Source organism: Nevskiales bacterium (assembly GCA_035574475.1).
In the GTDB taxonomy this organism is placed as follows: domain Bacteria; phylum Pseudomonadota; class Gammaproteobacteria; order Nevskiales; family DATLYR01; genus DATLYR01.
The window spans coordinates 1-40786 of sequence record DATLYR010000161.1; the positions used below are offsets into that span (position 1 = coordinate 1).

At 64.9% G+C, this 40786-nt stretch carries 32 protein-coding genes; 23 read left to right on the plus strand and 9 right to left on the minus strand.

Going from position 1 to position 40786, the window contains the following annotated elements; genetic code table 11:
• Nucleotides 1-340 precede the first annotated feature (340 nt).
• Together VNJ47_09405 and VNJ47_09410 are read left to right on the plus strand one after the other, a co-directional pair.
• Complete coding sequence (locus tag VNJ47_09405) at nucleotides 341-835, plus strand: cupin domain-containing protein (protein ID HXG29049.1); 495 nt, start codon at nucleotides 341-343, stop codon at nucleotides 833-835.
• Between the two features lie 93 nt (nucleotides 836-928).
• Entirely contained in the window at nucleotides 929-1933 is a 1005-nt protein-coding gene (locus VNJ47_09410; GenBank protein ID HXG29050.1) for a YeeE/YedE thiosulfate transporter family protein, read from the plus strand.
• A 104-nt stretch (nucleotides 1934-2037) separates the two neighbouring features.
• On the opposite strand, the gene VNJ47_09415 is transcribed toward VNJ47_09410, so the two are convergent.
• The 5 genes from VNJ47_09415 to VNJ47_09435 form a co-directional block, all read right to left on the minus strand.
• Nucleotides 2038-3000, minus strand: a complete 963-nt coding sequence (locus VNJ47_09415; GenBank protein ID HXG29051.1) for an electron transfer flavoprotein subunit alpha/FixB family protein — start codon at nucleotides 2998-3000, stop codon at nucleotides 2038-2040.
• Nucleotides 2997-3797 carry an electron transfer flavoprotein subunit beta/FixA family protein gene (locus VNJ47_09420; protein ID HXG29052.1) on the minus strand — a complete coding sequence of 267 codons (801 nt, stop codon included), beginning with the start codon at nucleotides 3795-3797 and terminating at the stop codon, nucleotides 2997-2999. Before VNJ47_09420 ends, VNJ47_09415 begins: the two co-directional genes overlap by 4 nt.
• A gap of 5 nt (nucleotides 3798-3802) precedes the next feature.
• On the minus strand, nucleotides 3803-5209 hold the full coding sequence (locus tag VNJ47_09425; GenBank protein HXG29053.1) for a hypothetical protein: 1407 nt from the start codon (nucleotides 5207-5209) through the stop codon (nucleotides 3803-3805).
• A 4-nt stretch (nucleotides 5210-5213) separates the two neighbouring features.
• Nucleotides 5214-7370: a heterodisulfide reductase-related iron-sulfur binding cluster gene (locus VNJ47_09430; protein HXG29054.1), complete on the minus strand. Its 2157-nt coding sequence runs from the start codon at nucleotides 7368-7370 to the stop codon at nucleotides 5214-5216.
• A 74-nt stretch (nucleotides 7371-7444) separates the two neighbouring features.
• Entirely contained in the window at nucleotides 7445-9637 is a 2193-nt protein-coding gene (locus tag VNJ47_09435) for an FAD-dependent oxidoreductase (GenBank protein ID HXG29055.1), read from the minus strand.
• A 468-nt stretch (nucleotides 9638-10105) separates the two neighbouring features.
• On the opposite strand from VNJ47_09435, the gene VNJ47_09440 reads away from it, so the two are divergent.
• From VNJ47_09440 to narL, 8 genes are all read left to right on the plus strand, one after another.
• Nucleotides 10106-11254: an aminomethyltransferase family protein gene (locus VNJ47_09440; GenBank protein ID HXG29056.1), complete on the plus strand. Its 1149-nt coding sequence runs from the start codon at nucleotides 10106-10108 to the stop codon at nucleotides 11252-11254.
• A gap of 206 nt (nucleotides 11255-11460) precedes the next feature.
• Nucleotides 11461-13098: an APC family permease gene (locus VNJ47_09445; protein ID HXG29057.1), complete on the plus strand. Its 1638-nt coding sequence runs from the start codon at nucleotides 11461-11463 to the stop codon at nucleotides 13096-13098.
• 50 nt (nucleotides 13099-13148) lie between these two features.
• Nucleotides 13149-13772: a dimethylamine monooxygenase subunit DmmA family protein gene (locus VNJ47_09450; protein HXG29058.1), complete on the plus strand. Its 624-nt coding sequence runs from the start codon at nucleotides 13149-13151 to the stop codon at nucleotides 13770-13772.
• Nucleotides 13769-14713, plus strand: a complete 945-nt coding sequence (locus VNJ47_09455; GenBank protein ID HXG29059.1) for a PDR/VanB family oxidoreductase — start codon at nucleotides 13769-13771, stop codon at nucleotides 14711-14713. The genes VNJ47_09450 and VNJ47_09455 overlap by 4 nt, the downstream gene beginning before the upstream one ends.
• Before the next feature lie 24 nt (nucleotides 14714-14737).
• On the plus strand, nucleotides 14738-15787 hold the full coding sequence (locus VNJ47_09460) for a DUF3445 domain-containing protein (protein HXG29060.1): 1050 nt from the start codon (nucleotides 14738-14740) through the stop codon (nucleotides 15785-15787).
• Nucleotides 15788-15843: 56 nt separating this feature from the next.
• A complete protein-coding gene (purU, locus tag VNJ47_09465; GenBank protein ID HXG29061.1) occupies nucleotides 15844-16698 on the plus strand; it encodes a formyltetrahydrofolate deformylase in 855 nt (284 codons plus the stop codon).
• A 316-nt stretch (nucleotides 16699-17014) separates the two neighbouring features.
• Nucleotides 17015-18466 carry a histidine kinase gene (locus VNJ47_09470; protein ID HXG29062.1) on the plus strand — a complete coding sequence of 484 codons (1452 nt, stop codon included), beginning with the start codon at nucleotides 17015-17017 and terminating at the stop codon, nucleotides 18464-18466.
• Nucleotides 18447-19109: a two-component system response regulator NarL gene (gene narL / locus VNJ47_09475; GenBank protein ID HXG29063.1), complete on the plus strand. Its 663-nt coding sequence runs from the start codon at nucleotides 18447-18449 to the stop codon at nucleotides 19107-19109. Before VNJ47_09470 ends, narL begins: the two co-directional genes overlap by 20 nt.
• A 58-nt stretch (nucleotides 19110-19167) precedes the next feature.
• On the opposite strand, the gene VNJ47_09480 is transcribed toward narL, so the two are convergent.
• Together VNJ47_09480 and VNJ47_09485 are read right to left on the minus strand one after the other, a co-directional pair.
• The gene (locus VNJ47_09480) at nucleotides 19168-21306 is read right to left on the minus strand and encodes an EAL domain-containing protein (protein HXG29064.1); all 2139 of its coding nucleotides are present in this window, start codon (nucleotides 21304-21306) and stop codon (nucleotides 19168-19170) included.
• 153 nt (nucleotides 21307-21459) lie between these two features.
• The gene (locus VNJ47_09485) at nucleotides 21460-22467 is read right to left on the minus strand and encodes a helix-turn-helix domain-containing protein (GenBank protein ID HXG29065.1); all 1008 of its coding nucleotides are present in this window, start codon (nucleotides 22465-22467) and stop codon (nucleotides 21460-21462) included.
• A 463-nt stretch (nucleotides 22468-22930) separates the two neighbouring features.
• Here VNJ47_09485 and VNJ47_09490 point away from each other — a divergent pair, with 463 nt between their 5' ends.
• A complete protein-coding gene (locus VNJ47_09490) occupies nucleotides 22931-23326 on the plus strand; it encodes a hypothetical protein (GenBank protein ID HXG29066.1) in 396 nt (131 codons plus the stop codon).
• An 80-nt stretch (nucleotides 23327-23406) separates the two neighbouring features.
• The gene (locus tag VNJ47_09495; GenBank protein ID HXG29067.1) at nucleotides 23407-23733 is read left to right on the plus strand and encodes a hypothetical protein; all 327 of its coding nucleotides are present in this window, start codon (nucleotides 23407-23409) and stop codon (nucleotides 23731-23733) included.
• A gap of 34 nt (nucleotides 23734-23767) precedes the next feature.
• Here the strand turns inward: VNJ47_09495 and VNJ47_09500 are convergent, their stop codons facing one another.
• Complete coding sequence (locus VNJ47_09500; protein HXG29068.1) at nucleotides 23768-24118, minus strand: DUF488 family protein; 351 nt, start codon at nucleotides 24116-24118, stop codon at nucleotides 23768-23770.
• An 89-nt stretch (nucleotides 24119-24207) separates the two neighbouring features.
• Between VNJ47_09500 and VNJ47_09505 the strand changes: the two genes are divergently transcribed.
• From VNJ47_09505 to VNJ47_09550, 10 genes are all read left to right on the plus strand, one after another.
• Nucleotides 24208-24537, plus strand: coding sequence for a type II toxin-antitoxin system PrlF family antitoxin (locus VNJ47_09505; GenBank protein ID HXG29069.1), 330 nt, complete (start codon nucleotides 24208-24210; stop codon nucleotides 24535-24537).
• Nucleotides 24534-24725 carry a type II toxin-antitoxin system YhaV family toxin gene (locus VNJ47_09510; protein ID HXG29070.1) on the plus strand — a complete coding sequence of 64 codons (192 nt, stop codon included), beginning with the start codon at nucleotides 24534-24536 and terminating at the stop codon, nucleotides 24723-24725. Before VNJ47_09505 ends, VNJ47_09510 begins: the two co-directional genes overlap by 4 nt.
• A 277-nt stretch (nucleotides 24726-25002) precedes the next feature.
• Nucleotides 25003-25893: a WYL domain-containing protein gene (locus VNJ47_09515; GenBank protein HXG29071.1), complete on the plus strand. Its 891-nt coding sequence runs from the start codon at nucleotides 25003-25005 to the stop codon at nucleotides 25891-25893.
• Nucleotides 25894-25919: 26 nt separating this feature from the next.
• Nucleotides 25920-29450 carry a helicase-related protein gene (locus VNJ47_09520; protein HXG29072.1) on the plus strand — a complete coding sequence of 1177 codons (3531 nt, stop codon included), beginning with the start codon at nucleotides 25920-25922 and terminating at the stop codon, nucleotides 29448-29450.
• Between the two features lie 202 nt (nucleotides 29451-29652).
• On the plus strand, nucleotides 29653-30270 hold the full coding sequence (locus VNJ47_09525; protein HXG29073.1) for an NYN domain-containing protein: 618 nt from the start codon (nucleotides 29653-29655) through the stop codon (nucleotides 30268-30270).
• Nucleotides 30271-30282: 12 nt separating this feature from the next.
• The gene (locus tag VNJ47_09530) at nucleotides 30283-33171 is read left to right on the plus strand and encodes a DUF1156 domain-containing protein (GenBank protein ID HXG29074.1); all 2889 of its coding nucleotides are present in this window, start codon (nucleotides 30283-30285) and stop codon (nucleotides 33169-33171) included.
• A gap of 11 nt (nucleotides 33172-33182) precedes the next feature.
• A complete protein-coding gene (locus tag VNJ47_09535; protein ID HXG29075.1) occupies nucleotides 33183-34223 on the plus strand; it encodes an AAA family ATPase in 1041 nt (346 codons plus the stop codon).
• Complete coding sequence (locus VNJ47_09540) at nucleotides 34220-34732, plus strand: hypothetical protein (protein HXG29076.1); 513 nt, start codon at nucleotides 34220-34222, stop codon at nucleotides 34730-34732. Before VNJ47_09535 ends, VNJ47_09540 begins: the two co-directional genes overlap by 4 nt.
• Nucleotides 34733-34750: 18 nt before the next feature.
• Nucleotides 34751-37594, plus strand: a complete 2844-nt coding sequence (locus VNJ47_09545; GenBank protein ID HXG29077.1) for a DUF499 domain-containing protein — start codon at nucleotides 34751-34753, stop codon at nucleotides 37592-37594.
• 451 nt (nucleotides 37595-38045) lie between these two features.
• Nucleotides 38046-38441: a MerR family transcriptional regulator gene (locus tag VNJ47_09550; GenBank protein ID HXG29078.1), complete on the plus strand. Its 396-nt coding sequence runs from the start codon at nucleotides 38046-38048 to the stop codon at nucleotides 38439-38441.
• A 591-nt stretch (nucleotides 38442-39032) separates the two neighbouring features.
• Here the strand turns inward: VNJ47_09550 and VNJ47_09555 are convergent.
• On the minus strand, nucleotides 39033-39971 hold the full coding sequence (locus VNJ47_09555; protein ID HXG29079.1) for an EamA family transporter: 939 nt from the start codon (nucleotides 39969-39971) through the stop codon (nucleotides 39033-39035).
• 125 nt (nucleotides 39972-40096) lie between these two features.
• On the opposite strand from VNJ47_09555, the gene VNJ47_09560 reads away from it, so the two are divergent.
• Nucleotides 40097-40786 (plus strand): LysR family transcriptional regulator (locus tag VNJ47_09560; protein ID HXG29080.1); only part of this gene is annotated, 690 nt, incomplete at its 3' end.

The following is a 40786-nucleotide window of genomic DNA, read 5'->3' on the forward strand; positions in this document are numbered from 1 at the left end:
CACCACGCGCGGCTTTCGCGAGCCCGAGGTGCGCGCGCTCACCCACTGGATCTGCGACGTGCTCGATCGCATCGACGATGAGGCGGTGAGCGCGCGGGTGCGCGCCCAGGTGCAGGCCCTCTGCGACCGCTTCCCGGTGTACGGTAAAGCCCGCTAAATGTCGAATGATCATTCCGCGGCTCTTCGCGGCAAGCCCGCCAAATATCACGGCTACGCACACGATGAAACCTTATGATCAAATAAGATATTGATATAAAAGCATTATTTATTTTGGCACGGCATTTGTTATGTGACTCACCAAGGCGCAATCCCGCGTCCTGCGCCACACGAGGTGATCACGATGCATGCACACACCCAATCCCATCGCTTCGCCCATGCCGTGCTGGGCGCCAGTCTGCTTTCCCTGCTGGCGTCGGCGTCTGCCGTTGCCGGTACCTGCCCGCCGGACAAGATCGGCAAGAATGCTCTGGCCGGTGCCCCGACGATGCCAAGCGGCGTTACCGACCGCGAACTGGCCTCGATCGATCTGACCAAGGAGAAAGTCAAGCTGAACCAGCGCCGCCTGCGCTTGCGCCACATGACGATTCAGCCCGGCGGTGTCGTGCCGCTGCATAGCCACGCCGACCGGCCGGCGCTGATCATGGTGGATTCCGGTGAGCTCTACGAATACAGCAGCCAGTGCCGCGAGCCGCTCCTGCACAAGGCCGGGGACATCTCGCGCGAGGCGCAGGGCACGCTGCACTGGTGGAAGAATACCGGCACCGCGCCGGTGGAGCTGACCATCGCTGACATCGTCAACGACGGCAAGCCCGATCCGCGCAAGGACGGCATGTGAGCCCTGCGCCAGGGGGTCCGCCCGGGCATCGGAGCGCCGCGCCGATGCCTTTGCTGCCTGCAGCGCGACTGCGCTGCGGAGGTGATCCGTCCCATGCCTGCATCGATGTTTGCGCTCGCTGCCGTCCTGACCGTGGCCATGATGCTGGCGGCCGTCATGGGCTTTGCCATTCAGCGCGGCGCAACCTGCACCGTAGCCGCCGTCGATGAAATCCTCAAGCAGCATCGCGCCTACCGTCTGCTCGCCATGGTCGAGGCCTCCATCTGGGTATTGGGCGGAGTGCTCATCGGCAAGGCGCTGGGTCTCGTCAACCTGATGCCGGCGGGCTACCGGCCGAGCTCGCTGACCGTGCTCGGCGCCGTGCTGCTCGGTCTGGGCGCCGCGGTGAATCGCGCCTGCGTGTTCGGCGCAATCGCCCGCTTCGGGTCCGGCCAATGGGCGTATGCGGCAACGCCGCTCGGATTTTATCTCGGCTGCCTGGCCTTTCCGCTGTTGTTTCCCGGGCTGGCTCCGACCCCACTGTCTAGCGAAGCACCGGCCTTGCGGGCACCGCTCGGATGGGCCGTCCTCGCCGCGCTCTGGATGGGCTGGCGCGTGCTCCGGCCGCTGGCGACGGCCGTCAGGCAGCGCACCGCACCGGCAGCGGCCTGCCTCGGGTTGCGGCAATGGCTCAGCGCTACGCGCTGGACGCCCCATGCAGCCACCGTCGTGATCGGCATCACCTTCCTGCTGCTGCTGTGGCTGGTCGGCGCCTGGGCGTACACGGAGGTGCTCGCCGAACTGGCACAGGGCATGGCGATGGATCTGGGTGCACGCACGCTGCTATTTCTGGCCCTGCTGGCCGGGGCCGCCTACGGCGGCTGGACGGCGGGCCGCTTCCGCCACACCCGCGTCACCGCGGGCCTGAGTCTGCGCTGTCTGGCCGGCGGCCTGCTGATGGGGCTCGGCAGTCTGCTGATTCCGGGCGGCAACGACGGCCTGATCCTGCTCGGCATGCCGCTGCTCTGGTCCTACGCCTGGATCGCGTTCCTGACTATGTGCCTCACCATTGCGCTCTATCTGCAGGGCTTCGCGCTCCTCTCCCGACCTGCTGCGTAGCGGGCTGCTGACCCAAAGAGAGCCCCGCCGACGGCACCCCGTGAGGTGGCGCCGCCCCCGGGGCCAAACTTCCCCGCGGTCGTTACCGCGGGGATACGGAGGACTCAGGTGAAATGGTTGCGTAGCTCGCCGGCGATCTCGAAGATGTCGCCGACCACGCCGTAGCGGGCGATGTTGAAGATCGAGGCCTCGGGGTCCTTGTTGACGGCGATGATGTTGGGCACGTGCTTCATGCCGGCCATGTGCTGCACCGAACCGGAAATACCCAGCGCGATGTAGATCTTGCAGTTGCTGACCGTCTTGCCCGACTGCCCGACCTGACGGTACTTCGGCAGCCAGCCGTTATCGGCGATCGGGCGCGAGCAGCCCAGCGTGAAGCCCATCCGCTCGGCCAGTTCCTCGAACTCGGCGACGTGCTCCTCCTCACCGATGCCGCGGCCGATCGAGAGCATGTACTCGGCCTGGGTGATGTCCACTCCGTCGCCGGCCTCGGGCTCGCGATACCCCAGGTGCTGGCTGCGCGGCGACGCGGCCGGGGCGTCGAAGACGCTGACAGCGGGGCTGGCGCTACCTTCGGCGGCCTTGAAGGCGTTGCCGCGCAGGGTTAGCAGCACCGTTGCCTTGCCGGGGAAATCGAGTTCGACATGCACCTTCTCGCGATAGCCGGCGCGGGTCGCGACCAGGGTGTCGCCCTCGTAGCGCAGGCCGAAGACATCAGTGGTAAAACCATAGCCGCCTCTGACGGCGAGCGCCGGCGCGTAGCCCCAGGCGTCGATGCTGTGCGGCAGCAGCACCAGCGCCGGGCGGCGGCTGCCGATCAGCGCCAGCACTGCCTCGGTGTAGACGTCGCTCTGGAACTCGGCGACCGGCACGGCGACCTTGATCAGCTCGTCGACCCCGCCGACGCCGAGCCGCGCAAGGTAGGCATCCGGGTCTTGGGCAAGCACGGCCACGGCGACCGTGCCGCCCCTGGCCGTCTTCAGCTCAGCCGCCGCCGCGATGCACTCCAGCGTCACCGGGTTCAACTCGCCGCGACGATGCTCCGCAATAACCAGTATCCCGCTCATCCGTTCACCCCTCTCAGCTCATTGATGATCTCGGCCAGGCGCCTGGCCTGCTCCGCCGGCGTGCCCTCGATCAGCTCGGCCTGCCCCTTGGCCGGCACGTACATGCGCCGCACCCGGCAGGCCGAGCCGGCCTCGCCGACCTGCGCATCAGACAGGCCCAGCTCGCGGTGCGACAGCACCTCGATCGGCTTGGCGCTGGCCTGTTTGATGCCACGCAGCGAGGCGTAGCGCGGCTCGTTGATACCGAGCTGGATGGTCAGCACCGCCGGCATCTGCACCGCCAGCTCCTCCTGCAGCCCGCCTTCGAGTTCGCGGCATACTTTGGCGCTGGCTGCACCCGGCGTGTAGTCGAGCGCGGAGACCACCGCCACGTGCGGCCAGCCGAGCAGCGCGGCGACACCGACCCCGGTCTGGGCGTAGGCGTGATCGGCGGCCTGCGCGCCGGTCAACACCAGATCGGCGCCCTCGCGCTCGGCGAGCCGGGCGAGCAGCCGCGCGATTACCGTCGGATCGGAGCCCGCCAGCGCCGCGTCCCAGACGCGGATGCCGCGCTCGCCGCCCTTGGCCAGGCACTTGCGCAGGCCCTCCTCGGCCTGCGTCGGACCCACCGTGACCGGCACCACCTCGACCGCCGCACCGTGCCGCTCCTGCAGTTGCAGCGCGACTTCCCAGGAGTAGTCGTCCCATTCGTTGAGTTCGTGGTTCAGGTAATCGGGATCGACGTCCCGGCCGTCCTCCCGCAGTTCGAAGTCCTCGTCGAGGACCGCCACTTGCTTCACAGGCACTAGGATCTTCATGTCGTTCACACTCCTGGATGGGTTGTTGCGGCCGCCTGGCGCGGGCCGGCCGCCTCGCTCATCGCACCGGCCGCCAGGGTCTGAACGGCGGCGAACCTGACCTGGGGATCGGGGTCCTCGACCAGGCACCAGCGATCATCCACGCGAAGCTGCGGGTGCCGGGCGAGCAGCATGCGATTCAGGGGATAGGGATCTTCCAGCAGCAGGCGCAGTGCCGTGTGCGGCGCCCGGCGGTTGAGAATCACCGCGCGGCGCACGTCGCGCTCCGGGTGGCGCGCGATCCGTTCCAGCACCGCAGCGGGCGTGACGGAGTTCTGCCCGAGACTGGAGAGCACGTCGCGGTCGCTATCTCGTACCAGCTCGGCCAGCGTCGCCGCGGCGATATCCGGCCGCAGCGCCACGCCGGCGCGCACCCAGGGGTGGGCATCACACCCGAGTCGCGCCAGCAGATCGGCCGGACAGCGCGGATTGCGCGCCACCGCGCGGCGCACCTCCGCCACCGCATCGCCGGCCAGCCGCCGCAGCACGGCCGTGGAAACCCTGGGGTTGAAGGCCAGCCAGCGGCGTACCCAGACGTCGGGATCGCTGGCGAGCCGCTCCAGGCGCGCGGCGCCGAGCCAGGCGCGCCGTGCCTCGCTGCGCCGCACCTCGCGCGCCGGATCGACGGCGCGCGCCTCCAGCTCGTCCTCCGGCAGGGCCTGGCTGCGCACCGCGGCGGCGCGCACCTGGGCGTCGGGATCGTCGAGCAATTCGACCAGATATTCCGCCGGCGCGGCCGGATTCTCTGCCAGCTTGCGCCGCACCACGGCGTCCGGGCTGCGCAAGGCGGCGCGCTGCAGTTCCACCGGGCAACGCGGATGGGCCGCCACCGCAGCGCGCAAATAGGCATCGCCGCGCAGCCACAGGTCGCGCAGCAGCAGGGCATCGGCGTTGGGGTTGCGGGCGATGTCTTTGAGCTCGGTGAGCGCGGCGCAAGCGGCGAGCTCGCGCAAGGTGGCCAGGCCGGTGGCGGGGTTGGCGCACAGCGCCCGGCGGATCGCCGGCCGCCAGTCCCACGGCAGCGCCGCGAGCAGGCCGGCAGGCGCGTGGCGATGGGCGGCGACGGCCTCCAGCACCGCGCTCGGCGGCGCAGCCGCCACCAGGCGGCGCAGCGTATCCGCCGTGGTTGCCGGATGGCTGGCGACTCGCAGCAGCACCTGCACATCATCGGCCGCGGCACCCACCAGGGCATCCAACAGCGAGTACGGGGTGTACGGCGCCGCCGCCCACAGCCGCCGCTGCCGGGGCGTGGCCAAGAGGATGACTTCGAGCGCACGGCGCGCCTCGGCCGCGACGTAGGGATGCAGCGCACCCGCCACATAGCTGTCCGATGCGGCCAGGGCGCGCTCGAGGAGCCGCTGCAGCGCGCTCATCGCCTCACTCCTGCTCGGCCAGCGCCGGCCCGGCCGCTGCCGCGACGGCTTCCTCGCCGAAGTCCATGCACTCGGCCACCAGCTCGATCAGCTCGCGGATCTTGAGCTTGCCCTCGTGGCCGGTGGTCTTGACCGCGTCCTCGAGCATATTCATGCACTTGGGGCAGTTGACCACCACCGTCTCGACCTCGCCCAGCGCCGCTGCCTCGCGGATGCGGTTCTCCGAGGGCTTCTCCCGGCCGAGCGGATCGGGTGTCCAGATGCGCCCGCCGCCGGCGCCGCAGCAGAAGGAGTTGTCGCGACTGCGCCCCAGCTCGATCAGTTCGCCGCCGAGCCGGCCGATCGCCTGCCGCGGCGCCTCGAAGCCCTTGTTGTAGCGGCCGAGGTGGCAGGGATCGTGATAGGTGACGCGCGCGGCGAGCGGCTTCTTCAGCTTGATCTTGCCCTCGGCCAGCAGCCGCTCGAGCAGGGTGCTGGCATGCTCGACCTCGAAGCGGCCGCCGAACTCAGGGTACTCGTTCTTGAGCGTATTGAAGGAGTGCGGATCGGTGGTGACGATGCGCTTGAAGCGGCACTGGCTCAGGGTTTCGAGGTTGGTCTCGACCAGGTACTGGTACAAACCCTCCTCCCCGACCCGGCGCACGTCATTGCCGGCGTTGACCTCGGCCTCGTAAAGGATGCCGAAGTCGACACCGGCGGCGTGCAGGATGCGGGCGAAGGCCTGCGACACCTTCTGATAGCGCGGATCGAACGAGGCGAAGTCGCCGACGAACCACAGCACGTCGACCGCCTCGCTGCGGGCGTCCTTGATCTCGAAGCCGAGCTTCTTGGTCCAGGCCGGGCGCTTGCGCTTGTTCTCGCCGAAGGAGTTGCCTTTCTTCTGGATGTTCTGCAGCGCCGTGCGCACCATCGGGTCCATCGCGCCCTGCTCGATCAGCGCCCGGCGCATCTCGACGATGACCGGCACGTGCTCGATACCGACCGGGCAGATCTCCACGCAGGCGGCGCAGGTGCGGCACGACCACAGCGTCTCGGCGCGCACCTGGTTGACGCCATCACCGCTTGCGGCGAGCGCCTCGGGCCCCGGCAGGGCGCGCCCGGAGAGGAGCGCCTCGGACAGCTCGCGCAGGCTCAGGATCAGGTCGCGCGGCGACAGCGGATAACCGCTGGCGTTGGCCGGGCAGGCTTCGTGGCAGCGCCCGCACTTGGTGCAGGCGTCGAAGTGCACCAGCTGTTTCCAGGTGAAATCGGTGATCCGGGTCGCGCCGATGCGCTCCTGCGCCAGATCCGCCTTGGGCAGGCGCTGCACCGGCAGGGGGTCGCGCAGGGCGAGCGCGGCCATGGCGGTGAAGATGTGCTTGGCCTTGGTGAACGGGATCAGCCCGATCAGCGCCAGCGCCAGCAGGCCGTGCAGCCACCACAGCCCGAGGCGCAGCGCCGCCGCGCCCTCGGCATCCAGCCCCAGGCCCTTGAAAATCTGCGCGAGCAGCGCGCCGAGCGGCGACCACCAGCGGTAATCCCACACCGCCGCATCGGCCTGCAGCCACACCAGCCGCGCCGCCTCGAGCACGAAGCCGCTGACTCCGATCAGCAGCAGCGCCCAGAGAAAGGCCCAGTCTTCGCGGCGGTAGGCGCTGCGGTCGTAGTCGGGATCGTCCGGCGCGCGATCGGGACGCGCATAGTCGAGTTTCGGCAGCGCCAGCCAGCGGCGCCGATACATCATGTAGACAAGGCCCGCGAGCAGCGCGATGCCGGCCACATCCAGCACCAGCGAGAACCACAGGTAGAAGGCGCCATGCCAGAAGGTGATGCCGGTCAGCGGCTTCAGGATGTCGTATTCGAGGGTGATGGTCGCGGTGCCGAGGAACAGCAGCGCGAAACCGAAAAAGATCTGCGCATGGGCGCGGCCCGCGGCGCGGTCCCGGCGCCTGAGCGTGCGGTGGCTGAGCACGGTTTTGGCCATGACCACCAGGCGCGTCCCAAGCCCGGCCAGATCCAGCGCTCGCCCGCGGGCGTATTTGCGGTACTGGACATAACAGCCATAGCCGAAGGTCGCCAGGGCGGCGATGGCAGCCAGGTAGAAGGCCGCCAGCATCCAGGCGGGGAAGTCCTGAAACAGGACGCGCGTGATCTGCTCGGGGCTGTGCGCTGGGTCGATCATGGCCGCTCCTCTGGTCGGGCCGGACGGCCGCCGCCGTCCCCCGGGAAGCCCCCGGGGCGGCGCGGGTTGGCGACTTACTGCTGGTACTCGATCTCGAAGGAACCGCCCGGCATGTGCGGCGCGCCCCAGACCGCCACCTCGCGGCGATACGGCTTCGGATACTGCGCATCCGGCTCCTCGATCTCGCGCGCCAGCCGGTGACCGTCGAAGGTGGCGTCGGCTATCAGCTTGGGCGCCCAGGCATCGCCGATCAGATACACGCCCTTGACGCCGTGACGGCCCCACTCGTCCTTGCGCGCCTTGAGGCCGTTGTACAGCTCGACCTTGGAGTGCCGGCCGGTGACCAGCACCAGGGAGTCGAAGTCGTACCAGCGGTGGCTCTGGTTCTCCTTGCGCGGCAGCTTGCCCGGACCGCGGTACTGGCGCTGGTAGCCATCGCCCCAGATGTTGTAGAGCTCGATGCGGCCCTCTTCGACGCGCGAGGCCCAAACGTCACCGATCACGTGGATGCCCAATTCGTGCAGCATGCGGTGCATGTTCGGGTATTCGAGCGTGAAGTGCATGTAACGGCCGAGCTCGACGCCGGAGGCGATGGTCACCTCGTGGCCGGCCTCGCGCAGCTTCTGTGCCAGACTCGGCGCCATGAAGTACTGGTCGCAGTTGAGGATCATCACCCGCTTACCGATCGGCTTGTTGCCGGCGAAGATCTGCTCCGGGGTGAGGATGTAGGGCAGCGCGGCATCGATGCCCGGCACCGGATCGTGGGTCAGCGCATTGGTGCCGTCGCCGTTCCAGGCCGCGCCGGTGGCGACTACGATCTTGTCGGCGCCGTAGGCCAGCGCCTCGTCGACGGTCATGGGCTTGACGCCCAGGACAAGCTGGGAATCCCGGTTTTTCTTCACCAGCTTGTTGAGCTGCACCTCGCGGTAGTCGCGGTGGTAGCCCCATTCGCCCAACCCGGGCAGGGTGGCGATGTCGTTGATGCAGCCGCCGATCTTGTCGGCCTGGTCGACCAGGTGCACGGTGTAGCCGCGCTCGAGCAGCACGCGGGCGCACTCCGAGCCGGCGGGGCCGGCGCCGATGACCAGGATCGCGTCATCGGAGCCCTTCTTCGGGAAGCGCTCCGGGTGCCAGCCGCGGCGGTACTCCTCACCGGCGGTGGCGTTCTGGGTGCAGATCATCGGCGGTCCGCCGATCTCCCAGCGCGAGATGCAGACGTTGCAGCCGATGCAGGTGCGGATGTCCTCGATCCGCCCCTCTTCGACCTTCTTCGGCAGGAACGGATCGGCGATCGACGGGCGCGCGGCGCCGATCACGTCGAGCTGGCCGGCGCGGATCACCTCGGCCATCTTCTCCGGATCGGTGAAGCGCCCGACTCCCAGCACGACCTTCTTCGATACCTGCTTGATGAAGCGCTGCCAGGGAAGCTGGTGGCCCTGCCGGTAGAAGCGGGACGGCCCTGCATCCTCGCCCCACTCGGCGATGTCGCCGACGTTGACGTCCCACAGATCGACGAAAGCGTCGGCCAGCTCGACGAAGGCCAGGCCGTCGCGCTCGACCTCGACGCCGGCCTCCCCGTAGAGGGTATCCACCGCGAAGCGGGTGGCGATCGCACAATCGTCGCCGACCGCCCGCTTGACCTTCTCCAGGGTCTCGACCCAGAACCGGGCGCGGTTCTGCAGCGAGCCACCGTACTTGTCCTTGCGCTTGTTGTAGTAGGGGGAGAGAAACTGCAGGGGCAGATACGAGTGGGCGCCGTAGACATAGACGATATCGAAGCCGGCGTCACGCGCCCTGAGCGCAGCGTCCACGTAGAACTGCTGCACCATCCGAATATCGTCGTAGTCCATCTCCTTGCAGTAGGTGAGGGTCTCGAACTCGGAGGCGTACTGGCTGGGCCCGCGCGGCGTGCAGCGCGACTCCATGCAGGGCGCGTGGGAACCGCCGTACCACATCTCGACGCCGGCCAGGGCGCCGTATTTGTGGATGTGCTCGGTCATCGCGCGCAGGTTGCGTACGTCGCCCTCATCCCACAAGCGCGCGGAAACGCGGTGGATGTCATCGGATTCCGGATGGATCGAGCAGTATTCAGTATTGATTCCGCCCCAGCCGCCTTCTGCCTTGAGCGAGCGGTGCGCGGCCTGAAAGCCCGGTTTGTCCGAACCCGCACCGATGCAATGGGGCACCTGGTAGAAACGGTTTTTCAGCGTCTTCGGGCCGATCTGGATCGGTTCGAACAGAATGTCGTATTTCGGATCACGCGCCATCTCTCCCACCTCTCTCCACCTTGGATTGTCTGGTCTACGCGGCGAAACATAATCCATCCGCGTCGATTTCAATTCTGATCACCCTGCCCCGGACTGCAATTGCGCGCAGGGTATACCAAAGAGGAAGTAATTTTTCGGCCGTAATCGACTGTTTTGTTGAACGTCAAGAACCCTTCTCTCTGGCAGACTCAATGATCTTTCGGTATCTGCCATAGCCGTTCGATCTCCTCTACCCACTTTTGGTTATTTCTTTTAAAGCATGGCAATTACAGGACAAAACGCCTAAGCAATACCCCCAGATTGTTCGGTCGTGTTTCCTACCCAATCGAGGTTATCTCGTAGAAGACATGGCACCACAAAAGCCGGAAGCCTAATAAATGCGTGGGAAACATGGCGTCCCCAAAACTCATCACCTGAGCGATACGCCCAGTGATTTACTCCAGCCCCGCAGATGAGAGGTCGAACGAGATGACGAGTCAATCCGCCCTGAAGATCGAAGAGCTGCCGCGGCAATCGGTGCTGAACGTCCGCCACCGCGAACTCGGCTCGACATTCAACGGCATGGCCTGGAACGACATGCCGACGCCGTGGGATTACCGGACCGATCCCAATGACGAAGTGATCGCGGTGCGCACCTGCGCCGGTCTCTACGACGTCTCGATGCTGCAGATGCGTCGCGTCAGCGGGCCCGACGCCTTGGCGGTCGTAGACTATCTGGTCAGCCGCGACATGACCAAGATCAAGCCCGGCGTCGTCGCGCTGTGCAACGAGGTCGATGACAACGGCATCGTCTGCGACGACATCAGCATCTTCTGCGACGGCGAGAACCGCTACCGCGTCGTGACCGGCTCGGGCGACACCGCGCGGCACCTGGCGCGGATCGCCAAGGGCAAGAACGTCGTCATCGAGGAGAACCGCGACACCCACATCCTGTCGCTGCAAGGGCCGAAGGCGCTGGCGGTACTCGCCCCGCACACGCCCTTCAATCTGGCCAGCCTCAAATATTTCACGCACGCCGACACGACACTGTTCGGCCGCAAGGTCAACATCGGCCGCCTCGGTTACTCCGGCGAGCAGGGCTACGAGATCTACTGCGCCGCCGCCGATGCGGTGTTCCTCTGGGACGCCATCCTCGAACACGGCAGGAAGGCCGGTGTGATGCCGTGCTCCTGGGCCTCGCTCGACCTGATCCGGGTCGAGGCCGCGCTGGCCTTCTACCCGTACGAGATGCCCGGCGGCGCCACCCCCTGGGAGTGCGGCATGGGCTGGGCGGTGTCGCTGGACAAGAAGGGCGATTGGCAAGGCAAGGCCGCCGTCCTGGCGGCCAGGGGCAAGGAGCGCAGCAAGCTGGCCGGCATCGTCTGCAAGCATCACCAGGCGGTCGAGCCGGGCGCCAAGCTCTACAAGGACGGCAAAGAGGTGGGCGTCGTCACCAGCCCTTCCTACAGTCGGTACCTAATGAAGTCCTTGGCCCTGGCACAGATCAAGCCCCAATACACGGCTCCCGGGACCACGCTGGAAGTGAGAGGCGCGCAGATCGCCTGCCAGGCGCTCGTCGAGCCGATCCCCTTCTATGACCCGATGAAGATCCGGCTGCGCCCCGAGAACTTCAAATAACCCGCGCGGCAGCGCACCAACGATGACCGGGTGCTTCGCTCAGGGAGCGCCCGAACCAGACCTGACAACCATTACGACCATCGAGGAGCCTCCACAGAATGCTTTCCCCCACAGTGCCTCGCCGCAATGGATGTGTAGTCCGGACGCTCGATCCCAGGTGAAAGCAGGCGATTTGCGGAGGTCTCCCCTGCCAAAGGTGGAGAACCATGAGAGATGATGCGACTGTGATGACGCCGGAACTGGCGCTGACGCCTTCTGGCGCCGCGGGCGAAGGTTCCCTGCAACGCCAGATCGATTGGACGGGCGCCTTCTGGGTCGCCAGCGGCGTACCGGCGCTGGTGCTGTTTTCGATCGGCGCGATCGCCGCGACGGTCGGCAAGCCATCCTGGCTGGTGTGGACGATTTCGATCGGCTTCGGCTTCCTGCAAGCCTTCACCTATGCCGAGATCGCTGGCCTCTTCCCCGACAAGACCGGCGGCGCCTCGGTGTATGGCGCGATTGCCTGGGTACGCTACAGCAAGCTGATCGCGCCGATCTCGGTGTGGTGCAACTGGTTCGCCTGGGCGCCGGTGCTGGCGATCGGCTCGGGGCTGGCCGCCGGCTACATACTCAGCGTGCTGTTCCCCGCCGATGCGGCGATCAACACCTGGCAGCTCACGCTGCTCGACCTCGGCTGGCTCAAGGAAGGGCTGACGCTGCGCATCAACGCCACGTTCATCATCGGCACGGTATTGCTGCTGATGGTTTATGCCATCCAAAACAAGGGCATCCTCAACGCTGCGCGCACGCAGATGATCCTGAGCCTGTCGGCGCTATTGCCGCTGCTGCTGGTCGGCATCGTGCCGTTGCTGAGCGGCGACCTGCCGCGCGAGCACTTCGCCCCGCTGCTGCCGATCGCCCACGATAGCGCCGGCGCAGTCATCGACGGCACCTGGAACATGGCTGGCATCACGCTGATGGCCGGTGGTCTGTTCATCGCCGCCTGGTCGACCTACGGCTTCGAGACTGCGGTCTGCTACACGCGCGAGTTCAAGGATCCGAAGACCGACACCTTCAAGGCGATCTTCTACTCCGGCCTGCTGTGCGTGTTCGCCTACACGCTCATCCCGCTGGCCTTCCAGGGTGCGCTCGGCCTCGAGGGCATGCTGGCCGAAGACATCTACAGCGGCATGGGCGTGGGCAAGGCGATGGTCGGCATGGTCGGCGGCGGCTATGTGCTGGAGAACATTCTGGTGGTGATGCTGGTGCTGGCGGTGGTACTGTCGATCATGACCACGATGTCGGGTGCCGCGCGCACGCTGTACCAGGCCTCGGTCGACGGTTGGCTGCCCAAGTACCTGTCGCACGCTAACGCGCACGGCGCGCCGACCAGCGCGATGTGGACGACGCTGGCGTTCAACCTGGTGCTGCTGATGATGTCCGACTACGTGTTCGTGCTTGCGATCTCGAACGTCGGCTACCTGATCTTCAACTTCCTCAACCTCAATGCCGGCTGGATCCACCGCCTTGACCGGCCGCACTGGGAGCGGCCGTTCCGGGCTCCGACCTGGCTGATCGTCATCGGCGCTGTCCTTTCCTTCGTCAACCTGACCCTGCTCGGCATGGGCGCCAACATCTGGGGCGCGGGCACGCTGATCTCCGGCCTGCTGTTCGCCGCGCTGATCATTCCGATCTTCGCCTACCGCCACTACATCGTCGACAAGGGCCGCTTTCCCGAGGAGATGGTCTCCGACCTGCACCTCAGCGATCGCGGCGTGGTCAACGGCGCCGGCATCTGGCCTTACGTGACGCTGGTCGCCGCCGCCATCGTCGTGTTTGTCGCCAACCGCATCGCGGTCTACTGAAGCCTGGCCGGGCCCGCAGGCCGGGCCCGGCACCACTGGGGAGGCTGAACATGTTGGTCACTGGCATCAAGAGTCAGCCGGTCTACGCCGAGCTGATGCCCGATCCGCGCGGCACCCGTCACCTGTTGCTCGCCGAGGGTGACGGCGGCGCCGCGCTGCTGCGGCTGTACGCCTCGTTCCACGCCGAGTGCCAGCCCGGCGAACCTTGCCTGCCGTCGCGGGAGATCCATTACCTCAGGGCGCCCGCGCCGGCCATCGATCACTCGGCCGCGCTGCGGCGGCTCGAGGCCGACGCCGTCGCGCTCTATGACAACCTCGACGATTTCCGCGCCGCGCTGCGCAACCTGCTCGACGAGGCCTGCATGGGGCTACGCCTCTACGTCGCCGGGCGCGAGGGCTTCCTCTGGACGGTGAGCACGCTCGCCAGCGAATTCGGCGTCTACAAGGACGAGATCCAGCGCGAACTCGTCGGCACGCGCGCCCGTCCCGTCTACTGCGTGCATTGCAAGACCCTCAACCACGACGTGACCACCAATATCGCACGCTGCACCGGCTGCGGCGTGATGCTGCTGGTCAGGGATCACTTCTCGCGACGCCTCGGCGCCTACATGGGGGTGTGCGTCGATGCCGAGATGCCCGGCGAGATCCCGCCGATCGAGGAGGTTTTCCGATGAACGACACGCTCTCCGTGCTGGTCGCCGACGTCGAGCAACTGACGCCGCTGATCAAGCTGTTCACGCTGGTGCCGGTGGGCGGCGGGCGCCTGCCCGGCTTTTCCGGCGGCAGCCACATCGTGGTCACGATGGAGGATCGTGGCAAGCGGCACCGCAATCCGTATTCGCTGCTGAGCTCGCCGGAAGACACCCGCTATTACCAGATCGCGGTGCGCCGCGACGATGCCGGGCGCGGCGGCTCACGCTTCATGCACGAACGCGTAGCGCCAGGCACCGTGCTCGCGATCTCCACACCGTTCAACCTGTTTCCGCTCAACCGCCTGGCACGCAAGCACATCCTGATCGCCGGCGGGATCGGCATCACGCCCTTCCTCGCCCAACTCGCCGACCTGCGCCGCAACGGCGCCGAGTACGAGCTGCACTACGCTTACCGCAGCCCCGAGCATGCGGCGTTCCGTGACAAGCTCCTGCAGGAGCATCCGGGGCGGGTCCATTTCCACTGCGGACCGCAGCGGCTGCAACCCGAGGTGCTGTGCGCCGCCCAGCCGCTCGGCACCCATCTCTACGTGTGCGGCCCGCAGCCGCTGATCGACGCCGTGATCGCCGCCGCCCGGGCCGAGGGCTGGCCCGACAGCCACATCCACTGGGAACGGTTCAGCGCCCCGCCCGAGGGCAAGCCATTCACGGTGGTGTTGGCGAAAACGGGAATCGAGATCGGGGTGGCCGCCGATCAGACGGTGCTCGAAGCGCTGGAGCACGCCGGCCTCGAACCGCGCTGCCTGTGCCGTGGCGGCGCCTGCGGCCAGTGCGAGACGGCAGTCCTCGAGGGCGAGGTCGAGCACCACGACCACTACCTGTCGGCCGCGGACAGGGCCGCGCACCGCAAGATGATGATCTGCGTCTCGCGCGCGCGCAGCGAGCGGCTCGTCCTCGATATCTGAATCCGCACCCGGAGGAGATCCAGCATGTCCATCGCGGTCCAGCTCAAGCCGATCGAAACCTTTCGCGATGACTACACCTTCAGCAACAGCCCTGAGGCGATCCGCCGCTTCCCCTTTCCGTTCCCCGAAGACCACTACATGTATTCGGTGAACATCGAGCCGCATGTCCGCGGAGCGCCCGGCTCGGTGTACGAGGCGGTGTTCGACACCGACGAGCACTACCTCTCGGAAATGGAAGACCGCCGCCTCGTGCTCGAAGAAGATCCGCAGCGCTGCATCGTGCTGCCGCACATGATGGATGCGCAGTGGGACACGCTCGAGCTGCTGATGGAGAACCTCGCCGCCGACTATCCGCAGCTGTTCACGCTGGCCCGCGACGGCAGCCGCTGGAGCTGGGAGAACAAGCCGCTCGGCATCCGCCACACCTTCACCTTCGGCGACGCCTCGACCCTGCCCTACGGGCCATTCGAGTACATCACCCGCCAGGCGCAGGGCGACTTCGCGCTGCTCGACCAGCGCGACGACGATCTGTTCATGGACGGTGGCATGGTCACCACCCAGGCCGACTGGTCATTGGCAGTCGATGCTGGCATGAGCTTCATCGAGTGGCACGCTCCAGTGCCGGTGGCACACGAGCTCGGCGTGTTCGAGCGGGCACTGAAGTTCCTGCTCAACCTGCAGATCGGCAAGCCAGTGCGGCGCCTGAACTGGACCATGACCATCAACCCGCGGCTGGATACCTCGCCGGAGAACTACCACCGCTGGGGCAAGGACCGCGCCACGGTGACGCTCGAGAACGCCGGCCGGCTCGCCCACCTGCGCGTCGAGCTGCAGACTCTGTTCCGGCTGCCGCGCAGCAACGCCATCCTGTTCGGCATTCGCTGCTATCTGATCAGCATCGACGAACTGGCCACGATCCCGAAATGGGCCAAGCGCATGCACCGCGTGCTGAAGACGCTGCCTGCGCCGCTGGTCGATTACAAGGGGCTGACGCGCTATCGCGACACCGTGGTCCGCTACCTCGCGCCCTTGGACGACGGCGCTGCGCTGAGTCATGGCACCGGGCCCGAATGAGATCCCGGCACACCTCACACCAACCCTATCTCACCCGCAATCCAGGAACTGTAACGATGGCCCGGACTTACCGACTGCTGCTCGCCTGCCCCGACCGCCACGGCATCGTCGCCGCGGTCAGCGCCTTCCTCAACCACCACCGCGGCTGGATCGTCGAGGCCAGCCACCACGCCGACCCGGAAAGCGGCTGGTTCTTCATGCGTGACGAGATCCTCGCCGACTCCCTGCCTTTCGACCTCGACGGCTTCCGCGCCGCCTTCGCCGACCTCGCCGCCGAGTTCGACATGCGCTGGCAGATCACCGACTCCGCCGCGCCCAAGCGCGTGCTGCTGCTCGCCAGCCGCGAGGCCCACTGCCTCGCCGATCTGCTCTATCGCTGGCGCAGCGGCGAGCTGCACTTTGACATCCCCGCCGTCATCGCCAACCACGATGAGCTGCGCGGCTACGTCGAGTGGCACGGCATCCCCTACCACCATCTCCCCGTCACCCCGGACACCAAGGCCCAGGCCTTCGCCACCGTCAGTGCTCTGATCGAGGAGTACCGCGCCGACACCATCGTGCTCGCCCGCTACATGCAGATCCTCCCCCCCGAGCTCTGCCGCGCCTACGCCGGGCGCATCCTCAACATTCACCATTCCTTCCTGCCCGCCTTCGTCGGCGCCCGCCCCTATCACCAGGCCGCCGCGCGCGGGGTCAAGCTTATCGGCGCCACCTGCCACTACGTCACCGATGCCCTCGATGAAGGCCCGATCATCGAGCAGGACGTCATCCGCGTCAGCCACCGCCACTCGGTGGCGGAGATGGTGAAACTGGGCAAGGATGTCGAGAAGACTGTGCTCGCCCGCGGCCTGCGCTACCACCTCGAGGATCGCGTGCTCATCCACGGCAACAAGACCGTGGTATTCGACTGACTTCCGAAGACAGCGTCGCCGGCCCCGGCGCCATCATCTCAGCGCCGGGGTCGCGCAACACCAGAGCGCCACAGTCCTCTGGAGACTTGCGACATATACAAAAGAGGTTATTGACTGGCATCGGATATTGCACCAAGTTATTTGGGCTGCCCCCCCCTCGCTCCGCTTCCTTCCCTTGAAGGAAGCGGTAGCATCGAACAAGAACAACACCAAGGCCCGATGAGCAATGCAGCTGGGTCCCGCCGCCGGGATCGAGCGGTTGCTCGCAAGCGGCTCTCATAACGAAAGAAGCGGTGTGATCGCCAAAAGCAACTAGATGAAAGCGCCAGCCTGGAAGCCAGCATCGCCACGCGATGTGCCGAAAGTGTCGCGGCTCATCGGGCTGAGCGGCCTGGGCGCTCTCGTGGCGACGGGCGGCAGTTGGTGGGCCGCCGGCCTGCTCGGCGGCGCGCCTGCGCTGGCCGCTGGCACTCTCGGCCTGCTGCAGGGCGGGTTGCTGCTGCTGACTCTGCTCCTCGACCTCTACCTGCTGTTCGTATGCAGGCGGCTGGCCGCATTGCACCAGAGCCAGACGGCACCACCGCAGTCGGAAACCGCGCCCCCTGACAGCGCCGGCTCCGACCGCGTCCCGGCGGAGCTGATGCAGAACGTGCTCGCCAGCCTGTTGGAAGAGCCGGAATCCTCCGAACCCTTCGTCGAGTTGCTCAAGAAAATCGAAAGTCTCATCGGCGCCACGGCGAGCATCATTTTCTTGCGCACGGAACCCGACGGCGAGTTCGAGCCCTGGGCCTGGACCTCGGCCAATGAGCGCGATCGGCTGAGCAGCCTGGTGCGCTATTCCGCCGCCGAACTGGGACTCGGCGCGCGCGCTGCGGTCCGGCTCATCCCCTATCCCGACGAGCCCTATCTGTGCCTGATCGCGGTTCGTCTGGGCGAGGAAACGCAACCGACCGGTCTGTTGCTGCTGCAAGCGCCGGCCACCGCCGATACCGACAGGCAGTTGCTGCCGTACCTGGAAACCCTCGGACGGCGGCTCTCCGAGCTCGTCTACAGCGCGCGGCGCGCGCAACTCAACCGCCGGCTGGCGCTGTACGACGAGCGGGCGACCATCGCCCGTGAGCTGCACGACTCGCTCGCCCAATCACTCTCTTATCTGAAGATGAAAGTCAGCTGCCTGCAATCGCTGCTGCAGCAGGCCCCATCGGCCGTCGAACCCCTCGACGTCAACAGCGTGATCGAGGATGTCCGGAACAATCTCAACCGGGCGTATCGGCAGTTGCGTGAAATCATCACTGCCTTCCGCCTGACGATGAATGGCCGCACGCTGCGGCAGGCGCTCGAGGATTCGATCGAAGAATTCGAAAAGCACAGCAGCATCGTCTTCGAACTCGACAACCGCCTCTCCAGTGACAGGCTATCGGTCGATGAGGAGATGCAGGTTCTCTACATCATCCGCGAAGCCCTATCCAACATCGTGCGCCATTCCCATGGCAAGCACGCCCGCATAACACTGTCCGAACGGGAGGATGGAACAGTCCTGATCAGCGTCACGGATGACGGTATAGGCTTCCAATCGCCCACCAGCCAGGTCCGGCATTATGGGCTGATCATCATGCAAGAGCGGGCCCACAGCCTGGGCGGGGACATCCGTTTCGAGGCCGGCCCCAGCAATGGCACCTGCGTCAAGGTGAGCTTTCGTCCCAAGAAAAATCTACATGCGCCTATCCCACCACCGAGGAGACCACTAGATGAGCCAGTCGAACCGTAACACGGTCTTGATCATCGACGACCATCCGATCTTCCGCAACGGGATTTCCCAGTTGATAGAGTTCGGCGGCGATTTCCAGAAGATCGGGGAAGCCGCCTCAGGCGCCGAGGGCATCGAGTTGGCCAAACGCCACAAGCCGGACCTGATCTTGCTGGATTTGAACATGCGGGGGATGAACGGCATCCAGACCCTGAAAGCACTAAAGGAGATGGATCTGGATTCGCTGGTGATCATCGTCACCGTATCCAACGCTGAAGAGGATCTGGTCGCCGCCCTGCGGGTCGGCGCCGACGGCTATCTGCTGAAAGACATGGAGCCCGAGGAGTTCATGGCCAAATTGCGCAGCGCTGCCGCGGGCCAGGTCATCCTCGATGAAAGACTGACGAAACTGCTGGCTCACGCCCTGCGGGGCGACAACCATACACCAGAGCCAAGCGAAGTCGCGCTGACCAACCGCGAATGGGAGATCCTGACCCTGATCGCCGACGGTCTGTGCAACAAGCTGATCGCCCGCGAACTCTCGATCAGCGACGGCACCGTCAAAGTCCATGTCAAGCATCTGCTGCAGAAGCTCAACCTGCGCTCGCGCCTCGAGGCCGCCGCCTGGGCTCACCAGAACGGCATTACCCGAGCGCGGCACTGAGCCGCGCTCGGCCGCCAATCTCAGCTGCCTTGCCCGCCGCCCCCGGGATGGGGCGTCATCATCTTGGTGCGCCGGACTCGCCGAGCAGCGTCTCATAGGGCAGATTGGCCACAGCGACTGGCGCAGCGATGCCGTTGCCCTGGGCGTAATCGCAGCCGAGCTCGCGGATCAGCGACAGTTGCTGCTCGGTCTCGATACCGTCGACGATCACCTTCATGTGCAGCGCGTGGGCGAAGGCCACGAGCGCCGCAATGAAGTTCGCCTGCTTCTGGCCGGCCAGGATGGTGGCACCATCCAGGCGAATCATGTCGATCGGCATATCCTGCACCACTGCCAGCGAAGCCGTGCTGCTGCCGAAGGCATCGAGCACGAAGCGCAGGTTACGCGCCCGCAGATACTCCAGGCGCTCGCGGGCCATCGTGGGATTGCGGGCGATGAAGTCTTCGCTGATGCAGAAGGCAAAACCGCACGATGCGGGCCCGGTCTTGTCCAGGCGCTCTTCGAGCCGCGCAATGAAATCCTCATCCAACAGCGCCTCTCCAGGGACCTGGAGGTAGACGGTGACGTCCTCTTTCCACGAGAAGCGCTGCCACGACTCGATCTGGGCACATACCGCGGCAAACATCCATTCCCATAGCCGAATGGTCAGTTGCGTGTTCTCCACCAGCGCGATGAACTGGTCGGAGAACATGTTGCCGCGCCGCGGATGCGACCAGACCAGGCGCGCCTCGAGCCCACCGACTCGGCCGTTTTGCAGCGAAATGGTGGGCTGCCAGTACAGGCACAGCTCGTTGCGCTCCAGCACCACTTGCAGCTCGTCCTCCATCTGCGACAAGGCCGCCACCTTGGCATTGATCTGCAGATCGAATACCTCGTAGCGCCCACCGCCGAGGGCCCTGGCTCTGCCCAAGGCGAGCTCCGCATCCTGCAGCATGTCTTCGCTGCGCTCGTATCCGCTCGCGCTCAGCGCGATGCCGATGCTGGCCGTGACATAGACTTCCGAATCGTCGATCTGCAGCGGCGCGCGTAGGCTATCCTGGATGCTGCGGGCGACGTTGATGACCTCACGGATATCGTTGACGTGCTCCAACAAGATCCCGAAGCGCTCATCCTTCAGCCGCGAGATGACGGGCGCAGGCTCGATGCCATCTTTCAGCAAGCGGCTGATCTGGAAAGCCGCCCGGTCCACGAACTTGGCGCCGAAGCGGTTGAGGGGGCCGTGTGTACGGTCGAGATCCAGCAGCAACAAGGCAAACGCATAACCGTCGTTGAGCTTCGCCTTCTTGAGCGCGTGGTTGATGTGATCGATGAACAGATCCGATGTCCGCAAACCGGTGACCAGATCATATAAAAGCTGATCCCGCAGCCTCTGCTCATCGCGCTTGCTCTGCGTGACATCGATGATGAAACCTTCGAGCGCCAGCAGTTCGCCGCTGCTCGAAAAGATACCGGAGCCGCGCTCCCAGGCCCATTTCTCGCTGCCGTCGGCAGTACGGATGCGATAGACCAGTTCGAAGCGCCGTTCCTCGCGCAGCGCCGCCTGCACCTCGTTCCAGACCCGCTCCCGGTCATCGGGATGAATCAGGCTGCCATAGGACAGATGGCGGCTGTCGATGATATCGGCCGGGGCGTAGCCGGTCAGCTCGCGGCTGCCCGCGCTGACATACTCCATCGTCCAGTCCTGGTTGTTGCGGCCCCGATAGGCCATGCCCGGCAAACCGTCGATGAGGTTGCTCAGCGCGCGATGGCTGGCCTGCAGCGCCTCGTCCTCCCGGACGCGTTCGGTGACATCGGTCAGCGTGCCGACCACTGCGGTAGCATTATCAGCGACGATGGACCTGGCGCGCATCTCCACCCAGATCAGGCCATGCCCGTCGATCAGGCAGCGCAGCCTGAGCGCGCCCGGATCCCCCTCCCCGGCCCTGACCCTTGCCAGATACTCGCTGCAAACCTCGATATCCTGCGGATGGAAATATTTCCGAAAATCCGTCCCCAGGCTTTCCTGCACGGAAAACCCGGTGAGCCTCTGCCAGCCTTCGCTCAGGAAAACCCAGGCCCCGGTCGTTTCGATTTGAAAGACGGCTTGTGGCAAGCAATTGATCAGGTTGAGATAATCTGGCCGGCATTCGGATTCATCGCCGGTATGAAGTATCTTGGCGCGTTGCACGGAGAGCAGCCAGTTGCTTAACGCATTCATGCTTGTTCGACACCCCTTGCGGAGTTCGCACCTCTGAACAAATCCTTAGCCAGAGACTAGGGTGATTTGATATGGGATCGCGGGTCGTATTGCCTGGCTCAATAGTGGCGGAGCCGCCTCTCCCTGGGCAAGCCCGCTGGAGGAGTATTCATTTTAGTATATGGAACACCATGGACCGCGGTAAAAAGGGACCTTGGCCCCCTGCCATACCAGGTTCGCTGGTACGCGCCGCTCGCCGCTCGGCACCACGCCGAAACGCTCGCGATAACGACGGGCGAAGTGCGACCCCGAGGAAAAGCCACAGGCGAGTGCGACGTCGAGCACCGGCGCCGCGGTACGCAGAAGCAAACAGCGTGCGCGCAGCAGCCGCAGTTCGCGGTAGTAATCGGCCGGCGCACAGCCGAGATGGGCCTGAAACAACCGCTCGACCTGGCGCAGCGTGCTGCCGACGCGCCGGGCGATCTCGGCAAGCGCGAGCGGCTCCTCGACGTTGGCCGCCATCAACGCGAGCGCCCGTGACAGCTTCGGCGGTCGCCAGTCGCCGAAGCCGTGGCGCTGTGCAGCGCGGGCAGCGCGGACACGCTGGTAAAGCAGCGCCTGCGCGAGCACTGCAACCAGCGCCGGATCGCCCTGCTCGCGGGCGACCAGATGCAACATCATGTCGCGCGCCGCGCTGCCGCCGCCACAGGTATAGCGGTCGCGGTCGATCTCGAACACGCTGGCGGACACGATCAGTTGCGGGAACATCCGCCGCAGCATGGCGCGACTCGGCCAGTGGATCGTGCAGCGATAGCCGTCCAGCAGGCCGGCACGGGCCAGCCAGTAACTACCGGCATGCACCCCCCCGAGCGCAGTGCCCGCGGCGGCGAGCCGGCACAGCCACTGCAGCAGCGCGCGTGCATCCGCGGGCATCGCACTGCCCGGCGCGGCACAGACGAATAGCGCATCCAGCGGCGGCGCCATAGCGATTGCATAGTCCGGCAGCAGGCGCTCCTCTGCGCCCGCCACCGCTGCGCGGCTGCAGCCGAGTGTCAGCACCCGGTAGAGCGGCTCGCCGCTCAGCGCGTTGGCGAGCCGCAGCGGCTCGCAAGCCGCCATGAAACTGACGCTGGAAAAGCCCGGCAACAACAAAAAGCCGCAACGTCGCGTCTGTGCCTGCATCTCTTCTTCGCTCTGGCCTTGTCCGAGGTGTTAATAACCGTTTTGCGGTGGCGCGCGCAGCCCCCATGAGGAGTACTCCATCCCCTCAGGCAGGGCTGGGGCCGCTTCACGACGCATCCCGCGCCATGAGGAGTTGCACGCGTCAACAGCACACCCTGAATCTCGACCGCGATGGGGCGGAGCGAAGCGCCCGGCGGAGCCGGGGACGGATGAGCCGCTGGGGAGTTGCTTCATCGCATGGCGCAACACTGGACCGGCGCCTGCGTCCGCGCCGAGCACCGGGTTTCAGGGTTGACAGGGCGTCAGATCAAAACGATCATAAGCGATCATAATTAACAACCCAAAAAACCTTATAAAAAACAAGCTAATGAGTGATTTTGATCGCCATCGGCGCGATCTCAAAATAAAAGGGGGTTTTAGTGGTTTTTTCCTTATATTACAACTCGTGAGAGGGATTTATCACATGACTTCCCAACTACCAAATGCCAGTCTAAAAAGAGTGCAGGAGGTGCTTGAAGCCATTAGAAACGATCAAAATCATCGCAAACATCCACCAGAAAAAGAACTTGTTGCAGAGATGCTGAAAATAATTGAGGAAATCATTGAGAAACATACACTTGCGCCATTTTGGCTGATGAGAATCGAAGCCACGTTCGCCATCATCGCCTTGACTGCGATGAAGAATGTGTTGGAAAGACAAGAAGAGTTTGCGAAAACGTGTGAGAAGATGCGCAAGGCTAGCGAGGATTTCTTAAAGACATGCATTCATGACATCGCATTGCGCACTTTCGCGCCGCACGAACTCGAAAAAACTCTCAACCTCCTCTTTGAGATCCCTTGCAAACAGAACGATGCCTGATTACGACAATCATCTTGAAAAACACCAAAGACTTTGTATTGAAACGAAAATAAAAAAACCTGATTGAGTCCATTTTTGTCATGCCCGCTGATGCGGGCATGACGTTTGAAGGGGGAGTGAAGATGCGCATGAGCATACTGGCAATCTCGGCGCTTTGCGGTTCACTGACGGTGGTGACGTCGGTGCGCGCAGCCGACCGGGACCGTGGACGCGCCCTCTATGAGAATCACTGTACCTCATGCCATGAAAGCGTGGTGCATGTGCGCGAGGATCGCAAAGTCGGCTCGCGTGGCGACCTGTTGAAGCAGATCACACGCTGGCAAAGCGTTTTGGAGCTGCAATGGACCAGGGCGGATGTGGATGACGTCGCTGAATACCTGAACCGCACTTTCTACAAGCTACAGTGAGCCGCTCAGACATGATGCCTGGCCGGTCGGCCGGTCAAAGCAGCGACTCCAGATAGTCCTTCAGCGCCACCGCGTTGTTCAGTCGCGTCTCTTTCGAGCCGTAGAGCAAGGTCACCGTTCCCCCACGCGCAGCCTCCAACAGAGAATTCAGCGCCGCACGGTTCACGTCCAGTTCTGCGAAATACCGCCGCCTGAACTCGGGCCATCGGTCAGGCTCGTGCCCGTACCAACGCCTGAGTGCCTCCGAGGGCGCCACGTCCCTGGCCCAGATATCGATCCTGGCCGTGGCCTTCGCCAGGCCACGCGGCCAGAGGCGATCGACCAGCACCCGCACCCCATCGGCCTGGGATGCCGCCTCGTACACCCGCTTCACCTGGATCGCCATGCGTCGACGCTCAACTGCCTGGTCCTCTCAGCAAGCGTAGCCTGGATCACGTGCATTACTCTCGTCGCGATCATAGCCGGAGAACTGCCATGCCCGCCACCCTCGAAGCCGAATCGACGCTGACCGACCGCTATCAGACGACGGTGCCGGCAACCGTGCGTCGCGCGCTGCGCCTGGGCAAGCGCGACAAGATTCGCTACACGATCCGCCCGAACAGTGAAGTGGTGCTCACTCGTGTCGAGCGAAATGAGGCAGCCGATCCGGCGCTCGGTGCGTTCCTCGGGTTCCTGGCCCGCGACATCAGCGAGCACCCCGAGCGCCTGCAGGCCGTGGACGCCGCTCTCGTGCAGCGCATCCAGTCGCTGGTCGGCGGTGTCGAGGTCGATCTGGACGCGCCGCTCGCGGCAGGCGATGAATGAGCGGCAGCGCCCCGCTGGTCGTCAACGGCTGGGCGATCTACGCGCACCCCCTGTTCCTTGACCCACTCGATGCCCTGATCGGGGAGGTCGAAGCCCTCAAACAGAAGGATCCAGTCGGCTTCACCAAGAAGAACGCCACCAAGCGCCTGGCGGCCATCGCCAAGCTGGCCTTCGAGGTGATCCCGTAGTAAACCCGCCATGAACGCTGGGTAGCAAGCCGTAGGCGTGCTTATATGCTAATGCGCGGATGGGAGGATGAATCCGCACCCCCACGCACTGCCCCGCTGCTTGAACCGGGGCAGCCTGATCGTGCCACCTGATGTTGTACGGTGATTCGGCGGGCAAGCGGCGCCCGCGCCAATACTAATCATTTTGCGACTCATTACATCTTATTTTGAGATTGCTTGCCGTCCTGTTTTGATATGTATATTCTGCCGTTAAAGTTACGAGAACCGCTGCGCCCGCATGTCCACCGAACGCCTACCAGAGATGACCCAGGCGCAACGCGACCGGCTCGCATTCGTCGAGTTGCGCCTGCGGTTCATCGGCGAGATCCGCCGCCAGGACTTGGTGACGCGCTTCGGCATCCAGGCGGCGGCAGCCACAAGGGACATCGCCCAGTACAAGGCGCTGGCCCCCGGCAATATGGAGTACGACACCAAGGGCAAGGTCTACGTCCGCGCCGCTTGGTTCCGCCCCCTGTTTGACTTCCCCCCCGAGCGCGTCCTCGTCTGGTTGACCCGGGGCTACGGCGACGGCGAACCCATTCGCTGGAAGGGCGCGGTGGCTCATGACGGTACGGGCCTGCCCGAGAAGCTCGATCTCGAGCTGCTGTCGGTTCTGACGCGCGCCATCCATCGCGGCGCGGCCGTCGAGGTCTCATACCGCGCTCTGTCGAGCGGCCTGACGACGCGTGAGATCGTCCCGTTCGCACTGGCCGACAGCGGCCTGCGCTGGCACGTCCGCGCCTTCGACCGCAAGAGTGGCGAGTTCCGCGACTTCGTACTGGGGCGTCTCGACGATGCTCGCATCGTCACCGGCGCCGTGGCCGACCACGAGAAGCCCGATCAGGACATCCAGTGGAACCGGATCACCGAGCTCGAGCTCGTGCCGCATCCGGCTAACGTGCAGCACCCCGACACCATCGAGGCCGAGTACGGCATGGAGGGCGGCGTGCTCAAGGTGCGGGCCCGTGCGGCGATGGCCGGCTACCTGTTGCGCCGCTGGAACGTGGACTGCACCGAAGATCACAGCCTCAAGGGTAGCGAGTACCACCTGTGGCTGCGCAATCGCCAGGCCCTCTACGGCGTTACCAACTTGGTGCTCGCGCCGGGTTACGACGTGTCTGAGCCCTGACGTCATCGGTCACAGGGAGGAATGCCGTGCTCAAGCTCGAACAGATCCAGAAGAACGCGGCCATCTCAGGCTTGGAGCCCGGACAGGTGGTGCGCATCGTCACGACCGAGCCGGTCGGTGACAACGCCCTCACCGTCTACTACAAGACCGCCGACGGCACGCTGCGCGAGCGAATGCTGTTCCGCACCGACGAGGCCCAGCTGTCGCTAGCCGAGGCGGGACGCCCTTGGGCCTTCGATGCGCCGGGCGAAGCGTTCAAGCTCGCCACCGAGGCCTACCGCATCCACCTGGCCCACCTGTTCGATCCCATGATGGCGGTGCACACGTCGAACGTGGAGCCGCTGCCGCACCAGATCACCGCGGTCTACGAATCGATGCTGCCACGCCAGCCGCTGCGTTTCGTGCTGGCGGATGACCCCGGCGCTGGCAAGACGATCATGGCGGGCCTCTTCATCCGCGAGCTGCTGATGCGCGCGGATGCCAAGCGCGTGCTGATCGTCGCCCCCGGCAGCCTGGCCGAGCAATGGCAGGACGAAATGTTCGAGAAGTTCGGCCTGTCGTTCACGCTGTTCTCGCGGGAGCAAGTCGAACAGTCGCGCAGCGGCAACCCCTTTGACGACCACGACTTGCTGGTCGCCCGCGTCGATCAACTGGCCCGCGCGGACGACCTACAGGAGAAGTTACGCCTATCGCGGTGGGACCTGGTGGTGGTCGATGAAGCCCACAAGCTCTCGGCCAACTACTTCGGCAACAAGATCAACAAGACCAAGCGCTTTCAGCTGGGCGAGCTCCTGGGCTCGGTCACCCGCCACTTTCTGCTCATGACGGCCACGCCGCACAACGGCAAGGAAGAGGACTTCCAGCTGTTCATGTCGCTGCTGGACGCCGACCGCTTCTACGGCAAGTTCCGCGATGGCGCGCACAAGGTGGACGTCTCCGACCTCATGCGCCGCATGGTCAAAGAGGAGCTGCTCAAGTTCGACGGCACCCCGCTGTTCCCCGAGCGCCGGGCCTACACCGTCAACTACAAACTCTCCGACCTCGAAGCCGCCCTATACGCGGCCGTCACCGACTACGTCAAGGAGCAGTTCAACAAGGCCGACCAGTTGGCCGACAGCGGACGCAAGGGCACGGTGGGCTTCGCCTTGACGGCGCTGCAGCGCCGCCTGGCCTCCAGCCCCGAGGCCATCTACCAGTCGCTCAAGCGGCGTCGCCACAAGCTCAAGCGCCGCGTCGAGGAAGAAAAACTCCGTCAGCGCGGCCAGTCACTGGCCGAGACGCTGGGTGGCAACAACAGCCTGCCCGACGACGTGTGGGAAGCCGCCGACGCTCTGTCGCCCGAAGACTATGAGAACTTCGAGGAGGCCGTGGTCGACCAGGCCACGGCGGCCCAGACTATCCAGGAACTGGAGGCCGAGATCATCATCCTCGAAGGCTTGGAGGAGCAGGCCCGCCAGGTGGTGCATTCCGGTCAGGATCGCAAGTGGGACGAGCTCTCCCGCCTGCTGCAAGACACGCCGGAGATGCACGACGCCGAGGGGCGGCAGCGCAAACTCATCATCTTCACCGAGCATCGAGATACTCTGAACTACCTGGCGGTGAAGATCCGCGGCCTCATCGGCAACGAAGAAGCCGTGGTGATGATCCACGGTGGGGTCAAGCGCGAAGAGCGCCGCAAGGTGCAGGAGCTGTTCCGCAACGACCCCATGGTGCGCGTGCTCATCGCCACCGATGCGGCGGGCGAAGGCGTGAACCTGCAAAACGCCAACCTGATGGTCAATTACGACCTGCCTTGGAACCCCAACCGCCTGGAGCAGCGCTTCGGCCGCATCCACCGCATCGGCCAGACCGAGGTCTGCCACCTGTGGAACATGGTGGCCGCCGAGACCCGCGAGGGCGACGTCTTCCAGCGCTTGTTCGAGAAGCTGGAGGTGGAGCGCCAGGCCCTGGGCGGCCGCGTGTTCGACATCCTGGGCGAGGTCTTCGAGGACAAGCCCCTCAAGGACCTGCTGATCGAGGCCATCCGCTACGGCTCGGATCCTGAAGTCCGTGCCCGCCTGCTCAAGAAGGTGGAAGGCGCGCTGGACACCCAGCACCTTGAAAACATCATCAAACGCAATGCGCTGTGCGAAGAGGTGATGGACGAGAAGCGCCTGTTCGCGGTGAAGGAGGAAATGGAAAAGGCCGAGGCCCGCAAGCTGCAGCCCTTCTTCATCCGTGCCTTCTTCAACCAGGCCTTCCAGCAATTGGGCGGCGAGCTGCGCCCGCGTGAGCCTGGGCGCTACGAAATCACCCACGTCCCGGCCATCATCCGCGAGCGCGACCGGCAAATCACCGGCCGCGACCGCCGCAACGCCGACCCGGTGCTACGCCGCTACGAGCGCGTCTGCTTCGAGAAGCAGTACGTGCGGCTGACCGACCGTGTCGGCGCCCCGATGGCCAGCCTCCTCCATCCCGGCCACCCCTTGATGCAGGCGGTCACCGACCTTGTGCTGGAAGCTCACCGCAACAAGCTCAAGCAAGGCGCGGTGCTGGTGGACCCGAGTGATATGGGTGTCACCCCGAAGGTGATGTTTATCGTCGATCACGCCGTCAAGGAAGGGGCAGACCCCGCGCGCATCGTCTCGCGCCGCATGCAGTTCGTCGAGATCGACCCGCAGGGACACGCCATCAACGCCGGTTGGGCGCCTCACCTGGACCTGGAGCCCATTGCGCCTGCCGACCTCAAGTTGATCGAAGACGTGCTGGCCGCCCCGTGGATCGCCAAAGACCTGGAGCAACGGGCTTTGGCCCATGCCGGAAGCTTCCTGGTGCCCGAACACTTCGATGAAGTTCGCACCCGCCGCGAGCAGGCGGTGGACAAAACCCTGGCCGCCGTGCATGAGCGTCTGGTCAAGGAAATCAACTTTTGGTCCGACCGTTACATCAAGCTGCAAGACGACCTGGCTGCCGGCAAGGATGTGCGCCTGACGCTGGAGAACGTGCGCCGCACCATCGACGACCTGACCGCCCGCCGCGAATCGCGCGAGAAGGAGCTGCTGGCCATGCGTCATGTGGTCTCCGCCACACCAGTCGTACTGGGCGGTGCGCTGGTGATCCCGGCGGGCCTCTTGATGCAACGCAAGGGTCAGCCCGGCTGGTCGGCGGATGCCGACGCGCGCAGCCGCATCGAGCACATCGCCATGCAGGCGGTGATGAACGCCGAACGCGCGCTGGGCCATGAGGTCATCGACGTCTCGGCGCAGAAGTGCGGCTGGGACGTCACCAGCATCCCCAAGGCCCTCGACGGCCGTCTGCCCACCTCGCGTCACATCGAGGTCAAAGGCCGCGCCAAGGGTCAGACCACGATCACGGTCACCCGCAACGAGATCCTCTATGGCCTCAACCAGGCGGACAAGTTCATCCTGGCCATCGTGCTCGTGGACGGCGACGGCTACGCCGGGCCGTTCTACATCCGCAAGCCCTTCACCCAGGAGCCCGACTGGGCGGTGACCAGCATCAACCTGGACCTGGACGCGCTGCTCGCGCGCGCCACGACCGCGGAGGGCTCGCTGTGAGCCTGGGCTGCCCTCAGAAACAGAAACGCCCTCACGGGGAGGGCGTCGGGCCAGGGCTGCTCACCTTGGCGGGGCTGCAAGAAGAGACGCCTCCCGAGGGAGGCGTCGGGCCGGAGATGCTATCTCCGGCGGGGTTAATGCGTCATATTGTCGTCAGACCAGGCTCTGCTGTCAAGCCGAGCAGCGTTTCCGGAGGCCAGCCATGCAGCGCGTGACGGCCTACGTGGACGGCTTCAACCTCTACTTCGGGTTGAAGGATTCCAGCTTCAAGCGCTACTACTGGCTCGACGTCTCAGCGCTTGCACAGAGCCTCCTCAAGCCTGGGCAGCAACTGCTGGCCACGCACTACTTCACGGCCCGCATCCGCGCCAATGGCCGCAACTCGGCTGACCAGAAGCGGCAGAACGACTACCTCGAAGCCCTGGCCCTGCGCGGCGTGCGCTGCCAGTTCGGCCACTACCTGCAGAAGACACGCCAGTGCCGGCAGTGCGGCGCGAACTGGCCCGACTACGAAGAGAAGATGACGGACGTGAACATCGCCATTCAGTTGCTCGGCGATGCCTTTGACAACGCCTTCGACACAGCGCTCGTCATATCTGGTGACAGCGATCTGACGACACCCATCCGCAGGGTGCGCGAGCGCTTTGCCCAAAAGCGCATCGTCGTCGCCTTTCCGCCCAGTCGTTATTCGAACGAACTCAAGCGCTGCGCCAACGGCTACCTCACCATTGGTGAAGACAAGCTGCGGGCCAGCCAGCTGCCCGAACAACTCGTCAAGCCCGATGGCTACGTGCTCGCACGCCCTGCCACCTGGCGCTGAAGGACTTCAAGAATGACCAGCATCAAAGCCCCCAAAAAACTCATCGAAGTCGCCCTGCCGCTCGATGCCATCAACGCCGCCGCAACTTATGAAAAGCTCGTCAAAGTAGGGAAACCGCAAAGCATCCACCTGTGGTGGGCACGCCGTCCGCTGGCGGCGGCGCGGGCCGTGATCTTCGCGCAGATGGTCAACGACCCCGGCTATGAGCGGCATCTGGGCCGCGGCGTGAACAAAAAACAGGCCGCGCTCGAGCGTGAGCGCCTGTTCCAGCTCATCGAAGACCTGGTGCAGTGGGAAAACACCAACAACGAAGACGTGCTCGAGCGCGCCCGCGAAGAGATCCGCAAAAGCTGGCGCGAGACCTGCGAACTCAACAAACACCACCCGCAGGCCGCCGAACTGTTCAACCCCGAACGCCTGCCCGCCTTCCACGACCCCTTCGCCGGCGGCGGCGCCATCCCGCTGGAGGCGCAGCGCCTGGGGCTGGAGAGCTACGCCAGCGACCTCAACCCGGTGGCGGTGACGATCAACAAGGCGATGATCGAGATCCCGCCGCGCTTTGCCGGCCGCCCGCCGGTTGGGCCGATCCCCGCAGGCGAGAAGCAGGCCAAGCTGCACGAAGACTGGCGCGGCGCGCGCGGCCTGGCCGAAGACGTGCGCCGTTACGGCGCCTGGATGCGGGCGGAGGCGGAAAAGCGCATCGGCCACCTGTACCCGCGGATCGAAATCACCGCAGACATGGCCCAAGAGCGACCGGACTTGAAGCCGCTCGTCGGCCAGAAGCTCACCGTCATCGCCTGGCTGTGGGCGCGGACCGTGAAAAGCCCCAATCCGGCTTTCAGCCATGTGGAGGTGCCGCTTGCCTCCACCTTCGTGCTATCCAGCAAGCCCGGCAAAGAGGCCTATGTGGAGCCGGTGATCGAGGGCGACCGTTACCGCTTTACGGTCAGAGTGGGCAAGCCGCCGGAATGGGCGAAACAGGGCACCAAAACTGGAGGCGGTGGCAAACCTTTCTCTTGTTTGTTATCCGGCTCACCCATCCCTTTTGACTACTGTCGAAATGAAGCCAAGGCAGGGCGAATGGGACAGCGCCTGATGGCGATCGTTGCTGAAGGAAATCGTGGGCGGATTTATCTCTCACCAACAACAGAGCATGAATTGATTGCTCAACAGGCTCATCCCATTTGGAAACCTGAAACCGAGTTGCCTGCTCGTGCGCTCGGTTTTCGCGTTCAGGAATATGGCATGAGCAAATGGGCCGACCTCTTCACCCCCCGCCAACTGGTGGCGCTGACCACCTTCTCCGACCTGGTGCGGGAGGCCATCGAAAAGTGCCGTCAAGACGCGTTGACCGCAGGAGTGGCCGATGACGGCATCGGGCTGGACGCCGGCGGCACCGGCGCCACCGCCTACGCACAGGCCATCGCGGTGTATTTGGCGTTTGCGATTAGTCGCGGAGCGGACTGGGGCAATTCGTTGTCCCGTTGGGAGTCGAAAGCCCAGGTTCCACAGCAGCTTTTTGGGCGTCACGCGATTCCGATGGTTTGGGACTATTCAGAGGTCAACCCACTTTGCACAAGTACGGGGTCTGTTGACGCATCGATAGAGAATATTTTCAAGAGCTTTGGTAAGAGTTCGGCTGGCGAGGTGAGCGAAGGATATGCGTTTCAAGCTGATGCCCAAACTCAAACCATTAGCACCAACAAGCTCGTCTCCACTGACCCACCGTACTACGACAACATCGGCTACGCCGACCTGTCCGACTTTTTCTACGTCTGGCTGCGCCGTTCGTTGAGGCCCATCTATCCGGGTCTGTTCGCCACTGTGGCCGTCCCCAAGGCGGAGGAACTAGTCGCCACACCCTACCGCCACGGCGGCAGGGAACAGGCCGAGCAGTTCTTTTTGGAGGGCATGACGCAGGCGATGCACCGCCTGGCCGAGCAGGCCCACCCGGCCTTTCCGGTCACCATTTACTACGCCTTCAAGCAAAGCGAAACCACCGACGAGGCCGGCACCGCCAGCACCGGCTGGGAAACCTTTCTAGAGGCAGTCATGCGCGCCGGCTTGGCCATCACCGGCACCTGGCCGATGCGCACCGAAAATAACAGTCGGATGATTGGGCAGGGCACCAACGCCCTTGCTTCCAGCATCGTCCTGGTCTGCCGCAAACGCCCTGCCGATGCTCCCACCGTCAGCCGCCGCGAGTTTCTGCGCGAACTCAATGCCGTGCTGCCCGAGGCGCTGGACGAGATGACCCGCGGCGGCGTCAATTCGCCGGTCGCGCCGGTGGATTTGAGCCAGGCCATCATCGGCCCCGGCATGGCGATCTTCAGTCAGTACGCTGCGGTGCTGGAGGCCGACGGCACGCCGATGCGCGTGAAAACCGCGCTGCAGCTCATCAACCGCTTTTTGGCCGAGGACGACTTCGACGCCGACACGCAGTTCTGCCTGCACTGGTTCGAGCAGCAGGGCTGGGCCGCTGGCAAGTATGGCGAAGCTGACGTCCTCGCCCGCGCCAAGGGCACGGCGGTGGATGCGCTGGTGGCCGCCGGGGTGGTGGAGTCGGCCCGCGGCAGCGTGCGCCTCTTGAAGTGGCGCGAGCTGCCCGCCGACTGGTCGCCAGAAGCCGACACTCGCACGCCGGTCTGGGAGGCGCTGCACCAGCTGATCCGCGCGCTCAACGCCGAGGGCGAATCGGCCGCCGGCAGCCTGCTGGCCCGCATGCCGACCCGCGCGGAACCCATGCGCGCGCTCGCCTACCGCCTCTACACCCTGTGCGAGCGCCAGGGCTGGGCCGAGGACGCACGCGCCTACAACGAACTCGTCACCGCCTGGGGCGCGATTGAACAAGCCGCCGGTGAGGCGGGTGTCGTGGGCGCGCAGGGGCAGCTCGATATTTGAGGAGAGCGCGGATGATCACGACGCTGGAAGTCCAGAAGTTCACCACGCTGCCGAACGCGGCTTGGTCGTTCGCCTCCGGCCTGAACGTGGTCGTCGGCGAGAACGGCTTGGGCAAGACCCATGTGCTCAAGCTCTTGTACGCCCTGCTGAAAGTGCAGGCCGACGCCAAGGAGTTGAACAAGGGCGTGTTGGAGCGCGCCTACGCCGACAAGCTGACCACCGTGTTCCGTCCGGAAAGCCTGGGTCGACTGGTCAAGCGCCGACAGGGGCACGGGCGCTGCGAAATCCGGCTCGAGATGCGCAATGCTGCGCAGAGCATGGCCGGGGCCTTTGCGTCGAACGCCAAGTCGCAGATCGAGATCGTCAAGGCGCCGACGGAGGGCTTGGCGCGCTCCCCGGCCTATCTGCCGACCCGGGAACTCGTGACCCTGTGTCCGTGGTTTGTGCCGCTCTATGAAAACTACCATCTGGAGTTTGAGGAGACGTGGCGAGATACCGTCTCCCTGCTTGGCAATCCGTCACTGAAAGGCCCTAGGGAAAAGCGCGCTGCCGAGCTGCTGGAGCCGCTGGAAAGGGCGATGGGGGGCAAGGTGCAGGTCGATCCGGCGAGCGGGCGTTTCTACCTGAAATTGCCGGGCGAAGGCCGGATGGAGATGCCCTTGGTCGCGGAAGGGCTGCGCAAGATCGCGATGTTGGCGCGTCTTATCAGCACCGGCACGCTGCTGGAGCAGGGTTATCTGTTCTGGGATGAGCCGGAAACCAACCTCAACCCGAAGCTGATCAAGGTGGTGGCCGCCAGCATCCTGGCCGTCGCCGCCAGCGGCGTGCAGGTGTTCATCGCCAGCCACTCGCTGTTCCTGCTGCGGGAGCTGGAGATGCTGCTGGGCGACAAGCGCTACCAGAAGCTGCCGAGCCGGTGGTTTGCGCTGGCGGCCAAAGACGGCGATATCGTGCTGGAGCAAAGCGATCGGATCGAGGACATCCAGACCCTGGTCATGCTCGACGAAGAGCTCGCGCAGTCGGATCGGTTCATGAGCTGGGAGGGCGCGTGAGCATGGTCCTGACGGAAGGCGCCTTGACCTTCACCTTCGCGCCCGAGGCCAAGGCTAGCAAATACGACGACTGGTCTTTCTATCGCAACCAGTTTCAACAAGGTTGTGCCAAGGACAACAAGGCGGTCGATTTGCTGTGCGAGTTGAATTGCAACGCCTGGCTGATCGAGGTGAAGGATTACCGTGCGCAGGCACGTACCAAACCGATCGATTTGGCCGACGAGGTGGCGATCAAGGTGCGGGACACGCTGGCAGGGCTCTTGGCCGCAAGCCTCCGCGCCAATGATTCGACTGAACACGCATTGGCCGCCCGAATCGTCCAAGCGCGGCAGATGCGGGTGGTCTGTCATATCGAACAGCCCGCCAGAGCGAGCCGACTGCGCCCGCGGGCGATCGAGCCGGACAAGCTCAAGCACAAGCTGCGCTCGCTGCTCAAGGCCATTGATCCCCATCCCATCGTTACCGACAGCAACCGCCACGATCCGGCACTGCCTTGGACCGTGGCATGAAGCAAGGGATAGAACGACATGCATCTCAAACCCTGGCGCGAGATCGCCGTCCCTCACGAGGATGTGCTTAAGGGCACGTTCCAGCAAGCCGAGTTCGCGGCGGACCTGTCGCGCGTGCATGCGGGCACGGCCAATGCCGAGTACCAAAACCCGGCGTTGTTCTTCCAGCGCACCTTCATCACCGAAGGCATGCGTTTGCTGCTGGATTCGGTGGTCAGGCGTCTGACGGGCAAGGGCGGCGACCCGGTGATCCAGCTCCAGACGGCTTTTGGCGGCGGCAAGACCCACACCATGCTGGCCGTGTATCACCTGGCCAAAGGCGAAGCGCCTACCAGCGAGTTGCAGGGGGTTTCCGCGATTCTGGACGCCGCCGGGGTGACGGAGCTGCCCAAGGCCAAGGTCGCGGTGCTGGATGGCATCAAGGCTTCGCCCAACCAGCCGGTGAAACGCGACGGCCACACCATCCGAACCCTGTGGGGCGATTTGGCGTGGCAGTTGGGCGGGGCCGAAGGCTACGCCCTGGTGGCCGATGCGGATGCCTCGGGCACCTCACCCGGCAAGGCGGCGCTGGAGGCGTTGCTGGCGCGCTACGCACCCTGCGTGATCCTGATCGATGAGCTGGTGGCGTATGTCCGGCAGTTCGAGGAGGGCAAGACGCTCACCGGCGGGACCTTCGACTCCAACCTGTCGTTCGTGCAGGCGCTCACCGAAGCGCTCAAAGCCGTGCCCACGGCGGTGTTGCTGGCGTCGTTGCCCGAATCGGAAAAGGAGGCCGGTAGCCAGCGCGGGGTAAAGGCGCTGGAGGCGCTGGCGCACTACTTCGGCCGCGTGCAGGCGCTGTGGAAGCCGGTGGCCACCGAGGAGGCATTCGAGATCGTGCGCCGGCGCTTGTTTGCCAACATCCACGACCGGCTGGCCGCCGAGAACGTCTGCCGCGCCTTCGCCGACTTCTATGCGGCCAACCGCGACGACTTCCCCGCCGAGACGCAGGAAAGCCGTTACTTCGAGCGGCTGGTGCACGCCTACCCGATCCACCCCGAGGTGTTCGACCGCCTGTACGAAGACTGGTCCACGCTGGACAACTTCCAGCGCACGCGCGGCGTGCTGAAGCTCATGGCCAAGGTTATCCATCGCCTGTGGAAGGACGGCAACAACGATCCGCTGATCATGCCCGGCAGCATCCCGCTGATGGATGCTGACACGCGCAACGAGGCGATCTACTACCTGCCGCCGGGCTGGGACCCGGTGATCGAGCGCGACGTGGACGGCGAGCGCTCCGAGACCTGGGAGATCGAGAACAAGGACACCCGCTTCGGAGCCGTGCAGGCCTGCCGCCGCACCGCCCGCACGATCTTCCTGGGCAGCGCGCCGAGCACGTCCAACCAACTGGTACGCGGCCTGGAACTGGAGCGCGTGATCCTGGGCGTCGCCCAGCCCGGCCAGCAGGTGAACCTGTTCAAGGACGCGCTGCGTCGCCTGAGCGACCGCCTGCATTACCTGAATCACGCCAACAACCGCTTCTGGCTCGACACCCGCCCGAACCTGCGGCGCGAGATGGAGGAGCGCAAGCGCCGCTTCCAGGACAAGGAGGACGTGTTCCCGACCATCCGCGACCGCGTGCAGCGTGGCTTTGCCAGCGGCGTCTTCGGCGGCATCCACATCTTCACCGGCAGCGGTGACGTACCCGACGACTGGGCATTGCGGCTAGTGGTACTGCCGCCCGATGCGGCTTTCAGCAAGAGCGGCCAGAGCCTCGCCATCGACCGTGCCACCGAGATCCTGAAGAAGCGCGGTGACCAGCCCCGCTTCAAGCAGAACCGCCTGATCTTCGTGGCGGCTGACTACGAGAGCGTCAGCCGTCTGAAGGACCATGTGCGCTCGTATCTCGCCTGGCGCAGCATCGTCGGCGACTACAAGGACAACCGCATCGTCCTCGACAACCTGATGGCCAAGCAAGCGAGCGCAAGCCTCGAACAGGCCGAGGAGACCGTGCGGCGGATGATCCGCGAGACCTACAAGTGGCTGCTGGCGCCGGTGCAGGAGGCGCGACCGGGCAAGGGCTTGTCCGACCTGATGTGGGAGCATTTCCCGCTCAATCCGGGCGCGCAGAACTGGTCACAGGAAATCGAGCGCGTCCTCAAGGAGAACGAACTGCTCATCACCGAATGGGCTCCGATCCACCTGGCCCGCGTGCTGAAGGACTGGTTCTGGAAGGACGATGTCAAGGACGTTCTTGCGCTCACCGTCTGGCAGCAAACCTGCCACCAGCTCTACCTGCCGCGCCTGAAGGACGACACCGTGTTCCAGCTGACGCTGGCCGCGGGCGCGGAGAGCCGCGAGTTCTTCGGATTTGCGCAGGGCAAGGAGGATGGCCGCTACGTGGGCTTCAGCTACGGCAAGCGGTATTCGCCGATTTTCGATGCGTCGCTGTTGCTGATCGAGCCGGTTGCTGCGGCAACCTACATGGAGGCGCTGCGCGCCGCGGAGGAAGCCTCGCATGCGAAGTCCGCCGAGGCCGGCGGCGCAGCAACGACGACCGTTCCCGCCGGTGGCGGCACGCCCCGTGCAGAGGGCTCGGGCAAGGGCGGCTATGCCACGGGCGGCGCCACTGCGGGGCAGGCGGTCAAGAAGCAGTTTTACGGCAGCATCGAGCTCGACCCGTTCCTGGCGAAGAAGCAGTTCGCCGATCTGGTCGACGAGGTCGTCCAGCAATTCACCATGCGCCCCGGCGTGAAGGTGAAGATCGCCATCGAGATCCAGGCCGAGTCGGCCACCGGTTTCGACGATGGGCTGCAGCGTGCGGTGAAGGAGAACTGCAACGTGCTGAAGTTCAAGAACGCGGAATTCGAGGCTGGCGAATGAGCGCCCCTAAGCTCTTCGTCATCCGCCTTGCTGCGACGGGCAAGCCGCGCTCATGACCAAGCTCGGGGCCATCGAGTTCGACGACCGCATTCTCGACGCCCTGCGCGACGACAAGCTGGTGGTCTTCGCCGGCGCTGGTGTTTCGATGGCACCGCCGTCGAATCTGCCCAGTTTCTGGAAGCTGACCCGTGATATCGCTCAAGGCACGGGGCTTGAACCCACGGAGCCGCTGGATCGTTTTCTGGGTCAACTGCATCATCGCAAGGTCGCGGTCCACGAACGTGCTGCCCAGCTCCTGTCACCCGCAGGCAGCGCACCGAACACTCTCCATCAAGACCTGCTGCGGATATTCCGTACTGCGGAGCGCGTCAGGCTCGTGCCTCGGCAACTGAACCTACAGACCCTGTGCGGCCGGGACGATACTTCCGCACTCAAGTACAGAGTCAAGGCCATGAACAGCACGTCCGAGAGCGCGAACATGACGATCGGCGCCCGGGCGGGCGCGGCCGGCGTGAATGTCGAAACCATCCGCTTCTACCAGCGCAAGGGGCTGATGCCCGAGCCGGATCGGCTGCAAGGCCGCATCCGCCGCTATAGCCGCGATGCGCTCGGGCGCGTGCGCTTCATCAAGGCGGCGCAGAGGCTGGGCTGCAGCCTCGATGAAGTGGCCGATCTGCTCGAGCTCGAAGACGGCACCCACTGCGAGCAGGCCCGCGTGCGGGACCTGATCGAAGCCTGGCGCGATGCGCGCCGCACCGCGTGGCAGACCACCGTCAAGGTGGTCACGACTGCTATGCTGGCCGCACCGCGCGCAGCCCGTTCGGCGAGCGGTTGCACGCCGTCATAAAGTTCGTTGTAGGCATCGGCACCAGTTCCCTTAGTAAAGCGGATAGGCCTGATGCCGAGCAGGTCCCAGCTCCCGTCTTCCTCCGTCAGTGCAAAGCGCCCGGCAACGCCATCAGCCGGAAGTGCCCGCGCCAAGTAATGCATGACCACGTCGTTATGGCTGTAGCCAACGAATAGCACGGTGAATTGACCGAAGACGGCCACTAAGCATCGCTGCGCCCAACCTTCCGTCAGGTACGCGCGCCCGAAATCCGCATCCGTGAGCACCAGATCCCGTACGCGGGGAAGCGCTCCATGAACGTGCACGATGCCGGTGAAGTCGTAGCCCAGCGGCAGGGCCGGAGCTCGGTAGACCTCGGGTGTTGAACCGAACAGCATGCTTGCGGCCGCTTCAAAGTGCAGGTCGAAGTTCGTGGTCACGCGTCCGTCGAGGATGGCCTCGACGATATCGGGTGCCAGCAGGGTCAGGCGCAGCACCTCGGCCATCCAGCCGGGCTCCAGCTTCAGCCTAGGCATCGAGGGGGCTTCGCGTAACGTGTTTCGGCGCGCTTGCGGAGAGATCCGTCTCCGGTTCACGGCTCCAATTGCCTAGTCAACGCGGCGACATGGTGATCATGAGGCCACCCAGCACGAGCAGCGCCCCGAGCACGAATGCCACTCCCAGATGATCACCCAACAGCATGGAGGCTGCGGCGATCCCAAAGATGGGCTGCAGATACTGGACGCTGGCTGCCACTCTGGCCGGCACGACGCGCAGCAGCCCGATCCACAGGAAAAGACCTGCCACCGTGACAATCACGCCGAGATACAGAGCCGCGCCGACGCCCTGCAAGCTCCATTGAACCGAAACGTTCGTCATCTCCCAGCCGGCCCAGGGCACGAGCGCGAGGAAGCCGAATAGCGTGCTCCAAGCTGCCACCGTCGCTGTTCCATATGCGGCGGTCAGCTCGACGCTCCAGACGTAGTAGAAGGCGATGGCCACGGAGGACACCAGCATCCAGAACACACCGGCCATTGTGCTCGCGGAAGCTGTGGCGACTGTGTCCATGTCCCCAATTGCGACCAGCGCGATGCCGGCGAACGCAGTGAGCAGCCCGACCGACTGTAAGCGCGAGACGTGCTGGCGAAGTCGCAGCGCGGCGAAGACGACGATGAACAGTGGAATCGTCGCCGAGATGATCGTGCCCACCGATGCAGAGGTACCTGCCACGCCAAACGTCTGCGCGACCTGGCCCACGCCAATGCCCAGAAGCCCCAGTGCAGCGACATGCGGCAAGGCTCGTTTCGGGATCGATTGCCGCCCCAGAGCGAACACCACCATGAGGGGCACGGCCAAGGCAAAGCGCATGGCCGTGAGTGTCAGCGGCGGAAGATCCTCCAGGCCCAACTTGGTCACCGGAATCGACAATCCCCACATCAGGGCCAGCAACAGCATGGCACCGAGGCGCAGCAAGTTCTGACTGCCGCGGCCATCGGAAGTCGAGCTGCAGGCACGAGCGACTTCGCTTTGGGACAGGGGCTGGTTGGTCATGTGTCGCTGAAAGGTGACGTCGCGGCAGTGGTGTTTTTTGCGCGCTCGGCATTGTGCTGACGAGTGCAATTGCGGACAAACGATTTGTTTGCACATAATGCGTGAGTCCTACTCACGCATTGCGAATGTTCGACCGACTTCCACCCTTGCAGACTTTGCGTGCCTTCGAGGCAGCAGGGCGACTGCTGAGCATGACGCGGGCGGCCGAGGAGCTTCACCTGACACACGGCGCCATCAGTCGGCACATTGCTACGCTCGAACGCGACCTCGGAAAGCCACTGTTCCTGCGCCTGACGCGCCGCATCGTACTGACCGAGGCTGGTGCCGAGTTTCATGCGATAGTGGCTCGCCTGCTCGGCGAACTGGCCAGCGAGGCCCAGCGCCTGCGCGGTGAAGGCAGTGGCAATCGCCTGATCATCAGCACCAGTGTCTCTTTCGCCAGCAAGTGGCTGGCGCCGCGCTTGCCGAGCCTCAAAGCGAGCTGCCCGCAGTTCGATGTACACCTGGACGTGACGGATTTGAACGTGGACCTGCGTGCCGGTCATGTCGATGCCGCGATCCGCTACGGATACGGCCGCTATCCGCACGTGATGGCCGAGCGCATCCTGGAAGAGACGGTCACGCCGGTCTGCAGCCCGGCGTACAGCGCCGAGGTGGGCGGGCTTGCATCACCCGCAGACCTGCTGCGCTGCACCCTGCTGCACGAGGTCGGCATGCTGGCCAACTGGGAGCAGTGGTTCGCGCTAGCGAGTCTGGGGCAGCAGCGCCCACCGCGCGGTCCCACGTACAGCCATGGCAGCATGGCTGTGGAGGCC

What these genes read in the sequence shown, in the direction of transcription:
- VNJ47_09450 (HXG29058.1), top strand. Translation starts at nt 13,149, where the DNA reads ATGTTGGTCACTGGCATCAAGAGTCAGCCGGTCTACGCCGAGCTGATG.
- VNJ47_09445 (HXG29057.1), top strand. Translation starts at nt 11,461, where the DNA reads ATGAGAGATGATGCGACTGTGATGACGCCGGAACTGGCGCTGACGCCT.
- VNJ47_09420 (HXG29052.1), bottom strand. Translation starts at nt 3,797, where the DNA reads ATGAAGATCCTAGTGCCTGTGAAGCAAGTGGCGGTCCTCGACGAGGAC.
- VNJ47_09440 (HXG29056.1), top strand. Translation starts at nt 10,106, where the DNA reads ATGACGAGTCAATCCGCCCTGAAGATCGAAGAGCTGCCGCGGCAATCG.
- VNJ47_09415 (HXG29051.1), bottom strand. Translation starts at nt 3,000, where the DNA reads ATGAGCGGGATACTGGTTATTGCGGAGCATCGTCGCGGCGAGTTGAAC.
- VNJ47_09535 (HXG29075.1), top strand. Translation starts at nt 33,183, where the DNA reads ATGATCACGACGCTGGAAGTCCAGAAGTTCACCACGCTGCCGAACGCG.
- VNJ47_09500 (HXG29068.1), bottom strand. Translation starts at nt 24,118, where the DNA reads ATGGCGATCCAGGTGAAGCGGGTGTACGAGGCGGCATCCCAGGCCGAT.
- purU (HXG29061.1), top strand. Translation starts at nt 15,844, where the DNA reads ATGGCCCGGACTTACCGACTGCTGCTCGCCTGCCCCGACCGCCACGGC.
- VNJ47_09435 (HXG29055.1), bottom strand. Translation starts at nt 9,637, where the DNA reads ATGGCGCGTGATCCGAAATACGACATTCTGTTCGAACCGATCCAGATC.
- VNJ47_09515 (HXG29071.1), top strand. Translation starts at nt 25,003, where the DNA reads ATGTCCACCGAACGCCTACCAGAGATGACCCAGGCGCAACGCGACCGG.
- VNJ47_09530 (HXG29074.1), top strand. Translation starts at nt 30,283, where the DNA reads ATGACCAGCATCAAAGCCCCCAAAAAACTCATCGAAGTCGCCCTGCCG.
- VNJ47_09405 (HXG29049.1), top strand. Translation starts at nt 341, where the DNA reads ATGCATGCACACACCCAATCCCATCGCTTCGCCCATGCCGTGCTGGGC.
- VNJ47_09470 (HXG29062.1), top strand. Translation starts at nt 17,015, where the DNA reads ATGAAAGCGCCAGCCTGGAAGCCAGCATCGCCACGCGATGTGCCGAAA.
- VNJ47_09525 (HXG29073.1), top strand. Translation starts at nt 29,653, where the DNA reads ATGCAGCGCGTGACGGCCTACGTGGACGGCTTCAACCTCTACTTCGGG.
- VNJ47_09480 (HXG29064.1), bottom strand. Translation starts at nt 21,306, where the DNA reads ATGAATGCGTTAAGCAACTGGCTGCTCTCCGTGCAACGCGCCAAGATA.
- VNJ47_09505 (HXG29069.1), top strand. Translation starts at nt 24,208, where the DNA reads ATGCCCGCCACCCTCGAAGCCGAATCGACGCTGACCGACCGCTATCAG.
- VNJ47_09455 (HXG29059.1), top strand. Translation starts at nt 13,769, where the DNA reads ATGAACGACACGCTCTCCGTGCTGGTCGCCGACGTCGAGCAACTGACG.
- VNJ47_09490 (HXG29066.1), top strand. Translation starts at nt 22,931, where the DNA reads ATGACTTCCCAACTACCAAATGCCAGTCTAAAAAGAGTGCAGGAGGTG.
- VNJ47_09425 (HXG29053.1), bottom strand. Translation starts at nt 5,209, where the DNA reads ATGAGCGCGCTGCAGCGGCTCCTCGAGCGCGCCCTGGCCGCATCGGAC.
- VNJ47_09460 (HXG29060.1), top strand. Translation starts at nt 14,738, where the DNA reads ATGTCCATCGCGGTCCAGCTCAAGCCGATCGAAACCTTTCGCGATGAC.
- VNJ47_09430 (HXG29054.1), bottom strand. Translation starts at nt 7,370, where the DNA reads ATGATCGACCCAGCGCACAGCCCCGAGCAGATCACGCGCGTCCTGTTT.
- VNJ47_09550 (HXG29078.1), top strand. Translation starts at nt 38,046, where the DNA reads ATGAACAGCACGTCCGAGAGCGCGAACATGACGATCGGCGCCCGGGCG.
- VNJ47_09510 (HXG29070.1), top strand. Translation starts at nt 24,534, where the DNA reads ATGAGCGGCAGCGCCCCGCTGGTCGTCAACGGCTGGGCGATCTACGCG.
- VNJ47_09555 (HXG29079.1), bottom strand. Translation starts at nt 39,971, where the DNA reads ATGACCAACCAGCCCCTGTCCCAAAGCGAAGTCGCTCGTGCCTGCAGC.
- VNJ47_09545 (HXG29077.1), top strand. Translation starts at nt 34,751, where the DNA reads ATGCATCTCAAACCCTGGCGCGAGATCGCCGTCCCTCACGAGGATGTG.
- narL (HXG29063.1), top strand. Translation starts at nt 18,447, where the DNA reads ATGAGCCAGTCGAACCGTAACACGGTCTTGATCATCGACGACCATCCG.
- VNJ47_09495 (HXG29067.1), top strand. Translation starts at nt 23,407, where the DNA reads ATGCCCGCTGATGCGGGCATGACGTTTGAAGGGGGAGTGAAGATGCGC.
- VNJ47_09410 (HXG29050.1), top strand. Translation starts at nt 929, where the DNA reads ATGCCTGCATCGATGTTTGCGCTCGCTGCCGTCCTGACCGTGGCCATG.
- VNJ47_09485 (HXG29065.1), bottom strand. Translation starts at nt 22,467, where the DNA reads ATGCAGGCACAGACGCGACGTTGCGGCTTTTTGTTGTTGCCGGGCTTT.